The sequence below is a fragment of the Piscibacillus salipiscarius JCM 13188 genome (assembly GCF_001311865.1).
In the GTDB taxonomy this organism is placed as follows: Bacteria; Bacillota; Bacilli; order Bacillales; family Alkalibacillaceae; genus Piscibacillus; species Piscibacillus salipiscarius.
Window position 1 is genome coordinate 1 of sequence record NZ_BBCD01000005.1, and the last position, 57,671, is coordinate 57,671.

The 57,671-nt window shown below is 36.1% G+C and carries 43 protein-coding genes, 1 tRNA gene, 22 pseudogenes and 1 riboswitch (1 of these 67 running past the window's edge); of the genes and pseudogenes, 23 read left to right on the top strand and 43 right to left on the bottom strand.

Features of this window, described 5'->3' with window-relative positions; genetic code table 11:
* Nucleotides 1–2 precede the first annotated feature (2 nt).
* Nucleotides 3–1,131 (bottom strand): annotated as a pseudogene (locus JCM13188_RS04875) (MFS transporter).
* A 497-nt stretch (nucleotides 1,132–1,628) separates the two neighbouring features.
* On the opposite strand from JCM13188_RS04875, the pseudogene JCM13188_RS17940 reads away from it, so the two are divergent.
* Nucleotides 1,629–3,022, top strand: a pseudogene (locus JCM13188_RS17940) (SLC13 family permease).
* Between the two features lie 376 nt (nucleotides 3,023–3,398).
* Complete coding sequence (locus JCM13188_RS17945; RefSeq protein WP_279401402.1) at nucleotides 3,399–3,767, top strand: hypothetical protein; 369 nt, start codon at nucleotides 3,399–3,401, stop codon at nucleotides 3,765–3,767.
* 114 nt (nucleotides 3,768–3,881) lie between these two features.
* Here the strand turns inward: JCM13188_RS17945 and JCM13188_RS04895 are convergent.
* The 14 genes and pseudogenes from JCM13188_RS04895 to JCM13188_RS04960 all read right to left on the bottom strand — a co-directional run bounded on the left by JCM13188_RS04895 (nucleotide 3,882) and on the right by JCM13188_RS04960 (nucleotide 14,187).
* Nucleotides 3,882–4,255: pseudogene (locus JCM13188_RS04895) on the bottom strand (hypothetical protein).
* A 145-nt stretch (nucleotides 4,256–4,400) separates the two neighbouring features.
* Nucleotides 4,401–4,709: a hypothetical protein gene (locus tag JCM13188_RS04900; RefSeq protein ID WP_054752543.1), complete on the bottom strand. Its 309-nt coding sequence runs from the start codon at nucleotides 4,707–4,709 to the stop codon at nucleotides 4,401–4,403.
* 192 nt (nucleotides 4,710–4,901) lie between these two features.
* A pseudogene (locus JCM13188_RS04905) lies at nucleotides 4,902–5,434 on the bottom strand (GNAT family N-acetyltransferase).
* A gap of 295 nt (nucleotides 5,435–5,729) precedes the next feature.
* A complete protein-coding gene (locus tag JCM13188_RS04910; protein ID WP_054752545.1) occupies nucleotides 5,730–6,116 on the bottom strand; it encodes a VOC family protein in 387 nt (128 codons plus the stop codon).
* A 158-nt stretch (nucleotides 6,117–6,274) separates the two neighbouring features.
* Nucleotides 6,275–6,553, bottom strand: coding sequence for an ArsR/SmtB family transcription factor (locus JCM13188_RS04915; protein WP_279401432.1), 279 nt, complete (start codon nucleotides 6,551–6,553; stop codon nucleotides 6,275–6,277).
* A gap of 259 nt (nucleotides 6,554–6,812) precedes the next feature.
* A complete protein-coding gene (locus tag JCM13188_RS04920) occupies nucleotides 6,813–7,319 on the bottom strand; it encodes a hypothetical protein (protein ID WP_054752547.1) in 507 nt (168 codons plus the stop codon).
* 52 nt (nucleotides 7,320–7,371) lie between these two features.
* Nucleotides 7,372–7,956 (bottom strand): hypothetical protein, encoded by a 585-nt coding sequence (locus JCM13188_RS04925; RefSeq protein WP_054752549.1) that lies wholly within the window; start codon nucleotides 7,954–7,956, stop codon nucleotides 7,372–7,374.
* Entirely contained in the window at nucleotides 7,953–8,201 is a 249-nt protein-coding gene (locus JCM13188_RS04930; protein WP_054752550.1) for a hypothetical protein, read from the bottom strand. The genes JCM13188_RS04925 and JCM13188_RS04930 overlap by 4 nt, the downstream gene beginning before the upstream one ends.
* Before the next feature lie 334 nt (nucleotides 8,202–8,535).
* Nucleotides 8,536–9,279, bottom strand: a complete 744-nt coding sequence (locus JCM13188_RS04935; RefSeq protein WP_054752552.1) for an ABC transporter ATP-binding protein — start codon at nucleotides 9,277–9,279, stop codon at nucleotides 8,536–8,538.
* Nucleotides 9,266–10,045 carry an ABC transporter permease gene (locus JCM13188_RS04940; RefSeq protein ID WP_054752696.1) on the bottom strand — a complete coding sequence of 260 codons (780 nt, stop codon included), beginning with the start codon at nucleotides 10,043–10,045 and terminating at the stop codon, nucleotides 9,266–9,268. The genes JCM13188_RS04935 and JCM13188_RS04940 overlap by 14 nt, the downstream gene beginning before the upstream one ends.
* Nucleotides 10,045–10,335, bottom strand: a complete 291-nt coding sequence (locus tag JCM13188_RS04945) for a thiamine-binding protein (RefSeq protein WP_054752554.1) — start codon at nucleotides 10,333–10,335, stop codon at nucleotides 10,045–10,047. Before JCM13188_RS04945 ends, JCM13188_RS04940 begins: the two co-directional genes overlap by 1 nt.
* Nucleotides 10,336–10,337: 2 nt before the next feature.
* Nucleotides 10,338–11,279: pseudogene (locus JCM13188_RS04950) on the bottom strand (ABC transporter substrate-binding protein).
* Nucleotides 11,280–11,418: 139 nt separating this feature from the next.
* A riboswitch (TPP riboswitch) is annotated at nucleotides 11,419–11,528 on the bottom strand.
* A gap of 57 nt (nucleotides 11,529–11,585) precedes the next feature.
* Nucleotides 11,586–12,906, bottom strand: a pseudogene (locus JCM13188_RS04955) (S8 family peptidase).
* A gap of 164 nt (nucleotides 12,907–13,070) precedes the next feature.
* Nucleotides 13,071–14,187, bottom strand: a pseudogene (locus tag JCM13188_RS04960) (NAD(P)/FAD-dependent oxidoreductase).
* Nucleotides 14,188–14,301: 114 nt separating this feature from the next.
* On the opposite strand from JCM13188_RS04960, the gene JCM13188_RS04965 reads away from it, so the two are divergent.
* The gene (locus JCM13188_RS04965) at nucleotides 14,302–14,640 is read left to right on the top strand and encodes an SLAP domain-containing protein (RefSeq protein ID WP_054752556.1); all 339 of its coding nucleotides are present in this window, start codon (nucleotides 14,302–14,304) and stop codon (nucleotides 14,638–14,640) included.
* Between the two features lie 23 nt (nucleotides 14,641–14,663).
* Here JCM13188_RS04965 and JCM13188_RS04970 read toward each other — a convergent pair.
* The 8 genes and pseudogenes from JCM13188_RS04970 to JCM13188_RS20420 form a co-directional block, all read right to left on the bottom strand.
* Nucleotides 14,664–15,262: pseudogene (locus JCM13188_RS04970) on the bottom strand (response regulator).
* Nucleotides 15,259–15,684, bottom strand: coding sequence for a sensor histidine kinase (locus JCM13188_RS21705; RefSeq protein ID WP_439646611.1), 426 nt, complete (start codon nucleotides 15,682–15,684; stop codon nucleotides 15,259–15,261). Before JCM13188_RS21705 ends, JCM13188_RS04970 begins: the two are co-directional and overlap by 4 nt.
* 27 nt (nucleotides 15,685–15,711) lie before the next feature.
* A pseudogene (locus JCM13188_RS21710) lies at nucleotides 15,712–15,768 on the bottom strand (hypothetical protein); the annotation flags it as partial.
* Nucleotides 15,764–15,994, bottom strand: coding sequence for a histidine kinase (locus JCM13188_RS21715; protein ID WP_439646612.1), 231 nt, complete (start codon nucleotides 15,992–15,994; stop codon nucleotides 15,764–15,766). The pseudogene JCM13188_RS21710 and the gene JCM13188_RS21715, both read right to left, overlap by 5 nt.
* Before the next feature lie 6 nt (nucleotides 15,995–16,000).
* Nucleotides 16,001–16,392, bottom strand: a pseudogene (locus JCM13188_RS21720) (sensor histidine kinase); the annotation flags it as partial.
* Nucleotides 16,393–16,488: 96 nt separating this feature from the next.
* A pseudogene (gene desA / locus JCM13188_RS04980) lies at nucleotides 16,489–17,514 on the bottom strand (Delta(5) desaturase DesA).
* 475 nt (nucleotides 17,515–17,989) lie between these two features.
* Nucleotides 17,990–18,397, bottom strand: a complete 408-nt coding sequence (locus tag JCM13188_RS20415) for an amidase (RefSeq protein ID WP_369404833.1) — start codon at nucleotides 18,395–18,397, stop codon at nucleotides 17,990–17,992.
* 298 nt (nucleotides 18,398–18,695) lie between these two features.
* Nucleotides 18,696–19,343, bottom strand: a complete 648-nt coding sequence (locus tag JCM13188_RS20420) for an amidase family protein (RefSeq protein ID WP_369404834.1) — start codon at nucleotides 19,341–19,343, stop codon at nucleotides 18,696–18,698.
* A gap of 174 nt (nucleotides 19,344–19,517) precedes the next feature.
* Here JCM13188_RS20420 and JCM13188_RS17950 point away from each other — a divergent pair, with 174 nt between their 5' ends.
* The 3 genes from JCM13188_RS17950 to JCM13188_RS04995 all read left to right on the top strand — a co-directional run bounded on the left by JCM13188_RS17950 (nucleotide 19,518) and on the right by JCM13188_RS04995 (nucleotide 21,578).
* A complete protein-coding gene (locus JCM13188_RS17950) occupies nucleotides 19,518–19,778 on the top strand; it encodes an acetamidase/formamidase family protein (RefSeq protein WP_279401404.1) in 261 nt (86 codons plus the stop codon).
* Between the two features lie 121 nt (nucleotides 19,779–19,899).
* On the top strand, nucleotides 19,900–20,451 hold the full coding sequence (locus JCM13188_RS17955; protein ID WP_279401405.1) for an acetamidase/formamidase family protein: 552 nt from the start codon (nucleotides 19,900–19,902) through the stop codon (nucleotides 20,449–20,451).
* Nucleotides 20,452–20,582: 131 nt separating this feature from the next.
* A complete protein-coding gene (locus JCM13188_RS04995; RefSeq protein WP_369404835.1) occupies nucleotides 20,583–21,578 on the top strand; it encodes a DUF3231 family protein in 996 nt (331 codons plus the stop codon).
* 166 nt (nucleotides 21,579–21,744) lie between these two features.
* On the opposite strand, the gene JCM13188_RS05000 is transcribed toward JCM13188_RS04995, so the two are convergent.
* Complete coding sequence (locus tag JCM13188_RS05000; RefSeq protein WP_279401433.1) at nucleotides 21,745–22,848, bottom strand: M14 family zinc carboxypeptidase; 1,104 nt, start codon at nucleotides 22,846–22,848, stop codon at nucleotides 21,745–21,747.
* Nucleotides 22,849–23,106: 258 nt separating this feature from the next.
* On the opposite strand from JCM13188_RS05000, the gene JCM13188_RS05005 reads away from it, so the two are divergent.
* The 4 genes and pseudogenes from JCM13188_RS05005 to JCM13188_RS05020 all read left to right on the top strand — a co-directional run bounded on the left by JCM13188_RS05005 (nucleotide 23,107) and on the right by JCM13188_RS05020 (nucleotide 27,867).
* Nucleotides 23,107–23,604, top strand: coding sequence for a GNAT family N-acetyltransferase (locus JCM13188_RS05005; protein ID WP_054752558.1), 498 nt, complete (start codon nucleotides 23,107–23,109; stop codon nucleotides 23,602–23,604).
* A gap of 638 nt (nucleotides 23,605–24,242) precedes the next feature.
* Nucleotides 24,243–24,636, top strand: a pseudogene (gene merR, locus JCM13188_RS05010) (mercury resistance transcriptional regulator MerR).
* Between the two features lie 24 nt (nucleotides 24,637–24,660).
* A pseudogene (gene merA / locus JCM13188_RS05015) lies at nucleotides 24,661–26,302 on the top strand (mercury(II) reductase).
* A 242-nt stretch (nucleotides 26,303–26,544) separates the two neighbouring features.
* Nucleotides 26,545–27,867, top strand: a complete 1,323-nt coding sequence (locus JCM13188_RS05020; protein ID WP_054752560.1) for an ISL3 family transposase — start codon at nucleotides 26,545–26,547, stop codon at nucleotides 27,865–27,867.
* A 187-nt stretch (nucleotides 27,868–28,054) separates the two neighbouring features.
* Here JCM13188_RS05020 and JCM13188_RS05025 read toward each other — a convergent pair whose 3' ends face one another.
* From JCM13188_RS05025 to JCM13188_RS17965, 9 genes and pseudogenes are all read right to left on the bottom strand, one after another.
* Nucleotides 28,055–29,428, bottom strand: coding sequence for a nucleotide-binding domain-containing protein (locus JCM13188_RS05025; protein WP_279401406.1), 1,374 nt, complete (start codon nucleotides 29,426–29,428; stop codon nucleotides 28,055–28,057).
* Nucleotides 29,403–30,479: pseudogene (locus JCM13188_RS17960) on the bottom strand (SAVED domain-containing protein). Before JCM13188_RS17960 ends, JCM13188_RS05025 begins: the two are co-directional and overlap by 26 nt.
* 449 nt (nucleotides 30,480–30,928) lie before the next feature.
* Nucleotides 30,929–33,908, bottom strand: a pseudogene (locus JCM13188_RS05040) (type I restriction endonuclease subunit R).
* A complete protein-coding gene (locus tag JCM13188_RS05045; protein ID WP_054752566.1) occupies nucleotides 33,898–34,626 on the bottom strand; it encodes a restriction endonuclease subunit S in 729 nt (242 codons plus the stop codon). Before JCM13188_RS05045 ends, JCM13188_RS05040 begins: the two are co-directional and overlap by 11 nt.
* Entirely contained in the window at nucleotides 34,623–35,258 is a 636-nt protein-coding gene (locus JCM13188_RS05050) for a restriction endonuclease subunit S (protein ID WP_054752568.1), read from the bottom strand. The genes JCM13188_RS05045 and JCM13188_RS05050 overlap by 4 nt, the downstream gene beginning before the upstream one ends.
* A pseudogene (locus JCM13188_RS05055) lies at nucleotides 35,255–37,261 on the bottom strand (type I restriction-modification system subunit M). The gene JCM13188_RS05050 and the pseudogene JCM13188_RS05055 overlap by 4 nt, the downstream one beginning before the upstream one ends.
* A 35-nt stretch (nucleotides 37,262–37,296) precedes the next feature.
* Nucleotides 37,297–37,503, bottom strand: a complete 207-nt coding sequence (locus JCM13188_RS05060) for a hypothetical protein (RefSeq protein ID WP_054752571.1) — start codon at nucleotides 37,501–37,503, stop codon at nucleotides 37,297–37,299.
* A gap of 791 nt (nucleotides 37,504–38,294) precedes the next feature.
* Complete coding sequence (locus JCM13188_RS05065) at nucleotides 38,295–39,149, bottom strand: RNA-guided endonuclease InsQ/TnpB family protein (protein ID WP_054752573.1); 855 nt, start codon at nucleotides 39,147–39,149, stop codon at nucleotides 38,295–38,297.
* 96 nt (nucleotides 39,150–39,245) lie between these two features.
* Nucleotides 39,246–39,407, bottom strand: a complete 162-nt coding sequence (locus JCM13188_RS17965; protein ID WP_279401407.1) for a hypothetical protein — start codon at nucleotides 39,405–39,407, stop codon at nucleotides 39,246–39,248.
* 924 nt (nucleotides 39,408–40,331) lie between these two features.
* Here JCM13188_RS17965 and JCM13188_RS17970 point away from each other — a divergent pair.
* Nucleotides 40,332–40,469, top strand: a complete 138-nt coding sequence (locus JCM13188_RS17970; protein WP_279401408.1) for a hypothetical protein — start codon at nucleotides 40,332–40,334, stop codon at nucleotides 40,467–40,469.
* Nucleotides 40,470–40,473: 4 nt separating this feature from the next.
* Nucleotides 40,474–40,833, top strand: a complete 360-nt coding sequence (locus JCM13188_RS05070) for a hypothetical protein (protein ID WP_054752574.1) — start codon at nucleotides 40,474–40,476, stop codon at nucleotides 40,831–40,833.
* An 871-nt stretch (nucleotides 40,834–41,704) separates the two neighbouring features.
* Here JCM13188_RS05070 and JCM13188_RS05075 read toward each other — a convergent pair.
* Both JCM13188_RS05075 and JCM13188_RS05080 read right to left on the bottom strand, forming a co-directional pair.
* Nucleotides 41,705–42,001, bottom strand: a pseudogene (locus tag JCM13188_RS05075) (helix-turn-helix domain-containing protein); the annotation flags it as partial.
* Between the two features lie 454 nt (nucleotides 42,002–42,455).
* On the bottom strand, nucleotides 42,456–43,466 hold the full coding sequence (locus JCM13188_RS05080) for a hypothetical protein (protein ID WP_054752578.1): 1,011 nt from the start codon (nucleotides 43,464–43,466) through the stop codon (nucleotides 42,456–42,458).
* Between the two features lie 516 nt (nucleotides 43,467–43,982).
* Here JCM13188_RS05080 and JCM13188_RS05085 point away from each other — a divergent pair.
* From JCM13188_RS05085 to JCM13188_RS17985, 5 genes and pseudogenes are all read left to right on the top strand, one after another.
* Entirely contained in the window at nucleotides 43,983–44,174 is a 192-nt protein-coding gene (locus tag JCM13188_RS05085) for a helix-turn-helix domain-containing protein (protein WP_054752580.1), read from the top strand.
* A gap of 153 nt (nucleotides 44,175–44,327) precedes the next feature.
* A pseudogene (locus tag JCM13188_RS21925) lies at nucleotides 44,328–44,399 on the top strand (Arm DNA-binding domain-containing protein); the annotation flags it as partial.
* 6 nt (nucleotides 44,400–44,405) lie between these two features.
* Nucleotides 44,406–44,597 (top strand): tyrosine-type recombinase/integrase, encoded by a 192-nt coding sequence (locus JCM13188_RS17980; protein WP_500796490.1) that lies wholly within the window; start codon nucleotides 44,406–44,408, stop codon nucleotides 44,595–44,597.
* On the top strand, nucleotides 44,587–44,874 hold the full coding sequence (locus tag JCM13188_RS20425; RefSeq protein WP_369404837.1) for a phage integrase SAM-like domain-containing protein: 288 nt from the start codon (nucleotides 44,587–44,589) through the stop codon (nucleotides 44,872–44,874). Before JCM13188_RS17980 ends, JCM13188_RS20425 begins: the two co-directional genes overlap by 11 nt.
* Complete coding sequence (locus JCM13188_RS17985; protein WP_279401409.1) at nucleotides 44,804–45,376, top strand: site-specific integrase; 573 nt, start codon at nucleotides 44,804–44,806, stop codon at nucleotides 45,374–45,376. Before JCM13188_RS20425 ends, JCM13188_RS17985 begins: the two co-directional genes overlap by 71 nt.
* Nucleotides 45,377–45,494: 118 nt before the next feature.
* On the opposite strand, the gene JCM13188_RS05095 is transcribed toward JCM13188_RS17985, so the two are convergent.
* Both JCM13188_RS05095 and JCM13188_RS05100 read right to left on the bottom strand, forming a co-directional pair.
* Nucleotides 45,495–45,567 (bottom strand) — tRNA-Ala (locus JCM13188_RS05095).
* Nucleotides 45,568–45,615: 48 nt separating this feature from the next.
* The gene (locus JCM13188_RS05100) at nucleotides 45,616–45,822 is read right to left on the bottom strand and encodes a hypothetical protein (RefSeq protein WP_054752582.1); all 207 of its coding nucleotides are present in this window, start codon (nucleotides 45,820–45,822) and stop codon (nucleotides 45,616–45,618) included.
* Between the two features lie 177 nt (nucleotides 45,823–45,999).
* Here JCM13188_RS05100 and JCM13188_RS05105 point away from each other — a divergent pair, with 177 nt between their 5' ends.
* Both JCM13188_RS05105 and JCM13188_RS05110 read left to right on the top strand, forming a co-directional pair.
* On the top strand, nucleotides 46,000–46,824 hold the full coding sequence (locus JCM13188_RS05105; RefSeq protein WP_054752584.1) for an acyl-CoA dehydrogenase family protein: 825 nt from the start codon (nucleotides 46,000–46,002) through the stop codon (nucleotides 46,822–46,824).
* Nucleotides 46,803–47,042, top strand: a complete 240-nt coding sequence (locus JCM13188_RS05110) for a hypothetical protein (protein WP_279401410.1) — start codon at nucleotides 46,803–46,805, stop codon at nucleotides 47,040–47,042. Before JCM13188_RS05105 ends, JCM13188_RS05110 begins: the two co-directional genes overlap by 22 nt.
* A gap of 176 nt (nucleotides 47,043–47,218) precedes the next feature.
* Here the strand turns inward: JCM13188_RS05110 and JCM13188_RS05115 are convergent, their stop codons facing one another.
* The 4 genes from JCM13188_RS05115 to JCM13188_RS05125 all read right to left on the bottom strand — a co-directional run bounded on the left by JCM13188_RS05115 (nucleotide 47,219) and on the right by JCM13188_RS05125 (nucleotide 50,801).
* Entirely contained in the window at nucleotides 47,219–47,614 is a 396-nt protein-coding gene (locus tag JCM13188_RS05115; protein ID WP_054752587.1) for a hypothetical protein, read from the bottom strand.
* A gap of 261 nt (nucleotides 47,615–47,875) precedes the next feature.
* Entirely contained in the window at nucleotides 47,876–48,034 is a 159-nt protein-coding gene (locus tag JCM13188_RS17990) for a hypothetical protein (RefSeq protein ID WP_279401411.1), read from the bottom strand.
* Nucleotides 48,034–50,022 carry an MMPL family transporter gene (locus JCM13188_RS05120; protein WP_369404838.1) on the bottom strand — a complete coding sequence of 663 codons (1,989 nt, stop codon included), beginning with the start codon at nucleotides 50,020–50,022 and terminating at the stop codon, nucleotides 48,034–48,036. Before JCM13188_RS05120 ends, JCM13188_RS17990 begins: the two co-directional genes overlap by 1 nt.
* Before the next feature lie 200 nt (nucleotides 50,023–50,222).
* Nucleotides 50,223–50,801 (bottom strand): TetR/AcrR family transcriptional regulator, encoded by a 579-nt coding sequence (locus JCM13188_RS05125; protein WP_054752589.1) that lies wholly within the window; start codon nucleotides 50,799–50,801, stop codon nucleotides 50,223–50,225.
* A gap of 223 nt (nucleotides 50,802–51,024) precedes the next feature.
* Between JCM13188_RS05125 and guaC the strand changes: the two are divergent.
* A pseudogene (gene guaC, locus JCM13188_RS05130) lies at nucleotides 51,025–52,006 on the top strand (GMP reductase).
* A gap of 193 nt (nucleotides 52,007–52,199) precedes the next feature.
* Here the strand turns inward: guaC and JCM13188_RS20430 are convergent.
* Nucleotides 52,200–53,726, bottom strand: a pseudogene (locus JCM13188_RS20430) (BCCT family transporter).
* Nucleotides 53,727–53,982: 256 nt separating this feature from the next.
* A pseudogene (locus JCM13188_RS05140) lies at nucleotides 53,983–54,757 on the bottom strand (Cof-type HAD-IIB family hydrolase).
* Nucleotides 54,758–55,583: 826 nt separating this feature from the next.
* On the opposite strand from JCM13188_RS05140, the pseudogene JCM13188_RS18015 reads away from it, so the two are divergent.
* From JCM13188_RS18015 to JCM13188_RS05155, 3 genes and pseudogenes are all read left to right on the top strand, one after another.
* Nucleotides 55,584–56,638: pseudogene (locus tag JCM13188_RS18015) on the top strand (SNF2 helicase associated domain-containing protein); the annotation flags it as partial.
* Nucleotides 56,618–57,298 carry an SNF2-related protein gene (locus JCM13188_RS05150; protein ID WP_054752593.1) on the top strand — a complete coding sequence of 227 codons (681 nt, stop codon included), beginning with the start codon at nucleotides 56,618–56,620 and terminating at the stop codon, nucleotides 57,296–57,298. The pseudogene JCM13188_RS18015 and the gene JCM13188_RS05150, both read left to right, overlap by 21 nt.
* A protein-coding gene (locus tag JCM13188_RS05155) for an SNF2-related protein (RefSeq protein WP_054752595.1) crosses the window boundary here: on the top strand, nucleotides 57,295–57,671 show its 5' portion. It continues 31 nt past the right edge of the window; 377 of the gene's 408 nt are visible here — the first part of the coding sequence; its start codon is at nucleotides 57,295–57,297; the stop codon falls past the right edge of the window. The genes JCM13188_RS05150 and JCM13188_RS05155 overlap by 4 nt, the downstream gene beginning before the upstream one ends.

Consider the following 57,671-nt stretch of genomic DNA (forward strand, 5'->3'; position numbering starts at 1 on the left):
TTTTACTTCACTTCAACTTTCACAAACTCTCTTGGATCTTCAAGTGCTTTAGCTTCACGTTCTCCTTTTTCAATATTCACTAATTGTAATAACACGATACCAATTATGAAGAACACGATTAGAGACAGAATTCCTAGGCGACTATTACCCGTCAGTCCCGCTGTAATCCCGAACACGGCTGGTCCAATAATGGCTGCGAATTTTGATGTAATTCCGTAGAAACCAAAAACTCAGCGTGCTTATTATGAGGAATCATGCGAGCAAAAATCGATCGGCTAAGTGCCTGCGCACCGCCTTGTACGGTTCCTACACAAACCGCTAACAAATAAAAATGAAGAGCACTAGTCATGAAATAGCCTAGTATAACGATGACAACATAAACCGCAAGTGCTAACGTCAGCGCTTTTTTAGCCGAGATCCACTTGGCCAATTTTGAGAAAAAACAACGTACATGGAATTCGACAAACTGTGTAATTAATAATGCAGCAATAAGGTCATTCGTGCCAATACCTATGGTCGAACCATAAAACGTCGCCATACGAATGATGGTTGAAATCCCATCTGAGAACATCCAAAACGCGATAATAAAAATTAATAATTGCTTATAGTACTTAAGCGTTTTGAATGTCTCTCCAATTCGGCTAAAGCCAATAGCAATATAGGATTTATCTCTTTTCTCAGTTGGATCACCGACCTTCTTTTCCTTCAAGTTCTTAAACAAAGGAATTGAGAAGATAAACCACCAAATCCCAACAGTAACAAACGCAACTTGTGTTGCCTCTTTACTACTCGGGAATCCGAACCAGTCATATTTCATAATCATGACAAGGTTAATCGCAAGTAAAATCCCGCCACCTATGTAACCAAATGCATAAGCCTTCGTTGAAATGCGGTCCATCTCTTCATTTTTAGCCACGTGCGGCAGGAAAGCATCATAAAATACATTCCCTCCTGAAAAACCAACTGAAGCTAAAATAAAGAGAATTGAGGCTAATAAATAATCCCCTTCGTTCACTGTAAATAAAAGTACACTTCCTGCCATCCCCATGAAAGCAAAAAACGCAGGAACTTCATCTTGGCTCCTGAATAATCTGCGATCGCTCCTAATACCGGCGCCATAGTTGCTACGATTAAAACAGCGACAGATTGGGTAAAAGAATAGTAGCTCGTAGCAGTTCCTTCTGAAAGGTTGTTCGCTGCTACGCTGTTATAAAAATGGGAAACACAGCAGCCATAATCGTCGTTGCAAAAGCTGAATTGGCCCAATCATACATCATCCAGCTTCGTTGCAGCTTACGGTCCATAACATCACTCTTTCACTATTTTCTTTAAGCATATCAAAAGGTTGAAGTTTATTTCCACATATTTCAGAAAATTTACAATAAATATAGAAAACTCAAGACAAATTGACACTATTAAAAAGAAACCTAAGAATCTCGAGCTAGACTAAAATACCCTTTATTTAAATATAAAATTTTTTCATAATATTAATAAAACACTTATTAGTAAAGGAGATCATGATGACTGAGAATACTCAAAAACAAGCCTACAACAGAAGACAAATCGTTGGCCTAATTCTAGGCCCCTTATTATTTATTGTCACACTACAATTTTTATCTTTCCCAGGAATGTCTGCAGAAGCTCAAGCCATTTTAGCGAGTACGTTATGGATTGCGACGTGGTGGGTTACTGAAGCCATCCCTATTGCAGCAACAGCTTTATTACCGATTATCTTATTCCCATTAACAGGCGGACTTGAATTAGGTGATACGACCTCTGCTTACGGAGATGACATAATCTTCTTATTCATGGGAGGATTTTTAATCGCACTGGGCATGGAGAGATGGAACCTACATAAACGAATTGCCCTAACCATTATTAAAATGGTTGGAACAGGGTTAAATCGTTTAATATTAGGATTCATGATTGCAACAGCTTTTTTATCGATGTGGATCTCTAACACCGCAACAGCTATGATGATGGTACCTATTGGTTCGGCGATCATTTACAAAATGAGAGAATCTGCTGAAACTAATGCGAGTGAGGTCAGCCAAGCTGAATCAGATAAGTTCTCAAAAGCCCTTATGTTAGCCATCGCGTACAGTGCATCTATTGGAGGGTTAGGTACATTAATTGGTACACCGCCAAACGCGCTTTTTGCTGGAGTTGTCGATAATCTATTTAATGTTACGGTTTCATTTGCAACTTGGATGATGTTTGGTGTTCCAATTGTCATAATTCTATTAACGATCGCTTGGTTTTATTTAGTGAAAGTGGCTTTTCGATTAGACATTGATGAATTTCCAGGCGGAAAAAGCGTCATCGATGATGAAATGAAAGAGATTGGCAGCATGTCAACAGAAGAAAATTTGTGCTTACGGTCTTTTCATTAACGGCATTAGCTTGGATTTCAAGATCTTTTATTTTACAAGACTTGCTTCCAGGAATAGATGATGCGGTCATCGCGATCACTGGAGCACTTATCTTGTTCTTAATTCCTTCTAAGAATAAAAAAGGCGAATTCATCATGGACTGGGATACAGCAAAAGGATTGCCATGGGGTATTCTGCTCTTATTTGGAGGAGGCCTTGCAATCGCGGCAGGCTTTAGCGATACGGGACTTGCTGAATGGATTGGTGAACAAATGACAGGTCTTCAAGGGTTAAACTTCGTGTTAATCGTTGCCATCATTACAGCAATCGTTATTTTACTTACTGAAATTTCATCGAATACGGCAACAGCTACCATGCTACTTCCAATCATGGCATCGTTAGCTAGCGCTATCCAGGTTCACCCGTACAGCTTGATGATTGCAGGTGCACTCGCTGCATCATGTGCATTCATGCTACCAGTTGCAACTCCACCAAACGCTGTTGTGTTCGGGTCTGGCTATTTAAGAATTGAAGATATGGCTAAGGCTGGTCTATGGCTCAATGTTGTTGCTGTGATCATCATTACCGCAGCCATTTACTTATTACTTCCACTTACATTTGGATTAGATTTATTTAATTATCCATTCTAGGAAAATAAGCGTAAAGCTAAAATCACGTGGATTCACAAGAGTTCACGTGATTTTTTTATGCCTGTGCGGAGATTTTAAACCTATAATCATTTGAATATTATGTTAAAATTTAACTAAACAATTAACTCAAGGAGTTATCATGTTACTTTCTACAACAATTATCGGTTGGATCGGAATATTATTATACATAATTATAATTTTTACATATAAAATGTTGGCTAAAAATAACGAGTTTGCTTTTATACATATTCTAATGGCAACAATGAATGCCTTATGGCTCCCTTTACCATTGTCTTTATATCTATTACTAAATTCAGAAATTCTCATTGTTGGTACCATATTTGGATTTGTATATTTATTTATGTTGGTAATAACCATGGCGCTTCAAACAGGTCATATTACGTACATTGTTAAACGAAATCAAAATCAGTCTATTACTGAACAACAAGCAGATTATATGATGGCAACCTTATCAAATCCGTTTGAAAGTTTGACCGGGGTATTCAAAGGTATTTGGGCATTATTTTTAGGGTTCACTTTTTGGAATAATGGTGAAATCTTAATGGCTACTCTAATGTTTATATTTAGTGTAATGCTTTTTTATTATTTAGTTTTAATGCTCAATACAAGCGTAATCAAACAAGTCAAATGGTTATCTAGCATAAAACCAAACTCGTTAATTATTAACCTTGAAACTCTTTTCTTCTTCATCATACTAATGAGTTATATCACTGTTAATATTTAAGATCTGTTAAACTTTAATGTTGATAATTGCTTAAAAATAAAGGGAAGCCATAACAAATAACGTTTCCTTCAATCTTGTTTATGTAACTCTCCCGATTCTGAAACAATAAGAAATTTAAGAACCGTTTTTTATAAGACGATTCTCTAAAGATTCGATTGCCAGTTTTAGTGCATTTAAACGACGCTCATTTAATGTTTTTGAGAACTTCCTTCTTTTGCTTGTGCTATTTGTTTTTCGATAGACGGAATAATACCTTGTAGAACATCTTTAGAAGTCGATATGATTTCTTCGTCATAGCAAAAATCTTCCCCATTCCAAGTACCTTTTAGGCTTTCTAAACCAATTTTTACTGCGTTTAGTCTCTTTTTCACAAGAGTTGTATTTGAACCTTTTTCTGTCATACTTTTATAAGCATTTGAAAGTTTATTAAAAGTTGACTCCAAGGATTTAATGGACAATTCTTGGATTTCTTGACTAACAGTCTTCATATACAAACCTCACTTTTTGTTCTTAATAATCCAACATAAACCATATTTTCCCCTTCACTTCTTATAAATTTACTACCTTCATCAACTCTTGCCCCCGTTACCTTAATATTCTAACTTACCTCTTCTACTTCAAATCTTAGTCTATCTAAATCCCATACATCTTCATCATAATTTTTATAATCTCTACTTTAACTTTTTGCCCTTCCTCATAATCTTCTGGAGTGGGAATTCGAATAGTTTGTGATGTTGGCTTCTTTTCAAAACCATAGGACTCAAGAGAAGTCCCTGGCTTGTTAAATGTTGTCCAAGCTTCAATTTCAATTACCATATCTCCACTGACTTCGTTGATTTCCTTTATGTTCCCTTGAATAAATGTTCCTTCTTCAATTTGAGAACAACCTATCAATATAATAGCTAAAGTTGTAAATACGAAGAATCTCTTTGTTTTCGACATTTATAAACCCCTTCCACTTATACAATAACCTGCCTAGAAGTTCAAGACCTTCTAAATTAATTTGTTCAACATATGGTTTCTCCTTATATTCAATCATAGTCTTCTCATTATTATAATTAACCTTCACTACAATGAATTCGACAGAAAAAGCATTAACCCTTTTTGGATTAATGCCCCTTTAGTAGAAGAATTTTATTCACCTAAATATTCGTTATGTAAAATCCCCATATGCACAATATCTTCCCATTTTCCGTTTCTAAACAGGCATTGTCTGCTAATGCCTTCTTCTTTAAAACCTAACTTTTTATACAATTTAATTGCTTTATGATTAAATGAAAATACTCTTAGAGATACTCGGTGCAAATTTAGTTCAAGAAAAGCATAGTTTAGTAAGATTTGTAATGCCTCGGAACCATATCCTTGACCCCAATAATCTTTTTCTCCAATATCAATAATACATTCAGAATTTCTGTTTTATAATCAATATTGATCAGTGAAGTAATTCCTATCGCTTTATCTTCTTCTTTTTGGAGGATGATATAGCTCTTAGAAGACCTAGAGTCAGTAAGGTTATTTTCAACAAAACTTCTTGTATCCTCAAGAGAATATAAATCTAAAGATGGATTAGTTGTATACATCACATCCATATTGTTTCTCCATGAGTGATATAGTTCCACATCATTTTTATCTACTTTACGTAATACTAGTCTTTTTGATGAAAACATCTTATTTTAATATGGAATATCATTTATTATATTAGATTTGTTTAGAGTAGGTCTTTAGTTCAACAAGGAATCAGCAAAAATTCATTTGCAGCCTTGATTATTTCTTTAGGCTTCTCCACTACTGTCCAGTGGCCACAATCTTTAATCTCTTTTAATTCAGCGTGAGGTATATGTTTTAATAATAGGGTTTTTATTAAATCTGGTGTTAAAATATCATAGCTACCTTGTAAGATGAGAATTTTGAACTTAAATATACAAACCATGTCCTAAAAATTAGGACATGGTTAACATAATGTTACTTGCGCTCTATTATCTGAATAAGATTACCGCATGTATCATCGAAGACAGCTAAAGTGTGATCCCCCATCTCTGTTGGCTCCATAGTAAACGTCACTCCATGTTTCAATAATCTTTTGTACTCTTTGTGAACATCTGTAACGCCAAACATTGTTGCTGGGATACCTTGCTCAAGTAATTGTTTTTGATAATCTTTGGCAGCTGGATTGTCATTTGGTTCGAGTAGAAGCTCGGTACCATTTTGGTTATCCGGAGAAACAACTGTTATCCACCTAAATTCACCGGCTGGAACATCGTGCTTTTTTACAAAACCAAGCGTTTCTGAATAAAACTTTAGTGCCTTATCTTGATCATCTACAAATAAACTGGTAACAATGATTTGCATATATTTTCCCTCCTAAATGTCTTCGATGTATGGTGGTGATGTGCAAAATCTAGCTGTAAATTGATAGCCATACATCTACTGAACTAATCGAAACACCCTAAGTAACTTCGTACACTTCTATTCCCTTAGTTACGTCTGTGGGATATATTATTTTTAAATTATTCAACCCACCCTTTCAATAAGTTTTTAAGTGGTTCGTTGTCAAACATAAGAACTCGGTATTTCCCCTTTCGTTTTGATTTTAAAAGTCCCGCCTCTTCCAATACAGAAAGATGTTTAGCTATCCCTTGACGAGAAATGGTGAGATTGTGTTTCATAATAAGACGTGATGTAAGTTCATACAGCGTCAGCTCATTGCGTTCGGATAGTTCATTCAATATTAGTCGCCGAGTCGAGTCAGCGAGCGCTTTGAAAATAGCGTCTTTTTCTCTTTCCAATTTCATATTTTCATTATATGCAACCAAAAGGTTACATGTCAACCTCAAGCAACTAAATAGTTGCATAAAAAAACAACTGAATCATGTAACCATAACTACAATATTGATTTCATACCTTGTGAGTATGTTAAAGCTTGATATTAATAGCAAGCTCAAAACTCTTGATATACCCAAAATAAAACACGTGAATTCAAAAATGAATTCACGTGCGATGTTCACCGTTGTCTAAATCTTTTAATCGGGTGTTAAATAAACTCTTTTACGCCTGCTTCTGTAAGTTCACATACATTTTCTGATAAGCTTCTGATTCATCTTTCAGACCCATCTCTAAATATGTTTTCGATAGCCATTTAAGTGGTCGTGCTTCATCTGGCTTTAACTCAGATTCCATGCTGAAACAGTCTAATGCTTGATTCCACTGTTTGAATTCAAAATATAGCTCTCCAAGTGGCTGCATGTTTTCCAAGTCTTCACTCATCTTATAGATTCGATCAAACTTCTGAATCACATCAAGCTGGCCGCATACCTCTCTTAGTGGTTCTAGCCAGTCATGTACATCAGTTAATTCATATTGTGCGAGTAGACAGATCAAACATTTATTTAACAGTACGTCAGATGAATTTGGCTCTTGTTTGAATAGTTTTAGAAGTAAGTTTTGCAATGCCTCTGGTTGGATTTTTAACTCTTCAGGAGACATTTCATTTAAAGAAGTGTGCAGTTGTTTCATATCAGCTGTAGTTAATTCAAAATTTGATTGTAGTAACAATAAGGAAGCGCGATCTATTTGTTTTAGGTCTAAATATTTTCTTAACAGAAGTTCATGTAATGGGGGTAAATGGGCGTTGCCTAGATAAACGCTCTAATAAATCGACCGACTCTTGGTCTGAGAAGTGTTGATGTAGAAGTTGGTTCAGTGAGTTTAATACCTGCTTTGAAGGAGATATTTTCATTTGTTCATAAAGGAGCATACTTTGTTCTAGCGTGCGGTTTTCTGTAGTTAGCTGATTAACATACTGATCAAAATAACGGTCTGGCTCATGGAACATAATTTTTTCCGCTTCAATTAAATCTTCCTGAAAAAGCGCTTCTTCTCTGTCTTGGTACATGTTGATAAAATCTTTATAAATTAAGTCACTAGCTAGTGATTTAACGAAGCTATGTTTTGGTGCAAAATCCTTTAAAATTCGGATGATCTGATAAGCAGAAAATAACTGTCCGCCTCTACGGTCCTCATAAAACATATCTTTAAGTTCATTAAATAATTGTTTTTGGAAATAAACGATTCGAAAAAACGTTAAGATGTAGGCTTTTTCTTGTTTGGTGAAGTGTTGGTTCAATTTACGGAGAAGCTGTTTGTTGTTAATGATTTTAGCAGAGTGGTTAGATGTTACTAAGTGGTTCATAAACGGATGCGGGGCTTGATAAGTGTGACCTTGTTTAAAGGCTCTTTCAATGAAGGAATGTCTGCGCAGTTTAGTGGTCTTTTGGCGGTTAAGAACGCACCTTTGTAGAAAAACAAGTAATATAACTCTTGGTCGTCACTCACGGCCTCCAAGATCTGCGCTTGTACATAGTTCGCCATCCGTTCAGCTCGTAGTTTCAATGACTTGCTCTTAGCATCTAGAATCGTAAATTGGTGATTTATCATATCAACCCTCCTAGTTAACACTAGTTTATCATAATTATATGTCTAATGGTGTAAATTCATGACGTTGTTCTTGAGAAAAGGTTTTTCCTGGCGTCATAATCATCGTTATTTTACTTTTTTATTCCCTACTTATTCGTTTTTATTCTCTACTTCAACAGATTTATTCTCCAGAATAATAATCTTATTCACTAGTTCATCAAAAATTTTCGCCACTTTTTTAAAATAAATTCGCCAGTTTATCCTATTTATTCGCTACTAAATTCTTTTATTCCCGACCACATATGCTGCCACGGTGTTCATATATAAAAACAAAACCCACATCTAATGCGGGGTTTTAGGTTGTATGAGCTAATCTCATATCTTGATAAATATCTTTTTTAAACTGTAAAAATTCATCCGTTAACAATAATTCCTCACGTCTTGGCCGGTCAAATGGTACTTTGTATTCATTTAGCACTGATGCAGGTCTAGGAGACAAAATAATAATTCTGTCAGATAAGAAGATCGCCTCTTCAATATTGTGAGTGACAAATAGAATAGAGCGTTTCGCCTCTTCCCACATGGATAACAGCCACTTCTGCATATCCGTTCGGGTAAATTCATCTAAGGCAGAGAATGGTTCATCAAGTAAAATTAAAGACTGCGGGCTTAGTACACTTCTTATAAATGATGCGCGCTGCTTCATACCACCTGATAATTCGTGAGGATGAGCATCCTTATACTCGCTAAGACCAGCTCGTTCAATCATTTCTAGAGCTTTAGCTCGATCCTTTCGCCCAGATATTTCTTGTCCTAATAACACGTTATCTAAAATCGATCGCCAAGGAAGTAAAGATGGTGTTTGCGGGGTGTAACTGATTGACCCGCGTTTGCCCTTAATACTATTTCCATTTAACAACACGTCACCAGAATTCGGAATGGTTAAACCACCAATAATGCCAAACAAAGTGCTTTTCCCGCTTCCTGAAGGCCCGAGGATTGAGACAAATTCACCTTCTGAGACAGAAAAACTCACATCATTTAACACGTGCACATCGCCAAACGTTTGATTAATTTGCTTTACCTCAAGATGTTTCACTAGAACCACCCTCTCCTGATGAACGCCAGCGTATGACTATTTTCTCAAGCCAGTTAATGAAAATAAAGAATAATAAGCTTAGAGCGACGATGATAAGGATTGCCACAAATACACGGTCAGTTCGATAAGATGAAGACGCAAGCGTCATGTAATAACCAATTCCCTCACTTGCACCTAACCATTCAGAAATAACAGCTCCCATCACACTATACGTTGCAGAAATTTTGAGTCCGGAAAATAAAGACGGCATAGCGTTCGGCCATTCTAATTTCCAGAAAAGCTGCTTACGGCTTGCGCCTGCCATCTGCATATAATGCATGAGATCCCGGTCCGTTTGTCTAAACCCATCAAGTAGTGAAATAGCAATCGGGAAAAAGCAAACGAGTGTAATGACAATAATTTTCGGAAGCATTCCAAACCCAAACCACACGACAAGTAGTGGTGCCAGCACAATAACAGGGATGTTTTGCGATAAAATCAGTAAAGGATAAGTCGATTGTTTTAAAAATGGGACTAAATGTAGGCCTATGGCGACCAAAATTCCAATACTACTTCCGATTAGAAAGCCAACAATAATGAGCTGAACAGTTGCCCATACATGGTGTGAATACTGCCCCCACTCCGTTATACCGACTTCTAATATTTGTGTTGGAGCTGGAAGTAACCAAGTTGGAACTTGAAATAGCTGAACACACAGCTCCCAGATCAGGAATAGAAGGATGATGACCAACGCTGGTCGCCATCCTTGTTTCACTAATGACTTCATCATCTATACTTCTCCGTTAACTCACCCATCGTAATTCCTTCAGGCCGGTACGCTATTTTAACCTGAGAAATCACACTAGGGCTGCCCAGTTCGGTCATTTTCTCGTTCATATTTTCAACCACTGATAACAGCTTTGATAATTCGCCTTCCATAGTCGTTTCAAGGGCATTCACTTGATACGTTACTCCAGAATCCTCGATTAATTTAATCGCTTCATCGACGTATGGAATCACGTCTTCACCGTTTTTAGTTTTAGGAATGATTTGAATACTAACCAGTGCATTTGCCACCTTTATTCCTCCTCAGGTAAAAACTCGTTCGTAAACGCCGCTTCAGCATCTAATGGCTTCTCTAGTAAATCATGCTCTAACATCCATTCAGCATAGTTTTCCCAAACTTTAAGCTTTTGAATCCCCCACTGATTGGCGTCATCTTGATATCTTGGCGATAACCATTCTTGACTCGCTTTAACGAGCTCAGGGTCAAGGTCAGGTACTGCTTCAATTAAGATGTTAGCTGATTCTTCTGGATTGTCGATTGCAAACTGATACCCTTTGGATGCGGCATTCATAATTTTGTACAGTTTCAGAGTTTTCGTTGATCATGTCTTCATTCGTTGCGATGACTGGCGTATAGTAATCTAGCTTTTCACTATAATCCGTTAAATAGATCATATTAAGCGGAGTGCCTCTTAATTCTGCTTCAATTCCAGTCCACCCATAATAGATCCAGGCAAAGTCAACATCGCGCTTAACAGCTGTAAAAAGTCAGCATCACCAATATTTACAATTTCAACTTTATCGACATCTGCTCCTTCTTGCTGCATCAGTGATGACAATACAGCTTTTTCTAATGGTGCTCCCCAGCCGCCATATTTTTTACCTTCAAAATCTTTTGGCGACGTAATCCCTTTATCTTTCGGCGAGGCAAATCCGGATGTATTATGCTGAATGATGGCAGCGATTGAAACGATAGGAACATCTTGAATTCGCGCTTCCGTAATACCTTCTTGATAACTAATGCCAAAATCCGCTTGGCCTGATGCGATTAACTGATCGGCGCTCGCTTCACCCGGCATAATTATTTCAACGTCTAATCCTTGTTCTTTAAAATAACCCTTTTCTTTGGCTACATAAATGCCAGTATGATTCGTATTTGGCGTCCAATCTAGTACAAATTTAATGTCTTTTAAATCTTCACTTTCCTCACTATTGTTACCACAAGCTGATAACAATAGAAGTAAGGCAAAATAAAAAGCATCATCTTTTTCATGTTAAAAATCCCCCCCTTGTCTTGTCATAACTAGACTAGTTGAAAGGGAATTTTATGTATAAAAATACCCTAGGACTATGCCTAGGGTTCACGTTTTGTTCATTAACATAAATGGTGTTCCCTACGCTGGTGTCAGCCAGGTCAGGTTCTAAGGGTCAGTATCTTACGGATACAATCTCAACCAGCAACACTGGTCCCCCTACAACTTAATCTAGTTATGCTTTTGTCAATCTTAGTATGACAAAATCTTAAGGTGATTGCAACTCATTTAGTTGTTTAATAAGGCGCGGTCAGCTTGAATATAACCAGCACCATACGTGTTGCGATCACCTAGACTTTCAGCCGTTTCCATTAGTACATTTTTCACCTCATCCGGTGATAAAGAAGGGTTTTGTTCTAAAATCAAAGCAACGACTCCGGCACAAATTGGCGTGGCCATAGATGTACCTGACATCGTAAAGTAGTATTCACCTACTCTAGCACTCTTTTGAAGCCTATCAATATAAGAATTTGGTGATCTTAAAGAAATAATATCGACACCTGGAGCAACAACATCAGGCTTCACTTCGTTATAAATGGTTGGCCCGCGGCTTGAGAACTCAGCTATTCGATCATCTTGTCGTTCGATAGTACCTCTGTCATCCATCGCCCCAACTGTTATCACTTTATTACTAATGCCTGGACTTGCGATCGATTGTTGATCTGGGCCTTCATTACCTGCTGCAACACAGACGACAATTCCCGCATCCCATGCAGCTTCGACGATTTGAACCATTGGGTCATCATCTTCTGTTGGATATGAACGACTCGCAGGTGTTCCTAAAGACATTGAAATTACACCAATATTTAGCCTATCTTTATGATCGATACACCACTGAACACCTTCCATGACCGTTGATAAAGAGCCAGACCCCATTTTATCTAAAACTTTAATCCCTATAATGTTGGCTTTGGTGGCAGGACCTTGATACTGTCCTTCTGACATAGCGCCATTACCCGCGACATCCCCAGCACAGTGGGTGCCGTGTCCGTTATCATCATATGCATCATTATTTTGATTGACTAAATCAACAAATTCCACAATTCGACCGTCTAAATCAGGGTGTTGATGCACACCTGTATCTAACACCGCAACATTAACGCCATCACCAGTGTAAGGCAGGTCGCTTCCTTCTGAATTTTTGCACCAACAGTTGGTGTAGCCACATCGAGAAATGCCAATACTTGTCGGTCAGCATATACTTTTTGACTTTAGGACAATTGTCCAACAAATCTACTAAAGCATCTGGCGTCAACTTAGCTTGGCAGCAACCAATCACTGTTAACACCTTTTCCATTCGGCACCCAAAATGACGATCAGTCACTTTATCTATATTATTGAGTTCTTCAACAAGGTCACACGAACTCTGATCAAACTGTACAATCACATTATAGCGCTTAGATTTCTTAAAGATTTTATCCATATACTTGTGTAAGAAGCACGGTGTATATTTAAAAGGCTGATACATGTGAAGTAAATCATCGCGCAGGCGGCGATCTAGTTTATGAGCGTGGTGCCTAATTGCCTGAATCATAGATAGTTGAAACATCATCTCACCTCTCTTTTAATAGATTCCTTATTAATCTATTAAAATTAAGTGAGAACGTAACGGTCAGTGTACTAGATTTATGAGATTAGGTGAATTAATGAATCAATAATATAAGAATCGTATAAAGTGTTTAGTTTATATCCCAGGTTCAACTAACGTCTACCTTATTCTTCTTTAATTGCTTGGTTCACGTCATAATCTTCTATTTGAAGTTCCGTTGGTACACCTAACACGAGTCTTGCAAGCTCTGCCCCTAAATACGGACCACTTGTGAGTCCGGATGCACCTAATCCATTAGCTACGAGTAACCCATTAAACTGTTGTACAGGACCAATAACCGGAAGAAAACCAGGAGTATATGGCCTAAAGCCACTCTCGTTTCAATAACTGAGCTATCATCTAATCCAGGAGCTACTTCCAAAGCTTTTCCTAACATTTCATGAATACCAGCTGTTGTGTTTCTATAATCAAATTCGACTTCATCTGTTCTCGTTGCACCTACGACGATTTTGTTATCATCAAACGTAAGTAAATATGAATTATTTGGAGGCATAACAACAGGCCAGCCACCTGTTTCTAAATGATGATACCTTAAATGAATAATCTGCGCTCGCTGGTGAGTAACTTGAAACGTTAAACCTAGTGCTGAAGTAACTGTTTGGACCAAGCACCACTTGTGTCGATGACTTGATTAGCTAGCAATTTTTCTCCGTTAACTTCAGCTCCTATAACGTAATAACCATCAGTTAAAATTTGAGCTGAACCACGCATGACTGTCGCCCCGTTTTTCTCTGCTCCTCTAATGAGTGAATCACGCATGGCTCGTCCATCGACCCTTGCTCCACCACTGACATAGACAGCACCATAATCTTCTGACAATAACGGAAAGTAGCTCCTCGCTTCTTCAGGTGACAGTAATTTGATGTCACCTATTTCAGGGGCGTCTTCTCTTCGTTTCTTAGCACGTTCTACCATTTTTTCAAGCTTTGTCTGATCTGTATGTAAACTAATGGTTCCAACTTGTTTATAGCCAACATCTGCTTCGCCATCCTCAGTAAGCATATTAACTAGCTCAGGATAATACTTAGCACCACCTTTTACCATGCGGTACCAAGCCTTATTACGTCTTTGAGATAACCAAGGACAAACAATTCCGGCTGCAGCATCGGTAGCTTGCCCTAGATCTTGCCGGTCGACTAAAGTGACTTCAGCACCTTTTTTCGCTAAATGATAAGCTGCTGAAGCACCTAGAATACCGCCGCCTATAACAATCACTGACATATAATTCACTCCAACTTCTTGTTGTTTCTAATTGGCATTATATTAGATAAAACTTTAGCGTTAAACAAATATCGATTATAATAAACACAAATAAACCTTTTGGAGGTTAAGTGGATGCAGCAACTTCAGTTTGAAGAAAAATGGGACAAAACCATATCTGATCAAGACCGTCGTAAAATCGAAGAAGTTTTTGAAGAGACGAAGAATCATGATGACTTTGAATTTGAGCCTGTCACATTATGGCAAGCGAATAATCACAAAGACGAATTGCTCGTAACAGCTCTATTACATAACCGAAGTGATAAGACTGTTTCGTTTAATGATGTTCATATCACTTATAAAACATTAGACGCCCCCATCGCAGAGCGTGATTTTAACATTCCAAGACTACAAATCCCCCCCGACAACGAGTATGCCTTGGACATTTATTTTCCCAGATTCAAAAGTCGATGATCCAACATTAGGTGTGCTGAATATTACTTAAGCCACCCTTTTTCTTTAATTTTTGATACTGCTTCAACTCGATTAGATACTTCTAATTTATCAAAAATCACGGAAATATAGTTTCGGACTGTTCCGTACGTTAAAATAATTTTTGTGCAATTTCTTTTGTGCTTAAGCCCTCTGCAATGAGTTCAATGACTTCTGTTTCACGTTCAGTTAACGGATTGGGCTCTTCAAATGCAAGGTCAATAAGCTCTGGAGCATAAACCTTACGTCCTTTCATAATGGAGCGAATGGAATTGGCTAAGTCTTCGCTCGGGCTGTCTTTAAGTAAATAGCCGCTTACCTTAGCTTTTCTAGCTCGTTCAAAATAACCTGATCTTGCAAATGTCGTTAAAATAATCGTCTGACAAGGTGCATCCATTAATTCCTCAGCTGCATCTAAACCAGTTTTTATTGGCATTTCAATATCCATAATGCATATATCTGGATTTAAATCGCGAACAAGTTTAATCACTTCTTCTCCATTTGAAGCTTGACCAACGACTTCCATATCATCTTCAAGGTCTAAAAGTGACCCTAGTGCCCCAAGTAACATCTGTTGGTCTTCTGCAATGACGATTTTAATCATCTCGCATCCTCCCTATTGATTTGCTGTGTGACATTTGGTATTTGTATTTCTATTCGAGTTCCTGAATTGGTCTTTAAATTAAATTTGCCATTCACAAATTCTAACCGTTCAGATATTCCGCGAAGGCCATGCCCTTTAGATTGTTTGGATTGATCAATTCCTACTCCATCATCTTGTATCAACATCTTCACTTCATTAGGCGATTCGTTAATGTCGATTAAACAGTGACTTGCTTCACTATGTTTAACAACATTTGTGACGGCTTCTTTTAGGCACATACTTAACACATCTTCAACTAACGCTGGTGATTGTTTAAGCTCCAAATCACCTTTTATTGTAACTTCAATTCCAGCTGCATCTAATAACTGTTTAACATGCTTAATTTCATCATCTAACTTAGCACCACGCATATCAGAAAGCATATCCCTAACTTCTTTTAAAGCCGTTCGGGCTGTTTTATTGATATCGGTAATCTCACTTTTAGCTTTTAAGGTATCTTTGTCAATAAGTCGTTTTAGCTAAATCACTTTTAAGACCAATTAAAGAAAGCTTCTGCCCTAACGTATCATGTAAGTCGCGTGCAATCCTCTGACGCTCTTCGTAAACGAGTAACTGCGATATTTTTTCATTTGCATCGACTAATTGTGCTTCTAACTTTTGTCTTTTCAACCTGTTATACGTGTTAATTGGAAGTAAAATGACACCTAAAATCGCTATAACAATAAACGGCAACTGATACTGAAATAGCTCTTCTTGCGTGAAGACACTAAAGCCAGCCGCTATAAGTGTTGTGACAATATGTACAACATATAACGTAATAAATCCACCTTTATGCTTGATGTTTCCTATGAAAAACGCTAAAAACAACGCGAAATATACATAACCATATACAAGTGACATCCCAATATTAATCAGCATCATGATCGATACACATACGTATAAAAACCAGCCATTTGATAAGAAAGATAACCGGTATGACGCAAAGAAAATAGCAATTAAAATGATCCCTAATATCGCTTCTAACCATGACGTTGAGCGAAAAATAAAATAAATGGTAATAAACTAAAAATAATCCATACATAGATACTTAAGCTTAAGTTTTTCGGAAAAATATTATACCAATTCTGCATGTAGTGGATGTCCTCTCATATAGAATACTCCTATTATACCAAAGAAGAAGCCTCCAATTAATTGAAGGCTTCTGACTCATTTATTATACTGTTTCCTCACGTTTTTAAGGATACGTTTTGCGAACCTTGATTTAACAAAGTTTTGACTTCTTTAAAGCTGACAAATTTTTATTCGTTTCATCAAACAATCTAAATCTAATGGATTTTAGACTAGATTTTACGGTAATCGTTGTTGCTTGTTGAAGTGGTGGCGTCGACTCATGTGCATCCTCTAAGTTATAGTTTGGAACCTTTGGACTTAGGTGGTGAACATGGTGGTAGCCAATGTTACCTGTAATCCACTGTAAGACTCTTGGTAGTTTATAGTACGAGCTGCCATCAATAGCTGCTTTAACGTAATCCCATTCTTCTTCATCTTCAAAATAGGAATCTTCAAATTGGTGCTGTACATAGAATAACCAAATCCCAAGACTTCCTGATACAAACATAATTGGTAAGTGGACCATCAAGAAACTCTGCCAACCGACTAATAAAATTAGAACTGTGACTAAAGCAACAATGGACACATTCGTTAGGTAAGTGTTACGAATTTCATTCTTCTTCGCCTCTTTACGATTCATACGGTTTGTCACAAGGAACAAATACAGTGGTCCAAGTACAAACATTACAAATGGGTTTCTATATAAGCGATACTGGAAACGTTCTAGTTTCGAAGCATTAACGTACTCTTCAACTGTCATAATCCACACATCACCTGTACCACGCTTGTCTAAATTACTACTTGTCGCGTGATGGATCGCATGTTCACGTCTCCACTTCTCGTAAGGGAACATCGTAATAATACCTGTTATTGTCCCGATAATATGGTTCGCCTTACGGTTTTTAAAAAGGATCCATGACCGCAGTCGTGGAAAATAATAAACGTTCTTACGACGAACCCTGCTGCGACGACTGTACACGCTAATGATAACCAAATTGACACCGATAATGAAGCATAAGCTAAATACCATAAATAAATACTGGTGGAATCGTATTAATAATTTGCCATACACTGGCTTTCGCATCTGATTGTTCAAATTGTTTCATACTCTTTTTAAGTTGTGCTAATTTTGAATGACTCATTAAATAGCCTCCTTGAAACCATCTTTATGACCTAGTCTTAATGTTAAAGAAATTACTTTGATGACAGTAGTCATGAACGTCAGTAATTATCCATTACATTTGTCATATGACGTCCTTGTTAGTACTTATATTGTTTCAAAGAGGCTCGTGTATATGAGTACTAATAAACAAGTTATGGCAATCATCATATCATGATATGACATTTGTCATACCGACTGTAAAACATTAACATGAAAAGGCATTTAGTTTTAAAGTGATTAAGAAGCAATTGATTTTATGGGACATTATTAAACGTTTATGGGACATTCTTTTTGTCGAAGCTGGGCATTTTGGACAATTTTTGAGACACTGAAAACTGGTTTATGAGACATTGCGGGCTATTTATGGGACATTGGGGCGTTAATTTGAGACATTCGCCAGTGTAAAAAAGCTTTTGCACAACCCGTGCAAAAGCTTCACCAGTTTTATTTAGAATTTAATTTCGGCGCAACTCTTTTTGTGATGCTTGCTCATAACCATAAGCGATTTCAATTAAAGTTGGTTCTGAGAAAGCCGTGCCTGTAAAGGTGATACCAACAGGCTCATTCTTCTTCGTTAATCCAACTGGAACCGTAATAGATGGATAGCCCGCCTTCGCCGGAATTCCTGCCCCAATATTATTCGGGAAGACGATCGCTTCTAGCTTGTGTTCATCTAATGTATAGTCAATTCCTTCTTCTTTAGACAAACGTTGGTCATCGAGTAACTCTTTTAAGTAATCTGGGTCGGTCAATAAACCAGACGTTTTCTGGGCTTCCAAGAACCACTTTTGTCCGTACTTCAACGTTTCTTCTTCATTTTGATTGTGAAAATCAATGACATCATCGAGTGAACGGACAGCCACATCACTCGATATCGTTTTTAAATAAGCGTTTAAACTATTTTAAATTCATGAATCATGACCCCTAATCCCCAGTTGTGCTCGGTAGTAGGATGGTGATGTCAAACACTTCAGCGCCTTGTGATTTAAGCACTTGAATAGCTTCGTTCATAAGCTTTTGTTTTTCTTCGTCAATAGCATCAAAGTAAGATTCACGGGCAATCCCAATTCGTTTGCCGTTTAATCCATCTTTTTTAATCGAAGAGATAATTCTTGTTTAAAAAAAAGGTGTCGCTTTGCTTGTTGCTGCATCTTTTCGTCTTCACCCATAATAGCTTGAAAAAACGTGAACAGCATCTGCCACCGTTTTCGCCATTGGCCCTGCCGTATCCTGAGTATGAGAGATTGGTATAATACCGCTTCGGCTAACCGTTCCAACAGTTGGTTTTATACCAACTAAGGAATGCTGGCTTGAAGGACTCAAAATCGAACCTGACGTCTCTGTGCCAATGGATACTGTGGCAAAATTAGCAGCAACTGCAGCACCAGGACCTGCACTCGAACCACCAGTATCAATTTCACCAGGTCCATAAGGATTTAATACTTGTCCAGCTCTTGAGCTATATCCATTTGGCATACCTTCTGTCATAAAATTTGCCCACTCCGTTAAGTTAGCTTTTCCTAAAATGACCGCACCTGCTTCATGCAACTTTTCCGCAACAAATGAATCATTTTTAGCGACATGGTCTTTTAAAGCTAGAGAGCCAGCTGTTGTATGCATTTTGTCACCGGTGTCTATATTATCTTTTAACACAACTGGAATGCCGTGAAGTGGCCCACGCGGACCCTGTTCTTTTCGTTCAACATCCAGTGATTCGGCAATAAACAATGCATCTGGATTGATTTCTGCAATCGAATTAATGTTAGGTCCATCTTGGTCGTAAGTCGCAATGCGATCAAGGTAAATCAAAACTAGCTCACGAGAGTAAGTTCACCCTCCGATAATCTTTGTTGTAATTGTTCAATCGTTTCATTTAAAAAGTCGTTCTTCATTTGTCTCCCCCTGATTTATTTGAATATTTTTATTAATTTTGACATAATTAGCTTTGCTGTACAACGATAATAGATTAAAGGAGCATAAGATATGATTCATAATATTGAACTAAAAACTGAGCATCTGCACCGATCATTTAATCACTCCTATAAACCTATATTAACGGTAGAATCAGGTGATACCTTACAGCTCACCACACCGGATATTCAGTGGGGATATTCAAAAGCTAAAGGTGAACCTAAAGAAAAACTTGATTCTAGAGAACAAGAAGAAGTTAAAGGACACCCTATTATTGGACCTATTGAGATTAAGAGTGCCAAACCTGATGGTACTAGAAATACGTACAAATGATTTAGTTCCAGGTTGGTATGGACAAACTGGGCAGGCGGATTTAATAGCTGGCAGAATGAAAAACTGAGTCTCACGAACGAAAAAGAACGTACAGTTAGACTGGGAATTAGATACTGAAACCATGACTGGAACGACTCGCATTGGAGATCGCGACCTGCGAATCGGGCTTAATCCTTTTATGGGACTTATGGGCGTTGCCCCAGCTGAACCAGGATTACATATAACAGCACCACCAAGACGTGTTGGCGGTAATATCGACTGCAAAGAACTAGGCAGGGGCAGCAGCCTCTTTTTACCAATTGAAGTAGAAGGTGCATTGTTTTCTATTGGAGATGGCCATGCAGCTCAAGGCGACGGTGAAGTATCAGGTACTGCCATTGAGGCTCCTATGGACGTAGTTGATGTGACATTAACGGTTCACGAAGATATGAGCTTGAATATGCCTCGAGCCTGGACACCATCTGGTTGGGTAACGTTTGGTTTTGATGAAGACTTAAATGAAGCAACTGCCACCGCATTAGATGAAATGGTATTGCTCATTCAACGCCTCTATGATGTTAAGAAGACTGAGGCAACTGCATTAGCTAGCACCGTTGTTGATTTGAGAATTACACAGGTAGTCAATGGTGTAAAAGGAGTTCATGCTGTCTTATCTCATGGGGCAATTAGATAAAAATTAAAAATAGCCATAAAAACTTAAGTATAGAGCTTTTCAACGAAGAACAGTATGAAGTTACTTTAACGTTAATAAATTCCATACAAAATGAACACAATAACATTAATATTATTGTGGAGTGATTAAAAATGTCTGATAACAAACAAATTAGATTGACCTCAAGTGAAATATCACAACTTTGGACTCAATATATGAATGACACAGCAAGCGTTTGTATGCTTACATACTTTCTAAATAAAGCAGAAGATCAGGAGATTAAAACTGTAATTGAATCAGCTCTTAACATATCCTTAACTCATATAGACGTAATCAAATCAATATTCAAAGAAGAAAAGTTCAAAGTACCTCATGGTTTCACTGTTGAGGAAGATGTAGATTTAGAAGCGCCTCGCTTATATGCTGATAGCTATGTCCTTCATTATATACATCAAATGGCTAAGATTGGCTTAACTAGTTACGCAGTCAGCTTATCCTATTCTGTAAGATCAGACATTACTGAGTTTTACCAACAATGCCTAGATGAGTCGCAAAATTTATATGAACAATCGAAAGACTTATTACTAAATAAAGGTATATTTATTCGATCACCATATATCGATGACATGGAGAGTATAGAATATGTTCAAAAACAAGGGTTTTTATGGGATGTGTTTGGAGAGAAGAGATCTCTAACAGCTTTAGAAATCACAAATCTATATGCTAATATTCAAAGAAATGCATTAGGGACCGCGACATTAATAGGATTTAGCCAAGTAGCACAAACTAAAGAGGTTACTGACTATTTTGTTAGAGGACTTGAAATCGCAAAGAAACATATAAAATTATTTAGTGAAAAACTCAAAGATGATGATTTACCAACTCCTATGTCTTGGGATTCTGAAGTCACTCATAGCACAACATACACATTTAGCGAAAGATTAATGATGTTCTATACAACTGCGCTCATCTCTCTAAGCGTTGGATATTATGGTATGAGTGTTTCAACAAGTCCAAGAGTAGATATTGGAATTATGTATAATCGACTAGCCGTTGAAATACAACTATACTCAGAAGACGGCGCAAATATCATGATTAAAACGGTTGGCTTGAACAACCACCTATGGCTTCAAACCGTAAAAATTTAGCGGATAAAAATAAAGAGAAGTAGTGAAGATTAACTTTAATCAACACTACTTTTTTATAAAACGATGATTAATCATTCATAAAGTATTCATGACTTCTCACCAAGCTATTTTCTCAATATGTGTCAGTTTAGTTTCTAATGTCTCTATCACAAGGGTCATTAGTTTTTTATCTTTCTGTTCCTGGAATGTTCTCATACTCACCTGGGTCGATCTCGTAAACAGACCCATCAGCAACACCTTCAACAATACCATATAAACCTGTTTCTACCGCTTTCACGAGCTGCCCCTTTTTCTTTTGACCAAAGGATTGAGTTTGTCCTGTTACTTCAAATAGGACTGAGCCACTTCCGTTTAATGCGAATGAACCTAAAGCTGTGCCCGGTAAATCTAAATCTTGAGGGTATAATGAAATATTGTTAAAAATTGAATTACCTACACCTTGAAGCGCTTGGTAAGCAGCTACATTCAACTGCTTAGCAAAATCACCGTTGTATTGATTAGCGTACTCGCTATATTTTGCGCCTTCCTCTGATTTTGGATCCGGTACAAAGACACCTGATAGTGATAACGTCACTTCGTCTTCTGTGCCCTCAACGTAATACTGTCCTTGATGATGAAGGTCTACAAACACATCAACTTTCCCAAACTCATCATGTGCTTCTTTATAAACATCTCTTACGGTTTGAGCTTCGGGCGTGATAAACCAACCCGGGCTAGCAGAATTACCTGGGAAGTCACTCGCTTGTGGAACATAATCCAAGTCAGGGTTGAAGTCACGGTTTACATCAAATCCTGGGTTTGATGCATAATCCCATATTTCGTTTTGCCATGTATAATAGTTCCAGGAGGGTTGGGCATTTTCTAGTTGAGGGAAATCCTCTACCACTTCTTCCCAAGACATGATATTTCCTCTACGATTAGCGTCAGATGCATCTGGGTTCATCATTGGCATTGCAATAATGGTTATCTCTTCGCGAAGCTGCTTGTATTTAGGAGAATTGTTTGTTGCTAGTTGCTTAAGCATATTTACTAATGCTACTGTTCCTGTCTTTTCATTACCATGAATTTCACTTTGAACCATAACCACCTTATCGCCATGACCTACCGTTGCCTTATAGATTTCTAGACCTTGGTTAGAATAACCAGCAACTTCTAAATTTAATACTCCATTACTAACCTCTTCGATTTTTTGAAGCTTCTGTGTTAATTCCGCATGGTCCGTAAAGCCTGATACTGAATACACTTGTTGATCAGGTGTACCTGGTGACATACCAGCTGCTACTGTTAAAGGTAATAATAAGCTTGTACCTACCAATACAGAACTACACAGTAAAGTGAAATCCTATCGTTTTTTAGACATGAACTCCCTCCTATAAAAGTTTGTGATAATTACTATTCTGATTTTGTCGAATTTAATTATTGAAACATAGCCTGATGAAAATGTGACCATCGTATTATTTTAAATTTTTACTTATCTATATCATTTGGCTTATGTTATAGTAATAAAAATAAATCCAGGAGGGATTATATGAACTTGAACCTTTCCACTAAGAGGCTTAAGCTTCGACCCTTTACAATGAACGACGCATCTCACGTTTATGAACTCGCTAATGATCCAGCGATCACCGAAACTACACTTAATATACCTTATCCATATACATTAGAAGATGCTGAGGAATGGATAATAATGCCTGACGATTCCAGGAAAAATGGGATTTATCCGTTTGCGATTGTTTTAAAAGAAGAAAACCAACTCATTGGAGCCATGACCATCGGAGTCAATCAACGCCACAAACGAGGTGAGTTGGCTTACTGGGTTGGCCAAAATTATTGGGGGCAAGGGTATGCTACTGAGGCTGCTGAACGCATTGTTCAATTCGGAATTCAAGAACTACTTTTACATAAAATGTGGGCTCAAGCATTGACCTTTAATCCAGCGTCGGCAAAAGTCATGCAGAAGATTGGTATGAAGAAAGAAGGAACTTTAATAGACCATTTTTATAAAATGGTGAGTTTTAAGTGTTGATGTATATGGAATGAGTGTTTAGAGGTAACTTAAGGAAAATGGAGCATATCGGGCTCGAACCGATGACCTTCTCACTGCCAGTGAGGGTTATGTAATAACTATAGGTTCCTTTGAGTTTTTTAGTGTCCTTATGTTCCTAGGAAACTGACTTTGCGTTACCTTTAGTGTCCAAATGTAACCTATGCTAAACTCCAATTTGATGACCACAAAAATGACCACAGAATATATTGAGATGTAGAATCATTTGCCTATAGATTTGATAGTATATTATTTTGCTTATATCTGAACCATTATTCGTTCAATAAATAGTTGATATTTTTCATATAATAGCAATTTCGGATGACCGTATCAATTTAAAGTAGCAAATCTAAAATACTAGAAGGCGAGAATGTCTATCTCGCCTTTAAAATTCTTATTATTTATTAAGGGTCTTCGGAATATATAGTGGAATTACTTTTTTAATAGTTTAAAAACAACTGGTGTTTAAATCGGATTTTCTAGTGGGATGTTAGGACAATCAATAGTATTATAAAAGTATCAATCACATACGAGTGATACGTTGGGAAAAATAAAATAGTCCAATTTACTTGACCGTGTACTATGGTACACGGTTTATAATATTCATGGGGTGAAATAAGATGATTTACCGCATTAGTGAGTTTGCAGAAAAATGTGGCGTTAATAAAGAAACGATTAGATATTACGAGCGAAAAAAATTTACTACAAGAACCTCACCGAACGGAAGCTGGTTATCGGATATATTCATATGATGACGTTAAGCGTGTTGGGTTTATTAAACGAATACAGGAACTTGGATTTTCTTTAAACGAGATTTATAAATTACTTGGTGTTGTAGATAAAGATGAAGTTCGTTGTCAAGATATGTTCGAATTTGTTTCTAAAAAACAAAAGGAAGTTCAAAAACAAATAGAGGATTTAAAACGAATTGAAACTATGTTAGACGACTTAAAACAACGATGTCCAGATGAAAAGCAATTACATTCGTGTCCAATAATAGAAACATTAACATGAGAGATTAACGAAAGGGGCTTTATTATGAATAAATTTAAGGTAAACATTCAAGGAATGACCTGTGCGGGTTGTGAAAAACACGTTGAATCAGCACTTGAAAAGATAGGTGCTAAAAATATTGAGTCTAGTTTTCGTCGTGGTGAAGCAGTATTTGAACTACCCAATGATATTGAGGTTGAAAGTGCAATAAAGGCGATTGATGAAGCAAATTACAAAGCCGGAGAAATTGAAGAAGTATCGTCACAAGAAAACGTGGCGTTAAGTAATGAAGACAATTATGACCTTCTTATTATTGGTTCTGGTGCTGCTGCCTTTTCATCGGCAATTAAAGCTATAGAATACGGTGCAAAAGTTGGAATGATTGAGCGTGGAACGGTTGGGGGAACCTGTGTGAATATTGGCTGTGTTCCGTCAAAAACTCTTCTTAGGGCAGGGGAAATCAATCATTTATCAAAAGACAACCCGTTTATAGGTTTACAAACATCCGCTGGAGAAGTGGATTTAGCTAGTTTAATCACGCAAAAGGATAAATTGGTGAGCGAACTTCGGAATCAAAAATATGTGGATTTAATTGATGAATATAATTTTGATTTAATTAAAGGTGAAGCAAAATTCGTTGATGCTAGTACGGTTGAGGTCAATGGGGCAAAGTTATCTGCAAAACGCTTTTTTAATTGCAACAGGTGGATCTCCTTCGTTGCCCCAAATTTCAGGACTTGAAGAAATGGACTATTTAACTAGTACAACACTTCTTGAGTTAAAGAAAATACCAAAACGATTAACTGTAATTGGTTCAGGATACATTGGAATGGAGCTTGGACAACTATTTCATCATTTAGGTTCAGAAATAACGCTTATGCAAAGAAGTGAGCGACTTTTAAAGGAGTATGATCCTGAGATTTCAGAGTCAGTTGAAAAAGCGTTAATTGAACAGGGTATAAACCTTGTCAAAGGGGCAACTTTTGAGCGTGTTGTACAAAGTGGAGAGATAAAAAAGGTTTACGTAACAGTAAATGGCAGTAAAGAAGTTATTGAATCAGATCAGTTACTTGTTGCCACTGGAAGAAAACCAAATACGGATTCTTTAAATTTAAGTGCGGCAGGTGTTGAAACCGGAAAAAATAATGAAATCCTGATCAATGATTTTGGTCAAACAAGTAATGAAAAGATTTATGCAGCAGGAGATGTGACGTTAGGACCGCAATTTGTATATGTAGCAGCCTATGAAGGTGGAATTATTACTGATAATGCTATCGGTGGGTTAAACAAAAAAATAGATTTATCGGTAGTCCCTGCTGTTACGTTTACGAATCCAACGGTTGCAACGGTTGGTTTAACAGAAGAACAAGCAAAAGAGAAAGGGTATGATGTGAAGACATCTGTATTACCTTTAGATGCTGTTCCAAGAGCAATTGTAAACCGTGAAACAACCGGTGTATTTAAACTAGTAGCAGATGCAGAAACACTAAAAGTATTAGGAGTTCATATTGTATCTGAGAATGCAGGAGATGTCATCTATGCAGCATCATTAGCTGTTAAATTTGGCTTAACGATAGAAGATTTAACAGAAACCCTAGCACCATATTTAACAATGGCTGAAGGGCTAAAATTAGCTGCACTTACGTTCGATAAAGATGTTTCGAAATTATCTTGTTGTGCAGGCTAAGGGAACTTTTTTTTACAATTCCCTATTCAAGTGAACCAGCTAATACTGTACTAAAGTGTGCAGTAGTTTAGCAAAGTCTACAAAAGGATTTCATACACTATTTTGCGATCACCCATTATATAAATGCTTTAAGGGGTTTTCTAAGTGCATTTGTGGTCACAAAAATAATTTAACACTGATGATTTCGACATCAAATCTATATTTGATACCTTAACACCGCAGAGTAATAAAGGATGAACAATATGTCAGACTTATTATCCCTACCAGACATTAAAACAATAGAATCACCACAAGAAAATGAAACCGATATGATGTTTAAAGTTGAAGCAGTCGGACCACCTGAACGTTGTCCTGAATGTGGTTTTGACAAGTTGTACAAACACAGTTCAAGAAATCAACTAATTATGGATTTGCCCATTCGTTTAAAGCGAGTGGGCTTACAATTGAACCGTAGACGATACAAATGTCGTGAATGCGAATCTACCTTCTGGGAACGCCTAGTATCTGTAGATGAAAAGCGTAGTATGACCAAAAGGCTTTTAAAGTCTATTCAAGAGCAATCCATGTCTAAGACCTTTGTAGAAGTCGCAGAAAGCGTTGGCGTTGACGAGAAAACTATTAGGAACGTTTTTAAGGACTATGTGGCACTCAAAGAACGTGAATACCAGTTTGAAACTCCTAAGTGGCTTGGGATAGACGAGATACATATTATCCGAAGACCTCGGCTTGTATTGACTAATATTGAACGCAGGACTATTTATGACATCAAGCCTAACCGTAACAAGGAAACAGTCATCCAACGTCTTTCAGAAATCAGTGACAGGACTTATATTGAGTACGTCACAATGGATATGTGGAAGCCCTACAAAGACGCAGTGAACACTATCCTTCCACACGCTAAAGTGGTCGTAGATAAGTTTCATGTAATTAGAATGGCTAATCAAGCCTTAGATAACGTCAGAAAGTCTTTGAAAGCTCATATGAGCCAAAAAGAAAGACGTACCCTTATGCGTGAAAGGTTTATCCTTCTAAAGCGTAAACACGATCTAAATGAACGTGAATCATTCCTCTTAGAGACTTGGTTAGGTAATCTTCCTGTCTTAAAAGAAGCCTATGAACTCAAAGAAGAGTTTTACTGGATATGGGATACTCCTGATTCAGATGAAGGTCGTCTTCGTTATAGTCAATGGAGACACCGTTGTATGTCCAGTAACTCTAAAGATGCATATAAAGACCTCGTGAGAGCCGTAGACAACTGGCATGTCGAAATATTCAACTACTTTGATAAAAGGCTCACTAACGCTTATACGGAGTCAATTAACAGCATTATTAGGCAGGTAGAGCGAATGGGTAGAGGTTACTCGTTTGATGCCTTACGAGCCAAAATCCTTTTCAATGAGAAGCTCCATAAAAAGCGTAAGCCACGATTTAATTCAAGTGCTTTCAATAAAGCTATGTTACACGATAATTTCAATTGGTATGAAGTGAATGATCATAACATTACAGACAACTTTGGTGTCGATTTTTCCACACTTATTAAGAATTTGGAGAAGGGTGATTTATAAGCCCTTTTCCACCATAAAACCGAATACCCTTTATTAATAAATGAATAGGAGTAAATTCTATTTCTGAGCATACTTCAGTATTTTGTTTTTTAATTCTTTATCTTGATTTAAAAACTTTGAAGATTAATTTGTTCCACCTAATCATTCTTACAATTGTTTTTGGAAATTAATAATGGGGATTAAATTATTATGAAACTTTAATTGGTACCCCAATTCTTTGTTTCGCAACACATATACCTTCTTTAACAATGTAACATTCGACATAATGGTCTCCTTTAAATAAAGTAGGTTCAAAATGACTAAGTTCATCGGTTTGTTCAATTTGACCTCGAATACAGTCTTCTCTTTTGGCAACATCACCACGGTTTTTAACTTTCCAATACACATTATAAGGAGATGGTACATTTGTAGAAGCCATAAATTTCAAATAACAACCTGGAAGTAATAATTTCTTCTGATTAAGCAACGAATGTAGCCAAACAGTAGATTTATTTTTTTGTAAAACCTCACATTTTAATTCTAATTGATATTGGATGTTAATAGGGAATTTATTATAAATAAACTCTTCTGTTTCTTTATAATCATAGCGTTCGTCCATTTCTGAAGTAGCAAAAGATTTTGACACACTTGATTTGTTATCTTCCCTCTGCTCAGCCCAATAATCATGATTAAAAACTCTCCCCCATGCTTCAATCGCTTGATTATAAGTACATGATGATGTAAATAAAATATCTAATTTTGACAATTTATCTTTAAGACGGTTATAAAGGTTGTCCATTTTTGTACTATCTTTACTTACAAGTTTTAAACTTTTTGTTGAATCTGTTGGATTGTACACCTCTTTATTATACGCCAATCTGTCTTTAATAGCCTTAATAGTATAATAGAATCGTTCATCTATTCGTTCATATGTTTGAAATTGTTCGTTAGCTAAGACACTCTGAATCAGGCCACCAGGCATATTCTTCCAACCATCTCTTGATTTCGAGAACATTTTTAATAACCTTACTACTTCCCTTAGCTTATAATCCTTTTCTTTATTTTGTTCCAAGAACCATTGTGTTAAAGAACGTGGATCTCTTTCTCTCCATTCACTGCCGCAATGCTCATAGATATATTTCTTTCCGTCCTTATATCTTCTGTATATAGCGAAGTCAATATGATATCCCTCTGCATAGACAATCCTTACACAATTAGTCTTCGCTTCTGGTTCAACTTTAAACTGGTTGGTTTTCTTTTTAAGTGCATTCACAACCACATTTTTAGTAGCGGTTGTTCCAGGTGGCAAGTTATCTTTTTCAAAGACAATTGCTACGTCAATGTCATAGTCATTACTATCATTCTGAATAACAGTAGACATAGCAACACTCCCTTGAACAATCGGCTCTTCCGCAAATTTATAATCTGTTCCTTTTTCTTCGTTATACTCTATTAATCCATCCTTTAAACGGTTTATATTTAAGTTCTTTTTAGTAAAAAGTGAATCCCTTCCACTTTTAGGTAAGACAACATAATTTTTATAAAACGTATTTAATTTACTTTGAAGGTCGTACATCTTCATTTAAATCCTCCTTTAAGACTTTTATTTCAATTGGTTCTTCAATCTTTTTTAAAGTTATTACCCAATTATACTTAGGAAATGATTTTCTAACATAGTTGTACACCTTAATTTCAGCATCCATTCTCGGTGAGATTGCACTTCCTAATAGAAATGCTAATGATGTTTGTCCTGAATAGAACAAATGAATTCTATTAAGTTGAGGAAACTTTTGATTGATTTCATCCAATAATCGTCTAAATTTATCTTTATAATCACGAAGTTGTTCATTGCTGATAATCGCATTTCTGTGGGGATGATCTATATATAAGTAAAACGAATTTAGGTCCTCCAAACCAAGCCCTCTAAGATCAGAGTCTTCAATAGGGTAGGTTATTCCAATTTTGATTATTACTTCCCTCGTTTCTCCTAAGCTCTGACTTATTTCATTCTTTTCTATTAATAATGCAGGGTACCCACCCTTTCGATCTTCAATTTTTTTCCCATGCTAACTTAACTTGGTTCCATTCAAAAATAGAATATTTGATTTATCTGCTAACTGATAGCCAATCAAAAAGACTAATGGAATATGTGCTAATCCCAAATATGCGAGCTCACTATCGTCACTTCCTTCAAAACGATTAAGTAATCTTTGGGTTATTTTCTGTTGCTCTCTCAGAGCATGTTGTAAGTTATGTTTATCTATTATTTTAAGTTCTTCTGTTTGATTTAATTGATACACTTCTATGTTGTAATTGGTCAGTTCTTTTCCTATGTTTAAATAGCTTACAGATTCTATAGAAGAATGCCGAATCTGTAACATATTTTGTTTCTTTACTTTATCCCTTGTTTTAAAATAAAACCAAAAGGCAGAAGCTGTTAAACATCCACCAACAATGACAGTGGTTATTAGATAGCCATAATGAATAGTACCCCCTGGTAATTCTATTTTAAGGTTGAAAACATCATTTATAATAGAAATAAAAGGGTTTAACCACCAATTTTGTGTAAATCCAGATGAAATAATTAATAATCCTGTTGAAAGAAGCAACATTGTTACTTTCTTTTCAAACATTCCTTTAAATACACTTTTAATTAATGCGAAGATTTTATTCACCCCTTAATTATATCTCCTAACAAATGGTTATAGTATTATTTTACCATATTTTGAAATTCAAATTTGAAACACATTATATAATATCTAGACAAGAATATTAATCATTTAAAACTGTTAATAAATCTAACGCTTCCGTTAGCCAACCTAAAGATGAAATAAAAAACTACTTACAAACGTTCTAGCAAGCGTAAGGTTCTAAAATAGTTCCAGTTACCTATAATTCAATAAGTACGAAACCTCTCGATGCATGAACCTATTGCGTCCTTTGGTTAATGCTACAATACATTATTAGTCAGCTATTTTTCAGGTTATAGACTTTCAATCACTACTAATAGTATTAACATCAAAAACAGTCTATCACAATACTCCCTTGATAGACTGTCTTTTGTGTATTCATTATTAACTTGTTACCATTCTTCATAAACTTCTTCAAACATGTAATTCATAACTGTATTCTTAAAGTCACTATTCTCCAACATTTTCATAAAGAATTCTTCGTTTGTTGTCATTCTATCAATTACAATATCCAAAAACGCCTCTTCATAACTAAATTTAAAATTGTCTTTCGTATTCACTTTTGCTTTTTGAGCTAAGTCTTCATTATTGATTATATCCTCTTTAATTTGATCAAAGGATAATTTATCTGTTTCTGTAAATTCCGTTCCGAATCGATCATTAAGACGCTCTATAATGGATGATAATCTTTCTTTTTCTTCTTCTGGTGTTGCACTTGCACCGAACGAGGTTGGTTTTAACTTGTGATCCTCACCAGATTGTAAGGAGATACTGCCTTCAAATACTTTTTCATTTTTATAATAGGCGAGGGCAACATCATCAGCTAAATCAACACCATCAGAGAGGTGTTTAGGTAATTTTTTAAATAAATAATTTAAGTATACATATAACTTATGAAGCTCGATATCAGCAAACGGACCTATTTGAAGTACAAATGAATATGTTCTTATAAATTTGGAACATGCAGATTTAAAGTCATCTTGTTGTTCTGAATTTAAGTCTTCATTAAACCGTTTTAACCCAAGATCTAATAATGAATTGAGTTTTTCTTGTAATCTCGAATTCCTTTTATTGTCGCTATACTCCAAATTCGCAATTTCATCAACTTCTTCGTTTGAATATACTTGATAAGCATCTAATTCTGTTTGAATATCATAGAGGATATTCGGATCTGTAGTATCCTCTACTTGCGTCACCTCGTAATACGGTTCAAATGCTTTTTGAATATCTTCCGCTTCATTAACAAAGTCCAAGACAAACGTATCATTTTTACCCTTACATGTACGATTCAATCGAGATAGGGTCTGAACTGCTTTGATTCCGTCCAATTTCTTATCAACGTACATCGTATGAAGAAGCGGTTCATCAAAACCCGTTTGATATTTCTCAGCCACCAATAAAACTTGATAGTCATCGCTGTGAAACTTATCGGGTAATTCTCCTTCGCTAAACCCATTCATTTCTACTTCAGTATATGGAACACCATTATCATCTACCGTTCCAGAGAATGCCACGACTGATTGCAAGTCAGTATAACCTTTCTCAGTGATGTATTTGTCAAAAGCATGTTTATATCTAACCGCATGAAGTCGACTACTAGTCACCACCATTGCTTTGGCTCTTCCACCTATTTTATGTTGAGTCACTTGCCTGAAATGTTCAACCATAATTTCAGTTTTTTGAGCAATATTGTGTGGATGTAATGAGACATAGCGTGCAATTGCTTTCGATGCTTTTTTACTTCCAACTTCAGGATCATCATCAATCTGTTTCGCCAGCTTAAAGAATGTCTTATAAGTGACATAATTCTTTAGCACATCTAAAATAAAACCTTCTTCAATAGCTTGTCGCATGGTGTATTCATGGAATGGCCTCGGTAGTCCATCATTTCCTGGTGTTCCGAATTTTTCAAGTGTTTTTGGTTTAGGTGTAGCGGTAAAAGCGAAGAAAGAGATATTTTCTTGTTGACCACTTTTAGCAATTTCCTCAAGAATTCGGTCTTCAGCATCTTTTAATTCGTCTTCCGCTATTTGCTCTTCTTCCATCGCTTCCTCTAACGTTTTATTGGATAATAGACTTGTCATTGCTCTTGCTGATTTACCACCTTGTGAAGAATGTGCCTCATCTATAATAATGGCATATTTCCCTTTTGATATTTCATTCACTTGATCGATGATAAAAGGGAACTTTTGGAGTGTTGTCACAATAATCTTTGCCTTATTTTTGATTGCTTGAGCTAACTGTTCTGAGTTTTTTTCAATTTTTCCACAAATCCTGTCTTGTGTTCAAGCTGGTATATCGCATCCTGTAATTGCTTATCTAAAAACGCGTCTATCGGTAACAACAATCACACTATCAAACATGGCTTCATCGTGTTCATCATGTAATTTTGCCAACCGATGTGAGAGCCATGAAATGCTATTTGTCTTACCTGATCCTGCTGAATGTTGGGATAAATAGCTTTTACCTGCTCCATTCTTTTTAACATCTTCTTCAATTTGTCGAACAGCATCAAGTTGATGATAACGAGGAAAGATCACCGTTTCCCTTTTGTCTATGACTTCTCCATTGCTATCTTTGATGTCTTCTTCTTGCACAAACATAAAACGAAAAAGAATGTCTAACAAGCTATCTTTATGCAAAATATCTTTCCATAAATACGACGTTTTGTAATCGTTATAAACAGTTGGGTTGCCACGACCACCATTGTTTCCCCGATTAAAAGGTAAAAAGAATGTCTTATCTTCGCTCACTCGTGTAGTCATATATACCTCATCTGGATCAACTGCAAAATACACTAAAGCACGTTTTTTTAAATTGAAACAATAATTCATTGGGGTCACGGTCCTTTTTAAACTGCATCTTGGCATTATCCACCGTTTGACCTGTTAAATGGTTTTTCAATTCCATCACAATGATGGGTAAACCATTCAAAGAAAGGAGGACATCAATGCTGTTGTTATTCTTCTGGCTGTAGTACACTTGTCGACTGACTGTAAAGAGGTTTTGTTCATATTGCTCCCACAGTGTTCGATTCATTGTTGAAACAGGCTTATTATAGGCTAACGTCAACTTAACGCCATAATCTTTGACTCCATGTCTCAAACAATCAATCATGCCTCGACTTGAAAGCTCTTTTGATAAACGATGAATAATCTTTTGCTTATAGTTTTCTTTATATGCCCGCTTCAACTTTTCCAACTGTTTTGGCTGAGTCGCTTCTAAAAACTGAAAGAATACCTCTGTATCGATGGCATGTTGTTTAAATTCATCCAACGATTCTCCAGTCAATTTACGCTCAATATAACCTGAGCGAACCAATTCAGATTCAATATTTTCTTCAAAACCTTTTTCAGTATAATCAATCGGCATGTGCCTCCTCCTTTCTTTCCAGTGGATAGTCACGTACATCTATTTTTCCAGTAACCGCTTCATAGATGAGAGATTGGCGGTATTCTTCGAACTTTTTAATTTGACGAGTTATATCAATTATTACTCTATCAATATTATTTATTTCCTCTTCAATATAATTTGAAATATTCTTTTGTTCTTCTAAATCTGGGGAAATTGGAAAATAAATATTGCCAACTTGCGAAAAGTTCAACCCCTCTCTGGAACTACCATTTTGGCTTCTATCTATCTGATCTTTAACTGTTTGAGAAACCATTAATTTTGAAAGCAGTGATGGATAAATTTGAACTTTTGAAGGTCGAATAATACATACATGTTGATTGACATTTGCATCTGGAAAACCTGTGGGTACAATACAAGACCGTCCAATGGAAGCTCCAGTTATATTCAACAATATATCATTTGAAATAACTCTTGTTGATTTCATATCATAATCTATTTTTTTATCAATATAAACTACATCATCTAACTTCAACCCTTTATTATGAACGTTCATACTTCTTATAAAAACTACTCCATCTGAACTATAAACTTCACTTCCACCTTTAGGTGTTTTTCCACTACCTATGAATGTAGAAATATGTTTTATTTTTTTTACACTCCATTTTTCGGGTATCATGCCCAGCCAAGTTAGTTCGGAATCCTTCATCTTAACATCAGGGTCTAACCCTTTTGTCACCGCTTCTGTAATGATTGCTTGCCTTTTTCCTCTAAAAGCTCTATTAAACGTTCTTTATCAGCAATTAAATCATCAACCTCTGATGTTTTTTGATCGAGGAAATCTGCTATTTTTCTTTGCTCATTCAATGGTGGAACAGGCATTTTTATTTTCCCTTGAGCCTGTTTGTTAAGTATTCCTACTACAACCTTATTTGAATATTTTTCATATTCTTGTTCTGATGCAATAGTACAGTATAATCCATATCTATTATTCCATTCCTCATTGTCAAAAATTATAGAGTTAATTTGTTGATTTGTCGCACACTCAACACTATTAATTCCAACTTTACCTACAGACCCTATACAGCAAACTAATGCAGAGTATGGTGGAATTAACCTTGCCTTTTTCACCCCAACCCCACTTAATTTTTCCTTTGTTTCTGAAATCCTGTGGTTCTCTAAAATATTGTCTGGTTTCACCCATGGTACATATCCGTTCTTATAATTTTCTTCTTGTGCTTTAGGGGGGGTGTTTCCAGTAACTAAACTTGCCAATCTATCTAATTTATGAATCTCCCAAGTTTTAGGAATCTCCCCCATCCAACTAAGATTTTCTTTTGTATATTCTAAGTATTGATTATATTGTTTCACCCCATCACCTTCTTCAATTTATCCATAATGCTTTCTTCCAATTCACGAATTTCATTTGAGACTTCCTCTGAACTTCTCAGATTTGTGTATTGATAAAATGTCTGGTGAACGGAATCTCATAACCAATTTTGATGGTTTCCTCATCCATCCATGCATCTGGTACATGGGGTTTCACCTCGCGTTCGAAATATTCATGGATGTCTTCTTTTAAAGGAATGTTTTCCGTATCTCTTAGGTCTGGATCTGGTTCGGGATTGTCTTTTTTATCTGTACAAATTTCAGCTGTCTCATCTTTTTCAGATAGTGCCGATAAAACAGCCTTTTTTAAGGTAGCATTCAACTTAATGTTTGCATTCTTAAAGGCATCAGTGAGTAATTTTTCAAATTCTTCTCGGTTTTGTATAGTTCATCGCTTTCTAATTCCTGAAGGGCGGTGACGATTAATTGTTGTAGTTTTTCACCTTCTTCAACTTCTTTTACTCCCGCTTCACCTTTTTTCTTAGATTTAACTAAATTCTGAAATGCTTTTTCATCATTGAGACGATGAATGCGGCCATCATCAACTTTAAAATTCAAACGTAACGGTCGTTCAATAGTGACTTTTCGATAACCGAAGTCTTCATTGTCAAAAACCTTGCTATACTCATTTTCACTAAATTCTCCGTAAAGCTGTGTGATATTATTGATATCCGCTTCATCTAATTCATGACGTTTTTGCCCCAGGCTCTTCTTCATCTTTTTATAAAACTTCGTACCATCCACTAATTGAATTTTTCCTTTTCGATGAGCTGGCTTATTATTTGTCAGAATCCATATGTAAGTGGATATACCAGTGTTATAAAACATTTGATCAGGCAATGCTACAATGCTTTCCACTAAATCATGCTCAATTAGATATTTACGTATATTACTTTCCCCAGACCCTGCATCTCCTGTAAATAATGGGCTTCCATTAAAAACAATAGCAATACGTGATCCATTTGGGTTTTCCTCTGACAAAGGCTTCATTTTCGATACTAAATGCTGCAAGAATAGAAGTTGACCATCATTAATCCTTGGAAGGCCCGCACCAAAGCGTCCATTATAGCCTTGATTCTCGTGTTCTTCTGTTACCGCCTTTTTGACAGGTTTCCATTCCACCCCAAATGGTGGATTCGTTAATAAATAATCGAATTTCTGATTCGAGAACTGATCTTGAGACAATGTATTTCCAAATGCGAGGTTTTTGGCTTCTTCACCTTTAATAAGTACGTCAGCTTTACAAATTGCATATGATTCTTCATTAAATTCTTGACCAAAAAACTTTAAGCTAGCAGAGGGATTATGCTCACGAATATATTCTGAAGCAACTGAACCCATTCCACCGGTACCTGCACAAGGGTCATATAACGTCTTAGTGATTCCTTCGGTTGTGAACACCTCATCATCGTTAAGGAACAACAGATGGCACATTAGCCGTATAACTTCTCTTGGTGTGTAGTGGTCCCCAGCTTCAGCGTGTTCATTGAAGCGTCTGATCAGTTCTTCGAAAATATAACCCATTTCTATATTTGATACTGTTTCAGGATGTAAATCAATCTCACTGAACCGTTTGACGACAAGATATAGCAAGTCATTTCGGTCCATTTTTTCGATTTGTGTATCAAAGTTAAAATAGTCGATAATGTCTCTTGCCGTTTGCGAAAAGCCATTTATGTAATCTCGTAAATTATCAGCAATGTTGTCTGAATCACTTAATAGTTTTTGAAAATCATATTTACTAACATTATTAAACTTCTGTTTCGATGTTCGATTTAAAATCTCGTCACGTGACTCTTCAGGTAAGTTCTTATATTTATCATATTGCGATAATACATCTTCCTTTGTTTCTTCTAGAACACAATCAAATCTTCTTAAAACAGCCATCGGTAAAACAACTTTACCGTAATCTTCTTTTTATATGGCCCACGCAAAATTTCAGCTATTGACCATATAAAATTGACTTTATCATTAAAGTTCTTCATATTTTTACCGCTCCCTTATTCCATTCCATTGTTTATTATTTTTCAGGCATAATTAATATCTGCAAGCCTTTATCTACTCCGTAATCCCACATCTTTATAAAAGGACTTGTATTATCAGGCAAAATAAACGTTCTTTCTTCTAACGGTTTAATAGGTTCTTCACTACCTTTACAACCATGTTTAAACGTAGCTGGGTGAATTAATATTTCTCTTCTACTATCATTATAATATGTTATTTTCATTATTAACCCCCTTGCAAAGATAAAGCCTCTCAGTTATTCTCCATCAAAATACTTAATAAAGTATAGTTCAATTATATCAACAAATTACAGCTTTTGCCATGAGTCAATAACAGTCTATATAGCTTTGAGAAATCGAAAAATTCAACAAGACATGTAATAAAATTCTAGCAGTTCATAAACATAAAGTCAGATGCTTTTACGATGAATCAAATTTATATTAATCAATGTTGGTTTCCTGACTGTATTTTACTTAAAGGTGATTTTAAAAGTTTGTATTATAAAATGGGGGTTAAATTGTAACGCAATTTAAGACTCACTTTCATTGTTATTTTAACGTTTATATTTATTTTGATTAATTATTTACACACTAAAATGTAACCTAATTTGTAAATCTACAATAATTCTTGTGAACCTGAAAAATCACGAACAAAACTAAGGAAATTTTTAACTAAAAAAGAGCAAATTCCATTTAGGAAAAAGCTCACTTTTTTGAAAAAGCATAAGGTTATAAATAAAGTAGATAAAGAACCAGCAAATTTTAATGTAATCATTTTCCACCGATTAAAATATCCTGAAGGTAATGATTTTAATATGCCATTTTACTAAAAATATATTTACTTATATAATTTAATAAAGAATTTAAATGGGTATGTTTCGGAGGGTCGCAATTAATTCATGCGTTAATGGCATTTAGCTATCATACCCTTATTAATCAAGTTTCCGATGGCCACGCCATTGTTGGAGGACCCCACAGCCTCGTCCTATAGGTAGTATATAACTCCTATGGCCAATCACTTTGTGATTGTAGTTGCACTCAATACGTTAGTTGCACCGATAATATCACGATGACTAACATAACCACATTGAATGCATCGATAAGTTCTAGTATTTGTTTTATTTTTTCTTTTACATTTTGGGCAACTTTGCGAAGTATATTTTGGATTCACAAGTTCGACTTGTATCCCCGCATCTTCACATTTATATTGAATATATTGACTCAATCGATAAAACGACCATTGATGTAATCTTAATGTGTTTTTCTTGTCTGTTTTAATATCTCTAATACCAGTTAACTTTTCCATTTTTAATAATCTTACATCGTTCTCTTTCAAGTAATTCACCAATTCCCGACTTAACTGATGATCTTGTTCCCTCATCCACCTTTCTTCCTTATTAGCTATTTTTTTCACAAGGTATGATTTATTTTGATTTATTAACTCCTTTCTTTTGCTTCTAAACCATCGTCTTCTAAAGGCGAGATACCTGCCATTACCGATAAACTTTATTTTCCCATTTGATGTCTTGACTACGATGGGGCACTTTATCCCTAAATCAATTCCTGCGATATTCTCAACTTTAAGTGGTTCAAGAGTGGAATTATCTTTCAGCACAATCATTGCAATCCACTTATTATTAATCTTTTTGATGGTGACTAACATTGCCTGTAATCTTCGAAGTTGTTCCCTAATGTAATCACCTCTACTGTTTAGATTTGCTTTGATTACCTGTGCACGCCCCCACCCATCAGCAGTTAAAAAAGTAACAGATATTGCATCATCGTAGACTTTTAATGTTTGTCCTTGCCATTGACAGATATGTTTTTTGACAATTGGTTTTAAATGATAACCCTTTTTGGGATATATCATGGTATTTATAGGCTTCTCGAATTGCCTGATTCTTCATAGAGGACGGTAGAGGAGTATCAATATCCTTCGTTGTTTTATAGATTCTACTTTTAGCCTCTACCATTCTTCGATTAACTCATTAATCAGTTTCGTACGTTCTTTTGCCATGTGATTTAGATTTTCAATCTGATTAGGTGTTGGAAATATCTTAATTTTAACTGTACGGTACTTTACATTTTTCCGCATTGTATCCTCTTTTAATAAATTTGCTTTGTTCATAGGCCATTAACACCCCCTTTTTGAGTTTAGGTAATAATAGGCAACTCTCATTATTCTAGAATGTCTAAAAACATAAATTTATTAAATTTATTTATTATATGATTTCATTGCAACCATCTATCTTCTGTTTTAAACCAATAGTGTCATGAACCCAACTGTATTATTCTGTCTTAATTAAACTAACTTTGGTGATCATTTTCCTCTCATTTAGTAATTTACTTAGCTGTTTATTTTTAATTCAATACCTTCAATTACTTTGCAAGATTATTACATTTTTAGATGAGTAAACATTAAGATAAATGAAATTACCTATTTCAAAATTAGACCCCAACTTATTACATTGACTATATGAGATTACACAATTAAAAGAAGGAAATATACTTACTAAAGGGAAGTGAAAGAAAAAAGAACGAAGCTAAGATGAAAAAGAAGTAAAGATTATTTTGGTTTTAACTATTATTTTATCGATGGTTGAATAATATTTATTCTATTAAGTATAAATTTTGAGCAGAGTAATAGTGGAGTATTTGGGCAACCAGAAAAGTCAGGTTTTTTTGGTTCAGAAGCAACAAAGAATTCTTCAGATTATTGAAGATGTCTTATAGGGGGAAGTCTCCTAGCTCAATGAACCAGATGAGTTTAAAAATGAGCAATAAAAATAAAATCTAAAAGGACTTAGATAAAAATCTAAGCCCCAAATTATCATATTTTACATCGATTAATATTACAAATAAAAGTTAGGTTCCTACTAACTCAATCTTTAACGATGTTTAAGCGATAATATCAATGCTATAAATGACATTACGATTGCCACACCAGAAATTATAAAAGTTGCTGTAGTCATATTTATCACCTCCGTTTCAGTTATAATTTTCATTTATTTATCTACTATAAAAATATGAAACTATTAAAGGGGGAATCATTATGAACCAACAACAACTTATGAAAATGAAGCCAGAAGAGCGTGTTGTGTATGTAAATGAGATGTTAAAAAAAGAGACAACTGATCACTTAAAAAAATGTAGCTCAAAAGCACGGCATCTCTCCTTCAAAATTCAGTAAAATCATGAGAGAAGGAAATTATCAATATCATCAAGCAGAGAAGGAGTATTATAAGTTACTGACCCTTGAAGAGTACAAATCAATGATGTCAAGAACAACTTCCCATTCGGACGATCTAATAGATTTCCTGAATGCCCACCAAGATGAACTGAAGAAACTTTTAGAATATACAAAAACGCAACCGATTATAGATCCTGAAGTTTATGACCCGAAATCAAAAACACAAGTCAAAAGTATTCAAATAAATTCTGATATTTATGAACGGTTCACAACGCTGCAATCAACGAAATTTCCTCACTTTCGTTTAAACATGCTATTCAGTCAATGTTTGCTTGAATTCATAAAAAATATGAATGACTTATAAATCCTCCAAAAGTGGAGGGTTTATTTAATTGTTTGAAACATCCTCTTTAAAGTCATACAACTTATTGTTATAAAGAAAAACACCTGTCCTCATTAGTACGAGAACAGGTGTTAGCACTTATAAAAAATGTTGTTTTTGTTTAAAGCTAATACTCATTATTTTTCACCACCATTGATTTAAACCTAGTTGTTCTTTTATGAATTTAAGAAATTATGGTTTTTAAAGTTTGAACAAAAACAGACACCCCTGAGTTTGACAGCTAGGGTGTCTACTTTTGAACACTTGTGCTGACCCCTATTGAGTAAGCTAAGTCTATAACATGAAGGGCAGTTCGTCACAACACGAACTGTCTTTCATCTAAATTATATCTCTATTTTATTGAAATAACAAAAAGAAATAAGAGCTCCTCAATTGTTTCGCATTGATTTAGCTATTTGATGCTAAAACTATTAAGTTATAAATTAGATTATTTTTTTCCATGATATCTTTTGTAAAATTCTAATTCCTTCAATAATTTTCTTTGTTTTGGTGACATTGTAATCTCTGGTAAAGGAATATTTATCTACGATAGCCTTTATCCCTTTTATCCTTTGCATCATTCACTAGTTGTTCAAATATTTTAATTAATTCTTCATTAAGGCTTTGAGAATTATCATATAGGTATTTTTCAGTTACCTGAAAAAACTTCTCGAAGATAATTTCCTACTTGTTCTTCACTCAGTTGCCTTATCGAAGAATAAACTTCTTCCTTATTTAATTTATTCAATACGTACCAACCTTTCTGTACTTAAAAGTTTTAATACTGTTTTGTTCTTGACTCTACTGAATTTAGTAGGCCAGTTAATCTTTAACCAGCCTACTTTTTACATTCCTAACCTTTTCGATTGTGATTTTGCATTACTTCCTGATAGTATTTAATCATTTTCAGTAAATGATTAATTTCTTTATAACTATCAACGTTAATTCCTTTTATCTCTTCATTTATTTTTGCTTTGTATGTGTACTCTTCTGAAACCCCTATTTGATACTTGATTAAATCGTTTTCTGTCAGCTCGAAATAGTTAATAACATTTTGAACGAATGAATATGACGGCATTTTACGATCACCTTTTTCAAGACGATATACATAAGATGGACTGCAACTAATTCCTCTCCCTGTTTCCTCAAAAGTAACTCCTTTTTTGCCCTAGCTTCTTTTAGCAAACGACTAAAATCTAAATTACTGATTTCCATATTTCTTTTCCCCTTCCTTATTCACTGGTAATAACACCAGACCTGTTTTTTCAGTCTACTTATTCTAGTTAAATATCTAAGTATTAATAACTAAGAGAATTAATAGTTCATACCCTATGAACAAGCAATGTTTATTATTTACGTTTGTTTTATCTACCCCATTTCCTATAGTCAATGGAAAAGAAAAAAACACCTGTAGTCAATTGACTATCAGGTGTTGAAATGTTGTTTTATTGATAATTATTGCTTTTATTCAATGTATCCACCACATTTAATTTATGCTTCTTGAGAGTTGTTTTACCTTTGATATTTTTACACTCTAATGTTATATCTATTTTAAATGAAAATCAACTGGTGAACTAAATTTATGAATTTAAGAAACCAATTCCTTAAATTTGAAAGGGATTTTTGAAATACGGAGGAAAGTCCTTACGATTTTTGGGGATTAGAACAGGATTTACATCAATGGATTCCAAATCCTTGATAATTTGTCTGTACGTCGGTGCTGACATATGTTTTTTTGGAGTATCTATTGTACCTTTAGAGACGGTAGTTAGGAATTTGATTAGTTTTTCTTTTCTGTTCCTAGTATAAGAACTGTTTTTAACCACTTTCTTAGCTTCATAGACCTTATAAAAATCACCTAGTCTAAAAATTGAAAGAATGTTTTTTTTCATATAATACTCCCACATTGAGTCCACAAAATAAACAGAAAGTTTCTTTGATTGGCTATGTCCCTTTGAATCTTCTCTTTTCATCGAGTTTAAATGCTGGTTATGTAGTCTTAACTCATACCTGAGAATATTTCGCTCATAAGGTAATATTATCTCATTATTAGCCCTTCTTTCTGCTTCTTTGTCATACACAATAATTTGCACACTGTTGTTTTTGTGATATTGACTTGTTTCATATTTTAGTGGCTTCCCATTTTCGTCTTTCCCCCACTTAACCTTAACCTTAAAACGGTATAGGCTTGTATACTTCTCAAACAAGAAAAACAGTAACTTTCTATCTGTGGCTGAAGGAATGCATATGTCATATTTGTAGTCTATTCTCGTTAAAACATGTTGATCGAAGTATTCAGCAGAACCACAATATTGATCAAAAAATGTTCTTAAAATACGTTCAACCTCGTGATAATCTGTTTCTTTAATGGTGCCACGAGATAATAGTTTTGTCACATCTACTTTGCATTTAACTGTCCAATCGTTGTCACAGTTAAATATTATTGAACTAATGACTAATGCTTGATTTAATTTTTGTTTTAATCTCTGATTTAATTTTTCAACCGCAGCTTTAATGTAAGTAAATTGGTTTAAGTTAATATTGTTTAAGGTGAATAGTTGCTGTAAATCTTGGTTATTTACACCATTTACGTAGAAACTAAAGGTATGTATCATTTCATTTTTCCTCCTTACGGGAACGGGTTATCCCTTTGTACATCTAGCATTACAGGATTATTTTTTTCCCGACCCTAACTAATTTAATAGATTTCTTATCACATTCATTGGAATGTGAATAAGGCATGCTATTCAATTATGAAAATATTATTCTCTTAATAATGTTCTAGGGTTTTTACCATAAAAGCACATGAGGTTTTTATTAAAAAGTGAGGTAAAAATTATTTATGGGGGTCGAACCAAATAAAATGGACAAAATCAAATAGGTTGGTATAAACTTTAATTAAAGATAATAACTTTACACTGTACTTCTTTCATCACCCAAGTGTAGTAACCTCAGTTATCACCCTCTCATTAAATTTCACTTTTTTAATTTCGTTCTCGCTGATCAAACCTTAATTCATAGAAGGAGGTATTAGAAGCTATTGAAAGATAATTAATTATATTTTAAAACCCTCATTTACCCCCCCAAGTTGGTTATTCCAACAATAATCCACGTCAGAAAGGAAGTTCCACATGAATAATACTCATCAAACAAACTACCCTCAAGTTTTAAAAGTAGAAGATATCCAAAAAATACTAAAAATTGGCCGACGACAGGCTTATGAATTAGTCCATTCCAATACTTTTCGTACTATTCGAATTGGAAAATCCATCCGTATCCCAACTAAGAGTTTTTTTGATTGGATTAATGAACAGAGTGCTTAATTGACAAGGAAGTAATTATAGAAGATGATTGAGATATGGCAAATGACTGCTACATCTCAATTTGGGGGTGTAGTCAATACACCTCCTTTGTTTTATGAAAATAAAATAGGAGAGATGTAAAATGTCAATTCATAAAGATAAAAAAGAGGTACTTATTACTTTGTTATAAGTAATCCAGAAGGATACCCAAAACAAATTAAAAGACGGGGATTTAAAACTAAAAAGGAGGCTATGCAGCAACAAACGTTAATTTTACATGAACTTAATCAAGGTACTTATGTAGCGACTTCAAAGATGAAATTGGATGAATTAACACAGAAATGGTTAAGAAAGAAAAAACATGAGGTTCAAGATGTAACTTATAAAGCATACGTACACCTCATTAAGACTCATATCTTGCCGTTTTGGTCAAATGCAAATTGATAGAATTAAACCTCTAGATGTGGAAGATTTCTATTTTCATTTGTACGATGAGAAAAACCTTTCAAAAAGGTCAGTTCAGAAAATCCATACCATAATTAAAAGTGTTTTTAGCTATGCTAGAAATATGGATTTAATCTCTAGAAATCCGTTGGACAGAATTTCCAGGCCAAAAAGCGACTCACAAGAAGTAAGTGTGTGGGACAAACATGAGCTCCAGTATTTTTGGAGAATACAAAAGGGACCCATTCTTCATTGCTTATCAACTAGCCTCTGTTGAAGGAATGAGACAAGGGGAGATTTTAGGCTTGAGGTGGCAAGATATTGATTTTGAAGGTCAAAGGTTAACAATACAACAAACATTGTCCAATGATGGTAAGACAATTAAGCCAGGTGCTAAAAATAAAACCAGTAAACGCCAGGTAGCTTTCACCAAAGAAACCTTAATCGCTCTTAAAAGTCATAAAGAAAAACAGGAACAAATTAAGGTTAAAACTGGGGACGTTTACAATGATAAACTGGATTTAGTTGTCTGTACAAGTCTCGGTTCACCAATTAATCCAAGCAATCTAAGGAGATCATTTAATCGCAACATAAAAAGACTTCATGTGAAAAAAATCCGGTTCCATGATTTGAGGCACACGCACGCCACGCTATGTTTAGAGTTGAACATTCATCCAAAAATTGTAGCGTCAAGATTAGGTCATGCAAATACTAGAATGACTTTAGATACTTACAGTCACTTATTGCCATCATTTCAAAATGGAGCAGTAGAAAAATAAGTCAAGGTTTTTTGATTAAGGATGTTTGATGACCAAAAATGACCACACAATAATTCGATTAAATTATTCAACTCTTAAAAATAAAACAAACCCTTGATATATCAAGGGTTTAAGCATATGGAGCATATCGGGCTCGAACCGATGACCTTCTCACTGCCAGTGAGACGCTCTCCCAACTGAGCTAATGCCCCTAAACAAGATTTATTATAGCAAAATCTTGTTTAATAGAAAATAGACTATTAATCTTCAATAAATCTCGCAACATTACTATCACATTGTTGACATTTACCTTCTAAGATGATGCCTAAGTTGTCATCTTTTACACTATAATCTACGATAGTCGTTTCACCACATTTAAAACAGAACACATTACTGAGGATTCTTTTCTGAAATTCTTTAGGTAGACTTCTCCACTTTTTCTCTGCGTTAAAATCGGATACAGACAACATTTAGCCTCCATTCTTTGTTAAAGTGTAACACACAATTCGACATGATATGATAATCATATACTTTTACGACAAAAGAGGAATGGAATATGCCAATAATAATATTTTATATGCATCATTTTATTGTGAAACGAGCCATCGCAATAAAACAAATTGCTAAAGAATGAGGTGTTGAACATGTTTGATCAAAAGACTGTAAATTTAATTAGATCCTATTCTTACGAAATAGAAAAAAGGGGCGAATTATCTCAAGAAGTTTTAGACGTCATCTATGAACAAAAATTGTTTAAGTTATTTGTTCCAGAAGATCTTGACGGAAGAATGATGCCGCTTCCTGATGCGATTAAAGTGTTTGAAGATGCCGCGTGGGTTGATGGAAGTTTTGGCTGGTTAGTGCAGATAGGTTCTGGAGCTGGCTTTTTCGTCACAACGATGGAACCCGACTGGGCCAGTGAAGTGTTCGGTAAACGTGACGTTTATATTGCGGGGAGTGATCGTCCATCGGGTAAAGCCCGAGCTGTTGATGGCGGCTATATTGTAACTGGTGAATGGAAGTTTTGCAGTGGTTCAAAGCATGCAACGGCCTTTACAGCTAATGCACACGTTCAAGGTTCTGACATTACACATGCATTTACCTTTTTACCTGAACAAGTTGAAGTGATTGAAGACTGGGATGCGTTCGGTCTTAAAGGAACAAACAGTCATACGTTTAAAGTTCAGGAAGCATTTGTACCCGAAAACCGAACATTTGACGTCTTGAAGCCTCATTTTCACTTTGACAACCCGGTTTACCATTATCCATTTGTGCCATTTGCTGCAGCCAATATTGCCGCTACAACGATTGGAATTGCGAGGCACTTTTTTGAAGAAGCAAAAAGACTGGTTGAAAGTAAAAAGGAATTGTGGCAGCAGTATGAACCCGGGCGTTTGAGCAGGTTACGAAGAAGATTAACGAGATGGAGACACCTTTTAAGGATGAGGTGGAAAAGTTCCATGTATTAATTGATCGCACTTGGGATCAGCATGTCCGAGGTGAAATGTTATCAGATTTAGATTTAATCGACCTGCAGGAATTATGCAAGTCTGCTGCTGGACGTGCAGTGAGTGGAGCTCAAGTGATTTACCGATTCTTAGGAATGGGCGCCATAATGGAAAGCACTGATTTGAACCGAATTTACCGTGATCTTCACGCCGCCTCGCAGCATAAATTATTAGTTTAGAAAGCATCAATTCACTACCGTTTTGATGCTTTCTACATAGTTAAAAAGCCAGTCGACATCAATGGGTCCATTAATAACCTCATAATACTCCGTGTTCAGCCTTAATCGACTCTCAAATATGCTTGTAAAAATGGGGCGGTCTTCAGTTTGAATATTAAGTGAAATTCCCTTTTCTCCTATGAAAGAGTCCCATTCACTGTCTCGCATCTTTTTACATTATATCGGCTTAAAAACTCCATAATTTCATCTGCGTGCTCTTTTTGAGTTGTTCTTATATCAAGTCCCATTACCATTAATCCCTCGAATTCATCTGATTCATAATCCATCGCCTCAACTAAACCTTTTTCTTTATATTCGTTATAATACATGAGAGAAGCGACTAGGATTGGTGTAAGAATAATCGCATTAATCAAAACGATTCTTGTCGCTTTTTTCTGATTGGCAATGAATTTAACCAGCTCTTCTGATATGTAAGCGGTGAACGGAATGACACCTAAAATATAAAGTAGAATAATGACAAAAGGCATAAAGACACTTGTCTCTAAACTATCAGGTATGAACTGTACTTTCATAAAAAATAGCCTGTATAAATACGAATTGATTATGATGAGTATGATAAAAACACCCAGAATAATAATTTATTTTTCATAATATCCCCCTAACTTAAGATATATTCTTTAAGAGCGAACTTTTTCCTTCTTAAATATGAAAAAACCTCCTAGCTATCTGGCAAGGAGGTTGAAAATAATATTTGAAATGTTTTATGGATTATTTAAATTCTATGAATGTATATCTGACTCTATAAAAGGTTCTCCAATTTCTATGAACGGATCTCAGCCTTCTATCAACGGAACTTTACTTCCTATAAACGTAAGTTCGCTTTCTATGAACGTAACTTTGCTTTCTATAAACGTAACTCCGCTTTCTATAAACGTAACTCCGCTTTCTATAAACGTAACTCCGCTTTTCATGAACGGATCTGTCTCCCCCACTACTTATCCTTCTCAAACAACACAATCAATCCTGGGAGTAAGACACCTCTAATAATAAACGTGTCAATCAGAATCCCAACTGCCACAATAAAGCCGAAGACGAATAGTAATTGAATCGGCTGGGTCATTAAGACAGCAAAGGTTGCAGCTAAAATCAGACCGGCTGATGAAATCACGCCTCCAGTATTGGCAACGGCGAGTTCGACTGCTTTCTTAACTGAATGTTTTTTGCGCTCTTCTTGAAATCTTGAAACGAGCATGATGTTGTAGTCAATCCCAAGAGCTACTAAAAAGACAAAAGCATAGAGTGGTACCCGGTTACTGATTGTATCAATACCAAAGAATAATTCAGTTAAAAACATGCCGAGACCTAACGCTGCTAAGAACGAAACTAAAATCGTTCCCATCATATAAATTGGCATTTTAAATGAACGGGTTAAGGCCACTAGCATGGCGAATATTAAAATCGTCTCTAACGTCACAATAACTATAATGTCTCGATTGTTTACTTCACGGTCATCGACGATCCGTGCCGTTTCGCCTGCAAAATAAAGGTCTCCCTCAACGCCAATTTCATTTAAAATATCTTCAGAGGATTGTATCGTATTTTCTAACGCATTAATGGCTTCAGTCTCGTAAGGATTTTCAGAATAAGTTAACGTAAAACTAATCACCTCACCATCTTCTGTCATCCCATCAATGCTTACGTTATTCACCACTGGCTCTGAGCTTAGTTCATCCACGAATGCTTGTTGCTCTTCATCTGTAATCGTCTCTTCACCTTCAAAAAGAACGGTAGTTGGTGCAAGACTACCTGGGTCAAAGTTGTTTTCTAACACTTCATAACCTTCTCTAGAAGGCATATCTTCCGGAAATGCATTTAATGTATTAAATTCATATTTTAGATTAAACATGTTTAATGCCGAGATGATTAAGAAGATTGCTACAACAACGACTGACACGACAGGTCTTTTAACAATGCCACGCCCCACCTTATTCCAAAAAGAATGACTCTTTAGTTTCTCATCTCCAACTTTAGGAATTTTCGGCCAGAACGAACGCCTGCCAAACAGCGTAAATAAAGCTGGAACTAACGTAACTGATGCAATAACAATAACCGCCATGGCTGTTGCGAAAGTCGGAGCAAAGTTTTGATAGTCTCCGCTTTTAGCGAAAAATAGCACTAGCATAGCTGCAAGCACGGTACCGCCAGAGAAAAATACAGGCATTCCTGTATGCCTCATGGCAAGTCGCATCGCATCGAATTTATTTTCATGATCTTTAAGCTCTTCTCGATATCTTGAAAATACAAACAATGAATAGTCGATTACAGCCGCAAAGAGTAAAATTGACATAATCGAAGTCGTTTGCGAGGTTAGAGCTAGACCTTGAGAGCCTAGAATTCCTAATGTTTGCATAATAACTTCATATACAAATGCTGCTGCCAAAAGTGGTATTAATGCTAGTAATGGCGATCGATAAATCACGACTAGTAATATTAAAATAATGCCCACTGTCGAAAATATTAAGACTAGATCTGCTCTTGAAAATAATTCTGTTGAATCAACTGAAATTCCGGCAGGTCCCGTAATGTATAATTCAAGATTTTCATCATTGTTTACGATGTCGTACACTTGTTCATTTGCTTTCTGGATGTCGCTCGTTTCCAAAGAAGATTTATATGTCATTGGGAGAAAAGCTGTCGTTTGATCATCTGAAAGAAACTGGCTTACTGCTTGAGGCGGCATTTGATCTACTGGGACAATATCTTTAAAGCCATTAACCTCTTCACTTCTAATTTTTTTAACAATACTTGATAGCTGTTCCTGATTGATTTCTTCTTTTCCTTCAAACACAAGTAAAGCTAAGATTCCGTCATCTTCTGAGAAATATTCGTTCACTTTTTTCTCAGCGATCACAGACTGCTGATCTTCAGGTAGGGATTGAATGCTTGGGACTTCATAATCTTTTGGACTTGGTGCAAACACAGCTAATAAGACTGACGCCAGAACCCAAATTGCTAGCGTGATCCAAACCCCTTTTTCGTTACGACCCTATCTGTTATACCCCTTAAGAATTTTTCCACTGATATCTAGTCTCCCTTCCAGTTAAAGTGACACAAACGTCACTTTATATAAAATAAATGACACACCTGTCACTTTCATTATCTGCGATGACCTAAAGCGTGTCAATTCAGTCTTTTGAACATTCCGTGTCGGATAACATCTTTAATTGATTTCACCCATTCTTCATAAGGTACACCAAAGTGATTCGGAATAACAATCGATTGAAAAATAAATCCTAACACTAATGGTTCCGGTATTCTTTCTCTTACCTTACCCTGTTTCTGTCCTAACCTAACCACACTTAATAAATTGTTATACAAATCTAAGTGCTTAGCTTCTAATTTTTCATGATTTAGTTTTGCTTTTTCATTATCTTGCACAGGAATATCCCGGCCCATTTCAATTAGCTTCTGAAGCTCTTGATTACGGAACATCACATCTAGTAAGAAGTCAAGCTGCTCATCGAAAGTTGCGAACTGATGAATCTCCTTCAATTCCTCTAAATACTTATTCATTTCATACAGCATATATTCCGTGATTAAATCCTCTTTATTTTCAAAGTACTTATAAATCGTTCCTCTTGAAACGTTTAATTTTTCTGCCAATGTGCTAATTGAAAAACCTTCATACCCATGCTCTAGTAATAGAGCTTTAGTCATTTGAAATAGCTCTTGAGTTGTAAATTTCTTCTGCCGAGCCATGCGATCACCTCTATGGCTATTATACCACTTTTGACATAAGCCAATGGTTTACATGTTCGAGGAAATTAACTTTTTCATAACACCTTTTCTCCCTATCCCTATATAAATTCAAACAATTTTAACAAATTCCTTTTTGACAAACCATTCTTTTTCTTGTAAATTATCAATGTACGAACATTATATAAATATTTGTTTTAAATATTCGTTTTTAGGGGAGATAAACATGGAAAATGTATTTGATTATGAAGATGTACAGTTAATTCCCGCAAAATGTATTGTTAATAGTCGTTCAGAATGTGATTCGTCGGTAGAATTCGGAGGACACCACTTTAAACTTCCAGTGGTTCCGGCTAACATGCAAACGATTATTGATGAAAAAGTTGCTACTTATTTAGCTGAAAATGGCTATTTCTATATTATGCACCGCTTTGAACCAGAAAGGCGAATGCAGTTTGTTAAAGATATGCAGGAGCGTCTGCTAATCACATCAATTAGCGTTGGAGTTAAACCTGAAGAATATGAGTTTATCAAACAATTAGCAGATGGAAACTTAACACCAGATTTTATAACGATCGATATTGCACATGGTCATGCCGATTCTGTTGTGGGTATGATTAAGCACATCAAACAGCACTTACCTGGAGCTTTTGTTATTGCCGGTAACGTCGGGACGCCAGAAGCTGTTCGTGAGCTTGAGAACGCAGGCGCCGACGCAACTAAAGTTGGAATTGGACCAGGAAAAGTTTGTATTACTAAATTAAAACCGGTTTTGGCACAGGAGGCTGGCAATTAGCTGCCATCCGTCTTTGCGCGAAAGCCGCTTCAAAACCAGTTATAGCTGATGGTGGCATCAGGACTCATGGTGACATCGCTAAATCGATTCGTTTCGGGGCTTCGATGGTTATGATTGGCTCACTATTCGCAGGACATGAGGAATCACCGGGTGAAACAGTTGAAAAAGACGGAAAGCTTTATAAAGAATATTTCGGTTCCGCTTCAGAATTTCAAAAAGGTGAAAAGAAGAACGTCGAGGGCAAAAAGAATGGGTTGAACATCGTGGCTACTTACAAGATACGTTAACGGAGATGGAACAAGACCTCCAATCAGCTATCTCTTACGCAGGCGGAACTAAGCTTGACGCGATTCGCCATGTGGACTATGTTATTGTAAAAAACTCCATTTTTAATGGGGATAAAGTTTATTAAAAAATTAGTTTTTCCGCATTTTAGACTTTTTAGTTCGTAATTGTGTTGGGACTGTTCGCATCTCAGCGAGAACTGTCCGCATCCGAGCGAGATTTGTTCGCATCTGAGCAAGAATTGTTCGCGTCCGGGCGAGAACTGTTTTCAATCGGTCATTCAAAATGAAAAAAATCCTGCGGGTCCGCAGGATTTTTCCTTATTCATCTTTCTTTAATTTCTTATTCGCTTCTACATCTCCTAACCCGAGCTCTTTTCCTTCCTTGAATATGGATTTGATAAAGCTAAAGGTCATGAGGAGCATTATCACTGAAAATGGCAAGGCTGCTATGATCATGGTATTTTCCAGTGCTTGAAGTCCGCCTGTATATAGTAAGGCTAAAGCTGTTGCCGATAGCAAAGCACCCCACACTAGCTTCACTCGTTGGCCTGGCTCATGTGACCCTCCAGTTGTCATCATACCTAATACAAACGTTCCTGAATCAGCAGAAGTGATAAAAAACGTACCGATTAGGATCATCGCAACTATCGATGCTAACATACCTAAAGGAAAATTTGAAAACACTCCGAACAACGCTTCTTCCGTGGCCAGTTCAGAGATTACATCCATTCCGTTATGTTCAAGCGAGATCGCTGTACCCCCAAACGTGGAAAACCACAAGAAACCAATTAGAGAAGGGACTATTAAGACAGTAAAGACGAATTCACGAATCGATCTTCCTTTTGAGACCCTAGCGATAAAAATACCGACAAACGGCGACCAGGCAATCCACCATGCCCAGTAGAATACTGTCCAGCCGTTAATCCACGCTCTAAGTTCCTCGTTCAGAGGTGCAATTCGGAAACTCATCGCAGGTAGTTGTTGAAAATAAGTTCCAATTGAATTAGTAAAAATATTTAAGATAAAACAATGTTGGTCCAACAATAAACATTAATAAAAATAATAATACGGCAAGTATCATGTTTACATTACTTAAAATCTTGATTCCTTTTCCAAGGCCTGTCCATGCAGAGATCATAAACAAAACGGTTACGATAGAAATGATGATCAGCTGCATAAAAACTTGTCGGCATATCAAATAAGAACGATAATCCACCGTTTATTTGCACGGCACCAAAACCTAATGTTGTGGCCACCCCAATGACCGTTGCGATTACGGCTAGGACATCAATTAACCGCCCGAAATTCCCTTCCATACTTTTACCAAACAAAGGATGAAGAGTCGCGCTAATCAGCCCCATTTTGTCATGCCTAAAGTTAAAATACGCTAATACGAGCGCGACAATACCGTAGATTGCCCACGCATGAACACCCCAGTGAAAAAATGTAAAGCGCATTGCATCTTTAATTGCTTGATCAGTACCTGTTTCTAACGTTGGCGAGCTAACGGCATAGTGACTAATCGGTTCAGCCGCGCCCCAGAAGACAAGTCCAATCCCCATCCCTGCACTAAACAACATCGCAATCCAAGTCGGTCTTGAGAACTCAGGCTTTTCGCCTGGCTTACCTAATCGAATTTTTCCTAAGGGCGTAAATAAAAAACTAGACAAACTAAAACAAAAACGTTACAACAATTAAATAATACCATCCAAAAGCATTGGCAATTACACCTTGGACGTCGGTTGTGACTTGCTCTAACCAATCTGGCCAAACCATACCAACAATCACTAATATAAGCATAATCCCTGCTGCAATCTTAAATACAGGTGTTAATTTAGCTAACATATAAGAGCCCCTTTCTTGATGACAATCCCTATGCTTATATTATCTTTAGGAAGCTCTTAATTATTCAGCTATAAAATAGAGGATGGGATAAAATAAAAATAGCTTTTCTATAAACGAATTTGAGTGTTATTAGCGTAGTCAAAATGCAAGACTCCTCCAGGAACAGCACGAGCTGAAAATCACGCCAAACGAACGGAACGAGTTTGGGGAAGCCCGCGCCGTGCCTGCGGAAAGCGAAGCATTTTGACACAGCTTGTTAGATTAATTTTAGTTGTTTTAACCCTTCATAAATACCGTTTTCATCAACGCCTGCAGTTACATACTTAGCTGCTTTTTTAGCTTCTACAAGTCCGTTTCCCATCGCAAAACTATGATAGATCTTCTTTAACATTTCTAAATCATTTAGTGCATCTCCAAAGGCCACTTGCCTTTCAGAAGGAATGCCAATTTTCGTCTATGACTCGATCAATTCCTTCTGCTTTGGACCCTCCCGCAGGTAGGATATCAACAGACACACGATGCCATCTTATAAAATCAAATTCCTCAAACTGATCGACATAGGGCTGCTCTTCCCCTTTCACACAAAACAAGAGTGACTGGTACAACTCGCGTCCTATATAATCTGGATCATGCGCTGGATACTGATCAATTTTCAGCGTTGAAATACTCTCATTAATATAATCATGATCAGGGACATTGGCTTTCATATCCTCTGCATCCATATACACAATTGGATGGTCATGTTCTAAAGCTTTTTCCGTCAATGCTTCTAGAGCTCTTTTGTCCAGTGGACTTTTGTAAATGACTTTACCATTTAGCACGACATACTGTCCGTTATAACTAACGTAAGTATCAATTCCTAATTCCTCACGCAGCTCTTTGAACATAAAAGGAGCTCGTCCAGTTGCGATTGCAGCTTCGTGACCGTTTTCCTGAAGCCGTTTAATGGCTTCTTTTGTACTGTCAGGTAATTTCTTATGTTGATCCAATAACGTTCCATCTATATCAAAAAATACAATATGCTTTTTCATTTGACCCTTCCTTTCCCTTAAGAATCATAACACTTCCTCGTATAAAATGTCATAAAAAATGTTAAGATGGTAATAGCGTAAAACGTTAGGGTGAGTGAGAATTGATAACAAAATCCGAGATTAAAAATAGATTTCAAAAAGAATGTATTCAAGGGGACAAAATTATTTTAAACGTAACGCCGTCAAAAACTTAAAATTTGTACCAGAAAGTAATTCTTGGATGGCAACCGTTAATGGTTCAGAGCCATATCTTGTTCATATAAACCTTGAAAGTGATGATTATTCCCATCATTGTTCGTGTCCTGCACATGATACATTTGGTGAATGTAAGCACGTTGTAGCAGTTTTATTTAAAATTGCTGAAAAGTCTAGCGATGAACAAGAAACTAAAAAAGCCTCACAAAAAGATCAATTAATCCAAACGTTATTCGGAAATTCAAGGCCTTCCCAAGAGATAGATCATTCTAGTATGTTAATTGATGCTTTTACAGATTCTCTAAAGTCTAATAACCAGATGTCACAGAATTTGGATGTGCTCGAAACTGAATTCACGTTAATTTTAGACCGCAAACTCTGGCTCGGTTATCAATTTTCAATTGAAATGAAGGTAGGAGTTGGACGGACGTACGTTGTTAAAAACTTAAAACGATTTATCGAAAGTGTCATGAATCAAGATGAGCATATGTTTACACCGAACTTTTCCTATCAGCCAGATCAGCATATGTTTACGAGTTATGATGATCAAATCATTAAGATTTTAATCGATATTTATAAGAACGATGAATTTTACGACAGCCGGTTTAGTCAAGGTTCATCTTCAAAAGGGATGGTGATCCCACCTGCCTTTGCAGATCAGTTATTGCCGTTATTAGCTGAGTCAGGTGCTGAGTTTAAAGATGAACTGCGTAACTATTCATACTTTGAGTGCGCGCATGATATTGTACCATTCGATTTCCAATTAAATGAATCTTCACAAGGATACGAACTTAATTTAAGTTTGATGCCGCATGCAAATTATATTAAGAATTATGACCTTATCCAGGTTAATAATTCTTTGTTTAAGCTAAATGACCAACAAAAAGAAGTCGTGGATCGTTCTTTTAAACATATCCAAGGTTTAGATAAAATTCATATCCAGCCACACCAAATTGATACGTTCATCTCACAAGTGCTGCCTAATCTTGAACAAATCGGTCAGGTTGAACTATCTGAAAAAGTCTCTGAATCAATGGTAAAACCGACTCTCAAGACGACCATGCATCTCGATTGGGATGGGCTAAGATTAACGGCACAGGTGCGTTATAACTACCACAACATCTCAATAGATCCAATGAAGCCGTCTAATAGCCATCAGCCCAAAGATAAAATATTAGTTCGGGACCATGCTAAAGAACAGCAAGTGATGCGATTTATTGAACACGCCGGGTTTAAGTATAATGGAGATGAGCTTTATTTAAATTCAGAACTCGAGATTTTTAGTTTTCTATATGAACAACTGCCTGTCGTTGAAGATGAAGTTGATGTTTATTTAACACAGGCTGTGAAAAATTTATTATTTGATGAGATTGATTACCCAACAATCAATGTTGATTACGACTCTAACCAAAACTACTTAGAAGTCAATTTTGATATTGGTGATATTGACCACGAAGAAATCAGTCAGCTTTTGCAATCGGTTGTGGAGAGGAAGCGTTACTACAGACTTCCAAATGGCTCTTTTGTTCCGCTTCAGGACGAATCACTAACACAGATGACACACTTGCTGAATGATTTAAACTTAAACCTAAAGATGTTGAAAATGGATCTGTACAGCTACCGTCGTACCGAGGCTTACAGCTAGAAGATGCCGTATCACAAGGAATGAAGAAAAAATACAATGAAGCCTTTCAGCAACTTATTGATGATATTAAATCACCGAGTCAGGCTACAACACCATTACCAGATACCTTAGATGCTGATCTTCGTGATTATCAGAAAACAGGCTTTCAGTGGTTATCTTCATTAAGTCGTTATGGATTTGGAGGCATTTTGGCAGACGACATGGGTCTAGGTAAAACATTGCAAAGTATTGCCTTTTTACTTTCTCAGCGCGAAAAGTACCCAGATTCTATGCCAGCTCTAGTCGTTTCGCCTGCCTCTCTCGTTTATAATTGGCAAGCAGAATTTGAGAAATTTGCGCCAACCATGCAGGTTCAAATTATAAGCGGAACAGCCGGCGAACGAAAACAGCTTTTAGAACAATTACAAGATGTGGATGTGTTGATCACATCTTATCCGCTTCTACGCCAGGACAGCGAGCAATATGAAGAGTTGCAGTTCTCAACGCTTATCCTTGATGAAGCGCAGGCCATTAAAAACCATTTAACCAAACAAGCTAAAGCAGTCCGTTCCATTCGGGCGAAGGAACGTTTTGCTTTAAGTGGTACACCGATTGAAAATTCACTCGATGAATTATGGTCCATTTTTGACGTGATTCTGCCTAAGTTTTTTCCTAACAAAAGGAATTCAAAAACTTATCAGAAGATCAGATTTCAAGCATGAGCCGGCCATTTATCCTGCGCCGCGTGAAACAAGATGTGTTAAAAGAATTACCAGATAAAATTGAATCCGTGCAGTATTCGGATTTAACCAAACAACAGAAAGAATTGTACCTTGGTTACTTAGATAAAATTAAAAACGAGACGGCCGATGCCTTAAGTGAGGGACTTCAGAAAAATCGAATGAAAATTTTAGCTGGACTGACAAGGCTTCGTCAGCTCTGTTGTCATCCTTCATTATTTATCGAGGGCTACGACGGGGAGTCAGGTAAAATGAACCAGCTACTCGATATGGTTGATAGTGCCCGTGAGAACGGTCATCGCATCCTGATTTTTTCTCAGTTTGCGAGCATGCTTAAAATCATGAAAAAGGAATT

Coding starts and splice junctions, on each gene's coding strand:
- JCM13188_RS17945 (WP_279401402.1), top strand. CDS start 3,399: ATGGCGCTTCAAACAGGTCATATTACGTACATTGTTAAACGAAATCAA.
- JCM13188_RS04900 (WP_054752543.1), bottom strand. CDS start 4,709: ATGTCGAAAACAAAGAGATTCTTCGTATTTACAACTTTAGCTATTATA.
- JCM13188_RS04910 (WP_054752545.1), bottom strand. CDS start 6,116: ATGCAAATCATTGTTACCAGTTTATTTGTAGATGATCAAGATAAGGCA.
- JCM13188_RS04925 (WP_054752549.1), bottom strand. CDS start 7,956: ATGAACCACTTAGTAACATCTAACCACTCTGCTAAAATCATTAACAAC.
- JCM13188_RS04930 (WP_054752550.1), bottom strand. CDS start 8,201: ATGATAAATCACCAATTTACGATTCTAGATGCTAAGAGCAAGTCATTG.
- JCM13188_RS04940 (WP_054752696.1), bottom strand. CDS start 10,045: ATGAAGTCATTAGTGAAACAAGGATGGCGACCAGCGTTGGTCATCATC.
- JCM13188_RS04965 (WP_054752556.1), top strand. CDS start 14,302: ATGCAGCAACTTCAGTTTGAAGAAAAATGGGACAAAACCATATCTGAT.
- JCM13188_RS21705 (WP_439646611.1), bottom strand. CDS start 15,684: ATGCTTTCTGATATGCGTGGTGCTAAGTTAGATGATGAAATTAAGCAT.
- JCM13188_RS17950 (WP_279401404.1), top strand. CDS start 19,518: ATGATTCATAATATTGAACTAAAAACTGAGCATCTGCACCGATCATTT.
- JCM13188_RS17955 (WP_279401405.1), top strand. CDS start 19,900: ATGACTGGAACGACTCGCATTGGAGATCGCGACCTGCGAATCGGGCTT.
- JCM13188_RS04995 (WP_369404835.1), top strand. CDS start 20,583: ATGTCTGATAACAAACAAATTAGATTGACCTCAAGTGAAATATCACAA.
- JCM13188_RS05000 (WP_279401433.1), bottom strand. CDS start 22,848: ATGTCACCAGGTACACCTGATCAACAAGTGTATTCAGTATCAGGCTTT.
- JCM13188_RS05005 (WP_054752558.1), top strand. CDS start 23,107: ATGAACTTGAACCTTTCCACTAAGAGGCTTAAGCTTCGACCCTTTACA.
- JCM13188_RS05020 (WP_054752560.1), top strand. CDS start 26,545: ATGTCAGACTTATTATCCCTACCAGACATTAAAACAATAGAATCACCA.
- JCM13188_RS05025 (WP_279401406.1), bottom strand. CDS start 29,428: ATGAAGATGTACGACCTTCAAAGTAAATTAAATACGTTTTATAAAAAT.
- JCM13188_RS05060 (WP_054752571.1), bottom strand. CDS start 37,503: ATGAAAATAACATATTATAATGATAGTAGAAGAGAAATATTAATTCAC.
- JCM13188_RS05065 (WP_054752573.1), bottom strand. CDS start 39,149: ATGATATATCCCAAAAAGGGTTATCATTTAAAACCAATTGTCAAAAAA.
- JCM13188_RS17965 (WP_279401407.1), bottom strand. CDS start 39,407: ATGAACAAAGCAAATTTATTAAAAGAGGATACAATGCGGAAAAATGTA.
- JCM13188_RS17970 (WP_279401408.1), top strand. CDS start 40,332: ATGAACCAACAACAACTTATGAAAATGAAGCCAGAAGAGCGTGTTGTG.
- JCM13188_RS05070 (WP_054752574.1), top strand. CDS start 40,474: ATGAGAGAAGGAAATTATCAATATCATCAAGCAGAGAAGGAGTATTAT.
- JCM13188_RS05080 (WP_054752578.1), bottom strand. CDS start 43,466: ATGATACATACCTTTAGTTTCTACGTAAATGGTGTAAATAACCAAGAT.
- JCM13188_RS05085 (WP_054752580.1), top strand. CDS start 43,983: ATGAATAATACTCATCAAACAAACTACCCTCAAGTTTTAAAAGTAGAA.
- JCM13188_RS17980 (WP_500796490.1), top strand. CDS start 44,406: ATGCAGCAACAAACGTTAATTTTACATGAACTTAATCAAGGTACTTAT.
- JCM13188_RS20425 (WP_369404837.1), top strand. CDS start 44,587: ATGCAAATTGATAGAATTAAACCTCTAGATGTGGAAGATTTCTATTTT.
- JCM13188_RS17985 (WP_279401409.1), top strand. CDS start 44,804: ATGAGCTCCAGTATTTTTGGAGAATACAAAAGGGACCCATTCTTCATT.
- JCM13188_RS05105 (WP_054752584.1), top strand. CDS start 46,000: ATGTTTGATCAAAAGACTGTAAATTTAATTAGATCCTATTCTTACGAA.
- JCM13188_RS05115 (WP_054752587.1), bottom strand. CDS start 47,614: ATGAAAGTACAGTTCATACCTGATAGTTTAGAGACAAGTGTCTTTATG.
- JCM13188_RS05125 (WP_054752589.1), bottom strand. CDS start 50,801: ATGGCTCGGCAGAAGAAATTTACAACTCAAGAGCTATTTCAAATGACT.
- JCM13188_RS05150 (WP_054752593.1), top strand. CDS start 56,618: ATGAAGAAAAAATACAATGAAGCCTTTCAGCAACTTATTGATGATATT.